Origin of the sequence: Actinomadura sp. WAC 06369 (genome assembly GCF_003947565.1) — a bacterium.
GTDB lineage: Bacteria > Actinomycetota > Actinomycetes > Streptosporangiales > Streptosporangiaceae > Spirillospora > Spirillospora rifamycini.
The window spans coordinates 1-41,295 of sequence record NZ_QHJN01000061.1 but is presented as its reverse complement, the minus strand read 5'-3'; the positions used below and the strand labels follow the sequence as shown (position 1 = coordinate 41,295).

The following is a 41,295-nucleotide window of genomic DNA, read 5'->3' as shown; positions in this document are numbered from 1 at the left end:
GGGTTCCTCGGCGGGGGCCATCGCGGTGGCGAAGCCGGGGGCGCCGGGTCGGGCGCCGCGCCCGGCGGCGCGACGAGCGGCGGCGGGTCCGACGCCGCGTCCGGTGGCGGCTCGGGTGCCGCACCCGGCGGCGCGCCCGGCGGCGCGCCCGGTGGCGAGCCCGGCGACAAGAAGGTCGCCGGCCCCGTCCCGACGCGCCCCGACATCCCGATGGTCCCGGGCGCGTTCGGAGCCCCCGAACCCCTCGTCAACGAGGCCCAGCCGCGCCACCCCGGCGCGCCAGTCCCGCGCCCGCCCGACCGCCGCGTCGCCCCGGGGCGCCCGCCCGCCGCCTCGCGCCCGGGACCGCCGCCGCAGGGCGAGCGTCCCGGCGCGGCCGAGTCCATGCCGGGACGCCCGCAGCAAGCCCGTCCGTCCGCGCCCGCCGCCTCGCAGGCCCAGCCGCCCGCGCCCGTCCGCCCGGCGGCCCCGCCGCAGAGCGAGCGCGCGGTCGCAGGGCAGCCCCCGGCGGCGCCGCAGGAGCAGCCCGCGGGCCCGTCGTGGTCGTCCCCAGCGGGTGAGCCGTCGCAGGGCCGTCCGTCCGAGCCCGTTCGCCCGGCCGCTGGGGAGGAGCGGGTGGCGCCGGGTGCCGAGGCGCCGGCGAGCGGACACGCCGCCCCGCAGGGTGCCGCGCCGGGACACGCAGCGCCCGAGCAGCCGTCCGCGCGCGCTCGCCCCGCAGAGGCCGCGCCGGGACACGCGGGGCCCGAGCAGCCGTCCGCGCCCGTCCGTCCGGCGGTCCCGCCGCAGGACGAGCGCAAGGCCACGGGGCAGGCCCCGGCGGCGCCGCACGAGCAGCCCGCGGGCCCGTCCTGGTCGTCCCCAGCGGGCGAGCCCACGGCCGCGCCATCAGTCGAGCCGTCGTCGCCGGGCCGTCCGTCCGAGCCCGTTCGCCCGGCCGCTGGGGAGGAGCGGGTGGCGCCGGATGCCGAGGCGCCGGAGAGCGAGCGGGTCGTCGGGCAGGCGGGTGCGCAGGCTGAGGCGCCCGACGCCGGGCGCGCTCGTCCCGCAGGGGCCGCGCCGGGACAGGCGGGGCCGGAGAGCGAGCGGGTCGCCGGGCAGGCGGGTGCGCAGGCTGAGGCGCCCGATGTCGGGCGTGCTCGTCCCGCAGGGGCCGCGCCGGGACAGGCGGGGCCGGAGCAGCCGTCCGCGCCCGTCCGCCCGGCGATTCCGCCGCAGGACGAGCGCGCGGTCACGGGGCAGCCTCCGGCGGTGCCGCAGGACCAGCCCACCGGCCCGGCCTGGTCGTCCGGTGCGCCGTCAGGCGAGCTGTCGTCGCAGGAGCGTCCGTCCGAGTCCGTGCCTGCGGCCGCGGCGGAAAGCGAGCGGGCCGTCGGGCAGGCCGCCGCGCAGGCTGACGTGGCCGATGTTGGACGTTCCCCCGCAGGGGCCGAGCAGCCCTCGGCGCCCGTCCGTCCGGAGGGTGCGCCGCGGGGCGAGCGCGTCGACCTGGGAAAGCAGTCTCCTGCGGCCTCGGAAGAGCAGGCGTCCGGGGTGGGCCGGTCGGCCGCCTCGGGTGAGCCGCATGCGGAGGGTGTGCCGTCGCAGGGGCGCCCGTCCGAGTCCGTGCCTGCGGCGGAGCAGCAGCGGGGTGAGCCGGGTGCCGAGGCGACGGAGAGCGAGCGGGCCGTCGGGCGGGCTGACGGGGCCGATGCTGGACGTTCCCCCGCCGGGGCCGTGCCCGGACACGCTGCGCCCGGGCCGGTCGTTCGGCCGGCGGCTCCGCCGCAGGGCGAGCGTGCGGCCACGGGGCCGCAGCCGGCCGTGCCGCAGGGGGCGGAACCGGCGGACGGCGACCGGCGGGTTCCGGCCGCTTCCGCGAGCGAGCCCGCGCCCGCGCGGCCCCCGGGATTCGGGGACCCGCCGCGGACGTTCGGGCAGGCCCCGGTACCCGGAGAAGCGCCGGACGGGGCCGGACGGGCGCCCGTGCCGGGGCACCAGGTCCCCGCGGCGTCCCAGCAGGGCCGGCCGCCCGCGCAGCAGGAAGAGCCGGAGGCACCGCGGCTCGAGGCGCCGCGGCCGTGGTCGAAGGGGCTGTCGAAGCCGGCGCGGCCGGCGGCGACGGACGCGCAGATGTGGCCGCCGGCGCCGGAGCCGGGGGTGCCGCAGGACGAGGAGCCGCCGCCGCGGGACGTCCGGTCCGGGCCGCAGTCGCCGGTGCGGCCGCGGCCGCTGCCGCCGCCCCCGCCGCCCCCGCCGTCGGGTCCGGCGATCACGCCGCCGGGGCCGGAGCACGAGGTGAGCGCCGGCGGGCTGCGGCGGCTGTTCCAGGCCGTCGGCGGCGGGCACGGCGACGTGGACGCCGAGTACCAGCTGCGGCTCCAGCAGCCGTTCCGCGGGACGCGGCACGTGGTGGTGCTCGGCTGCACCGGGGGCGCCGGGCAGACGGTCACGGCGCTGATGCTCGGGCACACGTTCGCGCAGTACAACGCCGAACCCGTCGTGGCGATCGACGTGAACCCGGGGCCGGGCGCGCTGGCGCGGCGGACCCGCAGCGAGACGAACGAGACGCTGACCGGGCTCATCACGCGCGCGGACCAGGTCGGCAGCCTGACGGCGATGCGGCGGTACACGTCGCAGGCCAAGTCGGGCCTCGACGTGATCGCGGCGGGCAAGAACCCGCTGCAGGCCCTCGACGACCGCGACTACGCGCTGGCGATCAAGACGATCGACCGGTTCTACTCCGTGACCCTGCTGGACGCGGCGGCGGCGGTGGTGGCGCGGGTGCTGCCGTACGCCGACCAGCTCGTGCTGGTGGCGCCGGCCAGCGCGGACGCGCCTCGGGCGGTGGCGATGACGTACGAGTGGCTGGACGGCCACGGGTACGAGGAGCTGCGGTCGCGGGCCGTCACGGTGATCAATGGGGTGAGTCGCCGCAGCATGGACGACGTCGAGCAGGCGGAGGCCATGGCGCGCGGCCGGTGCCGGGCCCTCGTGCGGATTCCGTGGGACGATCACCTCAGCATGGATCGCGCGCCGCGCAACGAGCTGAAGTCGTTGCGCGCCCCGACGCGGCGTGCCTATCTTGCCCTCGCCGGCGTGGTCGCCGGCGGGTTCGGCGTCGTGCCCGAGCGTTACCAGGAGCTTCACCAGGAGCAGGAGGCCACCCGATGAGCGCCCCGCGCGGGCACCGAGCGGAGACCGCCATGAGCCGGGCATCCCTGGCGGGGGCGACTGACGTTGCTGACCGCCCGGACCAAGAACACTCTCTCCGGCATCCCTTCGCGGAACGGCGCGGATCGGGAGAATCAGTCGGTGGGACCGAGGTCGGGAGGGCGGCATGAGCAAGTCCAGCCGGCTGGCCGTGCGCTACTTCGACGACCGGGTGCTGCTCACCGACAACGCGGCCTGGGCGTACTTCCGGTTGCCGACGGTGTCGTACGAGTTCACCACCGGGGAGGAGCGCGAGGCGCTCGCCACCAACGTCACGATCGCGCTCGCCGGCATCCGGATGCAGGACGCGGAAGTCCACCTGCGGATCGCGCACCGGACGTACCCGGCCGCGGAGTGGGCGCTCGCACTGGACCGGACGTCCGACGGCGGCCCCGGGTGGCGCGAGTACCTGGAGGAGACCTACGCCCACGTGTGGGCCAAGGACTTCTGGACCAAGGAGGTCTACCTCGGGGTGCGGCTGGGGCCGCGGGGGATGGGCGCGAACCTGTCCGGGGGAGTCCTGTCGCAGCTCCTCGGCTTCTACAAGCGCAGCGAGAACGCTCTTGGCGTGCACGATGACGCGGTCGACAAGAAGGAGATCGCGCGCTGGACGGAGCAGGCCGAGCGGATCGGACGGGCGCTGGGCGGTTCGGCCCTCTACGCCCGGCACGCCACCTCGACCGAGGTGGCGTGGCTGTTCCAGCACGCGGTGACGGGGTCGCTCGCCGACCCGCCGCCGTCGGCGGTGCCGCGGCGCACGTGGGGCAAGGGCGAGATCGAGTCGCTGGTGGAGGGCGCGATCCACAACGGCCGCTCCTACCTGCGGGTGGAGCAGCCGAACCACGGCGCGGGGCGCGGCGCGACGGCCGCGTCGTACGTCGCGTACCTGTCGTTCGCGCGGTTCCCCGACCTGATGCCGTTCCCGGACGGCGAGCCGTGGCTCCACTACGCGGACGCGCTGCCGTTCCCCGTCGAGATCAGCGCGCGGATGAAGCTGATCCCGCCGGCGAAGGCGTCCAAGGACGTCTCGCGGAAGCTCGCCCACGCCCGGGACATGGACCAGCACATCCGGGAGGCGGGCGCGGAGGCGCCGATCGCGCTCGCGGAGCAGATCGACGCGGCGCGGATGCTGGAGCACGGCATCACCAAGGAGCGGCTGCCGTTCGTGTACGGGTGGCACCGGCTGATCGTGTCGGCGCCCACCGAGGACCTGCTGGCGCAGCGGGTCGACGCGGTGGTGGAGCACTACCGCGACATCGGCATCGACGTCGTCAACTCGACCGGCGACCAGTTCTCCCTGTTCCTGGAGTCGCTGCCCGGCGACCGGATCCGGCTGAACGCGTACGCGCAGCGGCAGCCCCTGCGGACGATCGCGGGCGGCATGCCCGTCGCGACCGTCGACCTCGGCGACCGTCCGGACGACGCGCAGGAGGGCTGGATCGGCCCGTACGTCGGGGAGACGCTGGGACGGGCGCGGTCGATCGTCCACTTCGACCCGCTGGTCGCGGCGGCCCGGAACCGTCCGACCGCCGTCGCGATCACCGGCGAGCCCGGCGGCGGCAAGACGACGCTGGCGCTGCTGCTCATCTACCAGATGGCGCTGCGCGGGGTGACGGTCGCGGCGATCGACCCGAAGGGCGACGCGGAGACGCTCGTCGAGCTGCTGAAGGCGCGGGGCCGCCGGGCGCGGATCCTGCCGCTGGGGTCGGCGGCGCCCGGCCTGCTCGACCCGTTCTCGTTCGGCGACGACCTCGCGGCGAAGAAGACGATGGCGACCGAGACGCTCCGGCTGCTGCTGCCGCGCATGTCGGAGGAGCGCGAGTCCGCGATGATCCAGGCGGTCGGCGCGGTCGCGAACGGGGAGCGGCCGTCCCTCGGCCGGGTCGTGGACCACCTGGAGGCGTCGGACGACCCGGCGTCGAAGAACCTCGGGGCGGTGCTGCGGTCGATGTCGGAGATGCGGCTGGCGCGGCTGTGCTTCGACCCGTCCGGCGGCGAGCGCATCGACACCGAGGGCTGGACGACGGTGTTCACCCTCGGCGGCCTCACGCTGCCGGACGTCACGATCGCGCGGGAGGACTACTCCTACGAGCAACGGCTGTCGGTCGCGCTGATGTACCTGGTGTCGCAGTTCGCGCGGCGGCTCATGCACGGCCTGGACCGGCGGCTGCCGAAGGCGATCTTCCTGGACGAGGCGTGGGCCGTCACCGCGACGCCCGAGGGGGCCAAGCTGATCCCCGAGGTGTCGCGGATGGGCCGGTCCCGCAACACCGCCCTGATCCTGGTCTCCCAGAACGCGGGAGACCTGCTGAACGAGCAGGTGACGAACTGCCTGTCCTCGGTGTTCTCCTTCCGCTCCACCGAGCGGGTGGAGGTCGGCAACGTCATGGCGCTTCTCGGGGTGGAGGCGTCCGACGAGCACAAGGCCGTGCTCCGCAACCTCGGCAACGGCGAATGCATCTTCCGTGACCTCGACGGCCGTGCGGGACGCATCGGCGTCGACCTGATCTCCGAGGAACTGCAGCGTTGGCTGGACACCAACCCGACCCGGTCCAGACCGTGGTCGTCCGAACTCACCGTCGCGGGGGCCGAGACCGAGGAGGTCGGTCGATGAACCCGCCCCGCCACCGGACGTCCCGCCTGCAGCGTTCACCGGAGGCGGGGCTCGACCCGTCCGTCCCGGACGGCAGGCGGCGGCGTCGCACGCGCCGCCGTCCGCGCACCCGCCGCTCCGCGGTGCTGCTCACGATCATGGCGCTGCTGATGCTGAGCCCCATGACGCCGACCGCGTCGGCGATTCCCGCGCCGCCCTGGTCGAACCCGAACGATGCCTGTTCACCCGCCGACAACCCCGCGCCCGAGCAGTACGGGACGGGCGCGGACGGGCTCATCAAGCCGCCCGGCTACCCCAGCGAGCAGCTCCAGAAGACGTCCGCCGAGGACCTGACGTACTACGACCGGTACGGCACCGCGGGCCAGACCTGGTACGCGGTCGACATGGGCTGCTCGGACGCGATGGCGATGATGGGCAACGCCCTCGCCAACACCACGTTCACGCTGGTCCGGGCGATCGACCGGACGACGATCAGCGTGTACCAGTCGGCGGCGTCCGAGTCGCTGCTGAGCTGGCTGAAGGGCACGGTGGACGACGTCATCAGCGGCGTCGGCGAGACGTTCAACGCCCGGTACTGGTCGTGGGTGGTCATCCTCGGTGCGATGTGGCTCGCGTGGTGGGGCCTGGTCCGGCGGCGCGCCAGCAAGGTGACCGAGGGCGTCGTGTGGATGGTCGCCGCGATGGTGGCGCTGATCTGGCTGATCGCGCGGCCCGCGGACTTCACCACGCTCGGGACGAAGGTGTCGGAGGCGACGAGCGCGGCGTTCAACGCGGCGCTGCCGCAGAGCGACACGCGGGGCGGGGAGTGCATCCCGCGCCCGGAGGGGCAACCGGATCCGGCCGAGTCGGCCGACCTGGACGCGACGACGCGCAACGCGAACAAGCTGTGGGTGGCGCTCGTCTGCAAACCGTGGCTGCAGGGCGAGTTCGGCACGACGGACCCGGACGCGAAGATCGTCAAAGACAACGCCGACAGGCTGCTGTGGTCGCAGGCGGTGGGGCTGCCGGAGACGCACGGCTCCGAGGACGTCGACATGGAGGCGAAGGCCGACGCCTACAAGGACGTCGCCTCCAACATCAAGGAAGAGCATCCCGAGACCTATTCGCTGTTCCAGGGCAAGAACTGGCAGAACCGGCTGGCGGTGGCGTTCGGGGCGCTGTTCGCGGCGCTGGTCGCGGGGCTGCTGATCCTGGTCATCGCGATCGCGCTGATCGTGGTGAAGATCGCGTTCCTGCTGCTGCTGGTGGCGGGGCCGATCTTCCTCGGGATCGGGATCCATCCGGGCATCGGGCGGGTGATCGCGGTCCGCTGGCTCGAGTTGCTGCTGTCGATGCTGCTGAAGCAGGCGGCCCTCATCGGGGTGCTGTCGCTGCTGCTGTGGGCGTACGGGCTGATCCTCGGCGAGACGCTGCCGTGGGGCCTGCAGGTGCTGCTCATCGCGCTGGTGACGGGCGCCGCGTTCGTGTACCGCAAACCGTTCCAGCATCTGTTCTCGGCGGTCGGCTACTCGGCGGTGGGGTCGCGCGACAAGAGCGAGGCGCAGCTGGACAAGTCGGTCGCGGAGGCGCGCAAGAGCACGACGGCGGTCGCGGGAGCGGTGGTGCCGGGCGCCGCCGGGTACCGGCTGGGCGGCCGCCGCGGCAAGGACGCCGCCGCGGAGAACGGTGCGGCCGTGGCGCAGGGCGCCGACGGTCAGGCCGCCACCGGCACGCTGACCGATCGCCGCGCGGGCGGCACGGGCCCCGGCGCGGGCGAGGGCGCGTCGCCGGAGGAGGCGCCGGTGCTGGCGGCGAAGCCGCGCGGCGCCGGGACGGCGCAGGGACGGTCGCGGCGCGGCGCGCCCCCGCTGAACCTGCCGTCCCGCGCGGGACGCGACGCGCCCGCGGCGGGCGGGTCCGACGCGGGCGGCGGCTCGGGAGGCGGTGCGGGCGGCCTGATCGCGGCGCGCGGCGGCGGCGTGTCCGGGACGCGCGGACGCTCGGACGGCGGCGGTTCGGACGGCGGCGGCGCCGGGCGGGGCACTCCGCGCCCGACCTCGTGGACGGGCGGCGGCACCGGCTCCGGCAACGGCGGCGGCGGTGGCAACGGCGGCGGGTCCGGCGGTGGCGGCGGCTGGTTCGCCGGCGGCGGACGGTCGGGCGGCGCCCCGCAGCGCGGCGGCGGGGGCACAGGCGGCGGTTCCGCGCCCTCCCGCGCCTCCGGCGGGTCCGGCGGCGGTTCGGGACGCTCCGGGCCGGGGCGGTCCGGCGGCGACCCGGCGTCAAATGTGCCCAGGCCGCGCGCCGGCGCGGGCGGCGGTGGCGCCGCCCCGGCGCCCGGCGGGTCCGGTGGGTCCGGTGGCGGGGGCGGTCGGCAGGCGCCGCCGCCGCTCTGGGGCCGGCGCTCGCCCGGCGACGAGCCGCCGCTGCCGTTCTGGCTGCGTCCGGCCGGGGGCTCGTCCGGTGAGCCGGGCCGGGACGAGTGATGAACCTCGACGATCGGCAACGCAAGATCGTCTTCGCGGGGCTGGTGGCGGTGCTCGCCGCGGTCGGCGTGTACCTGACGGTCGCCGGGCCCGAGCGGGCGACCGGCGAGCCGGACGGCGCGCCGACGGCCGCGGCGCCCGCGCCGTCCGAGCCCGCGTCGCCGCCGCCGGGCATCCGGACGGCGGTGAACCCGGACGACTTCGACCTCTACCGGCTGCTGCCGTTCTCCCGGGCGGAGTTCGCGACGGCAGCCGAGGTGGCGCAGAAGTTCGTGGCCGCGTACGCGACGTACCGGTACGACGAGGAACCGCGGAAGTACGACGAGCGGCTGTCGCCGCTGGTCACCGAGCAGCTGCGCGGCGAGCTGGCGCGGGCGCACGCCTCGGCGGGGCTCGTCGCGCAGCGGCGGCAGGACCGGACGGTCGCGACCGGGACGGCGTCGCTCGACCGGGTCCGCGACATCGGCGACAACTCGATCATCTTTCTGGTGACCGGCACGCAGACGGTCACCGCGGGGGGCAAGGAGACCGGCGAGAACAAGCGGTGGGCGGTGACGGTGGTGCGGGACGGCGGATCGCTGCGGGTGTACGCGTTCGAACCGGCGGACGCCGGTCAGGAGGGTGACACGGGATGACGGCCCGGCGGCTGCTGTTCGCGGGCGCGCTCGGCACGGCGGGCCTGCTGTTCGTCGCGCTGATCTTCGTCCCGGTGCTGTTCGGGGCGAGCCAGTTCATGTTCGGCGGCGGGGCGGGGTCCCGGTGCACGGACACGTCGGGCGCGGGGGCGCAGCCCGCCGCCGCGCGCGACGCGGAGGCGATCCCCGGCGCGTTCCTCGAGCTGTACCGGCGGGCGGGCAAGGACTACGGGATCCCGTGGAACGTCCTGGCGGGCGTCGGGAAGGTCGAGACCGACCACGGGCGGTCGACGCTGCCGGGCGTCAGCAGCGGGGAGAACTACGCGGGCGCGGGCGGCCCGATGCAGTTCCTCGCCGCGACGTTCAAGTCGTACGGGGTCGACGGCAACGACGACGGGAAGAAGGACCGGTACGACCCGGTGGACGCGATCCCGTCGGCCGCCGCGTACCTGAAGGCCAGCGGCGCGCCGGACCGGATGCGGGACGCGATCTTCGCCTACAACCACTCGTGGGACTACGTGGACCTCGTCCTCGACTGGGCCGGGAAGTACGCCGGCGGGAACTTCGAGGTCGTGCAGAGCAACGGCGTGAACTGCGAGGACAACGAGCTGCCCGCCGGGCTCGACGGCGTCGTCAAGGAGATCATCGAGTTCGCGATGGCGCAGCGCGGCAAGCCGTACGTGTTCGGCGCGAACGGGCCGGACGCCTGGGACTGCTCCAGCCTGATCCAGGCGGCGTACCGGCAGGTGGGGCTGTCGATCCCGCGGACGACGTTCCAGCAGTGGCCGTTCGGCAAGAAGGTCGGGAAGGGCGACGAGCAGCCGGGCGACCTCGTGTTCTTCAACTCGGGGCCGGGGACGTCCGCGGACAATCCGGGGCACGTCGGGATGGTGATCTCGAAGGGCAAGATGATCGTCGCGCGGTGCTCGACGTGCGTGCCCGCGATCGCCGTCCAGTCGTACGAGCGGTCGGACTGGATCGGCTCGACGCGCCCGTTGGCGAAGCCGGAACTGCAGCGGCAGCTCCAGGCGGCCGCGCAGGAGTAGGACGCGGCGCCGGATATTCCGGAAGGAAACGGGGGTGCCGCGTGGCATGCTGACCGCGTGGACGCCGAGATAACGATCCGAGTCGCCGACGAACTGCTGATGTTCCTGCCCGCCGCCCGGCGCGAGCCGGTCCGGCGCGTCCCGTACGACGGGACGTCGACGCTGGGGCACCTGGTGGAGTCGCTCGGCGTGCCGCTGCCCGAGGTCGGGCCCATGACCGTCGGCGGCGAGCCGGTCGACGCCGCGTTCCGCCCGCGGGACGGCGACGAGGTGCTGGTCGGCGCCGTGCCGCGCCCGCAGCCGGTGCCGCTGGAGCCCGCCCAAGTCGCGCCGCGGTTCCTGCTGGACGTGCACCTCGGCACGCTGGCGCGCCGGATGCGGCTGCTCGGCCTCGACACCGCCTACCACAACGACATGGACGACCCCGCCCTCGTCGTGCAGGCCAACGAGGAGGGGCGCGTCCTGCTGACCCAGGACCGGGGGCTGCTGCGCCGCCGCGCGCTGTGGTTCGGCGCGTACGTCCGCGGTTCCCGGCCGGACGACCAGCTCCGCGACATGCTCGAGCGGTTCGCGCCCGCGCTGCGGCCGTGGACGCGCTGCACCGCCTGCAACGGCGGGCTCGTCGCGGTCGACAAGACCGAGATCGAGCGGGAGCTGGAGGCGGGCACGCGCCGCAGCTACGACGTCTACGGACGGTGCGAGCGGTGCGGGCAGGTGTACTGGCGCGGCGCCCACGGCGACCACCTGGAGGAGATCGTCCGGGACGCGGTGCGGCTCGTCGCGGACGTCCGCGGGCACGCGGGCGCGCCCGACGGGACGGCGGGCGCGGCGGACGGTGCGGCGGGCGGAACCGGCCGGGCCGAGGCGGCCGTCTCAGAGTGAGACGAGGAAGGGGCTGGTTCCCATCGACCTGATCGTGGTGGGTGCGGCGATCATCGCGGACGGGCGGCTGCTGGCCGCCCAGCGGGCCGAGCCGGCCCACATGGCGGGTGGCTGGGAGCTGCCCGGCGGCAAGGTCGACCCCGGCGAGTCCGACACCGACGCGCTCGTCCGGGAGTGCCGCGAGGAGCTGGCGGTCGGGATCCGGCCGGACCGGCGGATCGGCGGCGACTGGCGGCTGAGCGACCGCGCCGTGCTGCGGGTGTGGACGGCGCGGATCACCGAGGGGGAGCCGCGGGCGCTGGAGCACCTCGCGCTGCGCTGGCTCGCGCCGGGCGAGCTGTACGACGTGGAGTGGCTCCCGGGCGACCGGCCGGTCATCGACGTGTTCGCCCGGGAGGGCCTCGGCTGACGGGCGGCGTCAGCCGATCCGGTTGGCGCCCGCGTAGTCGGAGCGCTCCGACAGGCGGGAGATCTTCACCACATCTCCGGTCTGCGGCGCGTGCAGGTACTTGCCGTCGCTGAGGTAGATCCCCATGTGGTGCAGGTTGCCGCCGAAGTACACGAGGTCGCCGGAGCGCAGCTCGTTCCGCGACACCTTGGTGCCGAGCCCGTACAGCGCCCCGGTGTAGTGCGGCAGGCCGGACTTGCCGACCTGCGCGTACGCCCAGACGACCAGCCCGGAGCAGTCGAAGCTGCTCGGCCCGGCGGCGGCCCACACGTACGGGGCGCCGAGCTTGCCGACGGCCTTGCGGGCCATCTCGGCGGGCAGGCCGGTGCCCTTCACGGCGGCCTTGAGGCCGGTGCGGGGGCTGTAGGCGTTGGTGGTGGTGAGCTTCTCGAGCCGCTTGAGGACCTCGTCGACCTTGGCCTTGGCGCGTCCGCGGGCCTCCTCGGACGCCTTGGCGGCCTTCTCGACCTCGGCGGTCTTGGCGTGCGCGGCCTTCTCGGCCGCCTCGGCCTGCGCGACCTGCTTCTCCAGGGCCGCGACGGTGTCCACCTGGCGCTGCGCCAGGTAGGCGGACGCAGCGAGCCCCTCCGCCGTCCCGTCGATCATGAACAGGACGTCCGGGCGGCCGCCCTTGTAGTTCGCGGCGGCGATCTCGCCGAGCCGCTGCCGGGCCGGTTCGGCCCGCGCCCGCAGCGCCGCGGCCTTCCGCGCGGCGTCCTGCTCGGCCTTCTTCGCCGCTTTCAGCTCGACGCGGGTCTTGTTGTACTGCTCGGTGAGGATCTCCGCCTCTTCCTGCAGCTTGTCGAGCTCCTTCTTCAGCCCGTCCACCGTCGTCGGGAGGGGGCTCGGGGAGCCGGACGGCGGCGGGGACGGGTCCGCGTGCGCCGCGGGCGCGGTCGAACCGAGGGTGATCAGCAACATCGTCGCCGCGGCGGCGGACGCCGCCCCGGTACGGGGGGCGCGCCTGCGCCGGAGATGGTCCGGTGTCAAGGCCGGGGTCTCCTCTCGTCGACGGCCGGTTCTCGACGGCCGGATCATCGGGAGATTACAAACATCAGGCAAAGATGGCCAATCGAGGTTTAAGTCGAGCGTGGTGCGGATCACGCGGCCGGGGGCGGTGCGCGGGGCGCGGAGACCGCGGCGAGGACGGCAGGAAGCGGACAGCGGCAAGTAGAATGGAACGGCCGCGCGTCTGCGGCGACTCCCGAACTCTCACGCAAGGCGAGACCGCATGCCCATCTCCACGCGCGACGACCTCCGGAACGTCGCGATCGTCGCCCACGTCGACCACGGCAAGACGACGCTGGTCGACGCCATGCTCTGGCAGTCCGGTGCCTTCCGCGAGAACCAGGACGTCGACGACCGCGTCATGGACTCCAACGACCTCGAACGCGAGAAGGGCATCACCATTCTCGCGAAGAACACCGCCGTCCGGCACGGCGGGATGACCATCAACATCATCGACACCCCCGGCCACGCCGACTTCGGCGGCGAGGTCGAGCGCGGCCTGTCCATGGTGGACGGCGTCGTCCTGCTGGTGGACGCCAGCGAGGGCCCGCTCCCGCAGACCCGGTTCGTGCTCCGCAAAGCGCTGGCGGCCCGGCTCCCGGTGATCCTGGTCGTCAACAAGACCGACCGGCCGGACGCGCGCATCGACGAGGTCGTCGACGAGACGTACGAGCTGTTCATGGACCTCGACGCCGACGAGGAGCAGATCGACTTCCCGATCGTCTACGCGTCGGGGCGGGCCGGCCGCGCCTCGCTGACCAAGCCCGGCGACGGCGAGCTGCCCGACAGCGAGGACCTGGAGCCGCTGTTCTCGGTCATCACCGAGACGATCCCGGCGCCGTCCTACGACCCGGACGCGCCGCTGCAGGCGCACGTGACGAACCTGGACGCGTCCAGCTACCTCGGCCGCATCGCGCTGTGCCGGGTCCACGCCGGGACGATCAAGAAGGGCCAGCAGGTCGCGTGGTGCCGCCGCGACGGCAGCGTCGAGCGCGTCAAGATCACCGAGCTGCTGATGACCGAGGCGCTGACCCGCAAGCCCGCCGACGAGGCCGGGCCGGGCGACATCATCGCGCTCGCCGGCATCCCGGAGATCATGATCGGCGACACCATCGCCGACCCCGACGACCCGCGCCCGCTGCCGCTCATCACGGTGGACGAGCCGGCGATCTCGATGACGATCGGCACCAACACCGGCCCGATGGCGGGCCGCGAGAAGGGCACGAAGGTCACCGCCCGCCTCGTGAAGGACCGGCTGGAGCGCGAGCTGGTCGGCAACGTGTCGATCAGGGTGGTGCCGACCGACCGCCCGGACGCCTGGGAGGTGCAGGGCCGCGGCGAGCTGGCCCTCGCCATCCTCGTGGAGAACATGCGCCGCGAGGGCTACGAGCTGACCGTCGGCAAGCCGCAGGTCGTCGCCAAGCAGATCGACGGGAAGAAGCACGAGCCGGTCGAGCGGCTCACCGTCGACATCCCCGAGGAGCACCTCGGCGCCGTCACGCAGCTCCTCGCCGTCCGCAAGGGTCGCATGGAGCACATGACCAACCACGGCACCGGCTGGGTGCGGATGGAGTTCCTGGTCCCCGCGCGCGGCCTGATCGGGTTCCGCACCGAGTTCATGACCGAGACGCGCGGCACCGGCATGGCGCACCACGTCTTCGAGGGCTACGAGCCGTGGTTCGGGGAGCTGCGGACGCGCCCGTCCGGCTCGCTGGTCGCCGACCGCGCGGGCGCCGCGACCGCGTTCGCGATCACGAACCTGCAGGAGCGCGGCACGTTCTTCGTCGGGCCGACCACCGAGGTGTACGAGGGCATGATCGTCGGGGAGAACTCCCGCGCCGACGACATGGACGTGAACATCACCAAAGAGAAGAAGCTCACGAACATGCGCTCCTCGACGGGCGACGAGCTCGAGCGGCTCACGCCGCCGCGCGTCCTGTCCCTGGAGGAGGCGCTGGAGTTCTGCCGCGAGGACGAGTGCGTCGAGGTCACGCCGACCGCCGTCCGCATCCGCAAAGTCGTCCTGGACGCCAAGGAGCGCGAGCGCGCCCGCGCCCGCAGCAAGCGCTCCGGCTGACCCGAGCAGGGAAAGGGAACGGCCCCCGGTTCGCGGAACCGGGGGCCGTTTCCGTCGTCCGTGCGGACGCCGGCGGTCGTCGGCGTCAGTTGAGCTGGACGTTGCCCGTCACGTCGGCGGCCAGGCGGAGCTGGTCGCCGTTCTTCAGCGGCGCCTCGACCCCGCGCGGGAGCCGCTCGCCGTTGACGAACGTCCCGTTCGTGGAGCCCTCGTCGCGCACCCACGCCGTCCCGGACGGGTCGAGCCACACGGTCGAGTGCCGCCGCGACACGTTGTCGTACTGCGTGAACGTCGACGCGACCGGCGACTGCCCGGCGTCCCGGCCCAGCACCAGGTGCTGGCCCACCGACACCTTCAGCTCGCCCGTCGGGAACTGCACCCGCAGGACGGGCGTGCCCTGCTGCCCGCCGCCGGGCAGCGGACGGAGGCACTGGTCGCACTGCGCGGCGCCCGGGCTGGACAGGACCGCCTCGCAGTACGGGCACATCATCGCCGTGCTGTCGCTGCGCGGCGGACCCCCGTGCGGGCCGCCGTGCTGCTGCTCCGGCGGCAGGAGCGTCTGCTCCCGGCCGTGCGGCGGCGGCATCGGCGGCCGGTGGTCCGGCTGCGGCGGCGGACCGAACTGGTCCTGCTGCGGCGCCTGCGGCTGCGGCGCGCCCCACTGGTCCTGCGGCGGGCCGAACTGGTCCTGGGGCGGCCCGTACTGGTCCTGCGGGGGACCGAACTGGTCCTGGCCGGGCGGGCCCGGCTGCTGCGGCTGCGGTGCGCCCCACTGGTCCTGCTGCGGGGCCTGCGGCTGGGGCGCCCCCCACTGGTCGTTCGGCGGCGCCTGGTGCTGCGGCGGCGCCTGCATCCCGCCGGGACCGCCGCCCTGCGGGCCGGGCGGACCGAACTGGTCGTTCTGCGGCGCCTGCGGCTGGGGCGCCCCCCACTGGTCCTGCTGCGGGGCCTGCTGCTGCGGCGGGCCCCACTGGTCGTTCTGGGGGGCTTGCTGCTGCGGTGCGCCCCACTGGTCGTTCTGCGGCGCCTGCTGCTGCGGCGGCCCCCACTGGTCCTGCTGCGGGGCCTGCTGCTGCGGTGCGCCCCACTGGTCCTGGGGGGCCTGGTGCTGCGGCGGCGCCTGCTGCTGGGGCGCCTGCTGGTACTGGTCCGGGTACTGCGGGGCGCCGTGCGGCGGCCCGCCGTGCTGAGGGGCGCCCTGCGGGGGCGCGCCGTGCGGCGGAGCGCCGTGCTGGGGCGCGCCGTACTGCGACCCGCCCCCGGCTCGCGCCAGATTCGCGCCGCAGCTCATGCAGACCAGATCCCCGGGCTGGGACTGCTCACCGCAGACTGGACAGTTCAAGCTCGCCATGACACTTCCCCCGAGCGTACTCCGGCGCGTTCGAGCCTCGACGTGAGGTGCTCCATGTCGCCCCTTCGCGGGATCCCGATGTAGTACACCCGCCTTCCCTCCGGCCCTTCGTCCACGGACACCTGCACTCTGGGCCCAGCGCCTTCCTCGATCTTCCCGTCGTCGGCCAGTGCCCCGTACCGTTCCCGCCCGAGCGGCGACAGCGGCACGACGCGCTGGTTGGCCGACCCCCTCCAGAGTAGGGAGCCGCCCTCGGGGTTTCGCCCCCTCGGGTTGAGCCGGTCGACATATGGGCCCGTGATCACGGCGTCGCACATGTCCAGGATCTCCCGAAACTCGCGGGACCTCGCGAGCCGAGAGTAGACATATCCGCTGTAGACCAATATGTCGAACCTAATCGTCTCACGCGTGGGGGCGTCCCGCCATGCGCGGACCCCGCGCAGCAGTGCGGCCAGCGCGGCCGGCTGCTGGAACGGTTCACCGCCGGAGACCGTCAGCCCGTCCACCGGCCCGGGCAGCGAGGCCAGCCAGCCGAGGACCGACTCGACCGGCACCGCCTTGCCCGGATCGGCGTCCCAGGTGTCCCGGGACAGGCATCCGGGGCAGTGCAGCGTGCAGCCCTGCGTCCAGATGCCGGCGCGGGTCCCGGGGCCGAGCGCGGTCACCGGATGGTGCGCCTTGGCGAGCAGCAGCGAAGGTGAGGCGCCGCCGCCCGTCACAGGAGGTCCAGATGCACGATACTGCCCTCCCGGCGTATCCCGGACACGGTGACGGGCTCGTCGGGGACGAGCTCGCGGTCGAACAGCGCGCGCGCCAGCGGGTTGACGAAGTAGGACTCCAGCGCCATCCCGATGCCGCGCCCGCCGCTGTCGAGCTCGGCCGTGCACCAGCCCCGCAGCGTCTCCAGCGCGTCGTCCTCCATCGTCAGGTCGAGCCGGTGCTCCTCCGACACGCGCTTGCAGATGTTCGCGAACTGCAGGTCGAAGATCTGGTGCGCGGCGTCGGCGGAGATGAAGTCGAACACGACGATGTTGTCGCCGAACCGGTTCAGCAGCTCCGGCCGGTTCAGCACCTCGGTGAAGTGCTCGGCGACCGCCGCCTTGATGCGCTGCGCGACCTCGTCGTACGACATCCCCGGAGTGATGTTCTGCACACGGTTGGCCGTCGCGTACGCCGCGCCGCCGGGCGTCGTCAGGTCGCGGCCCGGCACGTACATCCCGAGGTTCGAGGTGAAGATCAGGATCGACTCGGAGAAGTGGACGGTGTTGCCGCGGCCGTCGGTGAGCCGCCCGTCCTCGAGGATCTGCAGGAACTTGTCGAGGATCCGCGGGTGCGCCTTCTCGATCTCGTCGAACAGCATCACCCGGAACGGGTCCTCGCGGACCGCGTTCGTCAGCTCGCCGCCCGCCTCGTGCCCCACGTAGCCCGGCGGCGCCCCGATCAGCCGGTCGCCCGACCCCTCGCCGGAGAACTCGCTCATGTCGAACCGCAGGTAGGCCGACTCGTCCCCGAAGATCAGCTCGGTGACCGCCTTCGCCAGCTCCGTCTTGCCGGTGCCGGTCGGGCCCGCGAAGAACAGCACGCCCCGCGGACGGCTCCCCGAGCGGGTCGCCTGCGCCCCCGACAGCCCCAGCACCGCCCGCTTGAGGATGTCGAGCGTCTTCGTCACCGCCTGCGGCTGCCCGATCACCCGCTCGGGGACCCGCTTCTCGCCCTCCAGCACCCGGCGCCGCAGGTGCCCGCGGCTCCACGGGTTGTCGAGCACCCCGAGCTTGTAGGTGCGGACGGCGTCCGGCAGGTCCGCCAGGTCGACGTTGCGCTCCTTCGCCAGCCGCGTCACCTCGATCATCGACTGGAGGGTGAGCCCGTCGGCCTGCTCGGCGAACGCGTCGCACGCGTCCGCGGCGGCCTGGTCCGCGCCGACGTCGCTCACCCCGAACGCGCGCGCCAGCAGCCGCGCCGTCTCCTGCCGGTCGCCCAGGTGCGGGCGCGGGATCGTGATCTCCCGGATCGTCTCGTTGTCGGTGGTCATCCACGGCGGCAGGTCGCCCGGCCGCTCCACCAGCCACACCACCGGGTTGTACAGCGGCTTCGGCCGCGCCCCGACCACCCGCACCGGACGGGCCGTCCGCGACAGCTTCGCGCTGAACCGGAAGAAGTCGCGCTCGGCGGGCTCCAGGTCGGTCGGCGTCCGCGCGATCCGCGACGCCGAGTCGATCACGAACGCGGCGCGGACGTTCTCCTGCGGCCGCACGACCGCCGCCATGTGCCGGGTCAGCGCCTCCAGGGAGGGCTTGTCGTCGGCCTTCAGCCGCCCCATCAGCCGCTCGGCGGCCCGCTTCGCCTCGTCCGACAGCTCGTCGCCGTCGTCCGGGCAGACCTGCAGCCCGTCCACCGGGTCGTACACGACCATGAACGACGCGCCGCTCGCCCGCAGCGTCTCCCACAGCAGGTCGCGCAGCGGCAGCAGCCGCGCCGGGCCGCCCGCCTGCACGGGCGGCGCGAGGAAGCTGTCGTAGAGGTTGCCCGACAGGACGTACTGCGAATGCACCGACAGCGTCGCGTCCAGCTCGCGGATGAACGGCGGCCAGCCCTGCAACCGTCCGCCCAGCGTCGGCGAATCAATGCTCATCAGGCCCGCTCCACTCCGCTTCCGTACCGGTCACTCGGCGCCGCGCGCCGTCACTGGCCGTGCGAGCGGCGGCGTTCCCGCCGCTCGGCACGCCCCCTAGTGTGCCGTGACTCGGCCGTCACCGGCAGTTCGCGGACCCCCGGGTCGAGCCGCCAACCCACGTCGGACCGGATCCCGGCCTCCGCCAGCCGGGCCCGCGCCGCCTCGAACGCCGCGCACCACTCGGCCTCCCGCTCCGCGTCGACCCGCCGGTCGTCCTCGCTCTCCGCGGGCCGCTCCCGCATCATCGACGCCCGCACCTGCGCGTCGTCCACCCGCATCCGGACGCTGTGGTCCGGCCAGGCGCCCTTGGTCAGGACCATCGTGCCGTCGGACGCCGTGAGCGTCTCGAACCCGCCCTCCACCTCGTACCCGAGGTCCTCGAACGCCGCGGTGATCGAGTCGAGCACGTACCGGCGCTCGGCCTCCGCCTGCGCGGCGGCGTCCGCCTCCGCCGCCCGCCGCCGCGCCGCCTCCCGCAGCTCCCGCGTGCGGCGGTTGGCGTCCTGGATCCGCAGCCGCACCTCCTGCAGGACGGCCTCGGCCTCCGCGGCGGTCGCGGTGTCCGCCAGCAGCCGCGCCGCGTCCGCGACCGCGTCCCGCTCGGCCGGCCCGGCATCGGGCAGCAGCCGCGCCATCACCCGGGCGAGCGTGCGCCGCACGTCCGCGGCGCCGTCCTCCGGGACGGACTCCCGCGGCTCGGCGTCCCCGGCGGGGGTCTCGGGCGGCGCGGCGAAGATCTGCGCGGTAACTTCGGCGGCCAGCCGGTCCGACAGCGCCCGCTCGGCGTCGTCCAGGGCCCGGTCGGCCGCCGCGCACCACGCCGTCAGCTCCGCCGCGGGACGCTCGTCCGGCGCCAGGGGCGCCGGCAGGTCGAGCGCCGCGCCGAGCCGGTCGCGGGTCTCCGCGAGCGCGGCGATGCGCGCGTTGCGCTCGACCACCTCGCGCAGCGCCCGCTCCTGCGTCTCCACCTCGGCGAGCGCCGCCGCCCGCGCCTCCGCGCGTCCCTCCGCCAGCGCGGCCAGCGCCTCCGCGCCGCGCCCGGCCAGGCCCGCGCCGCGGCCCAGCACCCGGTTCAGCCCCAGGCTCAGCACGACCGCCGCGTCCAGCGCGATGTCGGCCTCGACTCCGCTGCTCATGCCCCTCCCGTCACCGTGCCCCGCGCCTGCCGCCAGCGGTGCAGCCGGACGCCCGCCGCGACGCCGTGCGCGACCGGCGCGGCGATCAGCACGAGCGTCCACAGCAGCCCCGCGACCGGCGTCACGGCCGCCAGCAGCAGGAAGACCAGCAGCAGCGGGACGGTCCCGGCCAGCAGCACGAGCCCGCAGCCCCGCCGCCCCGTCCGCCGCGCCGCACCCGACACCGTCTGCGACGCCTTCGACAGCCCGCGCCCGCCCGCGCCCAGCGCCTTGGAGAACATCGCCCACGGCCCGTGCGGGAGGTAGTCCGCGCCCTGCGCGCGCGCGAGCGCGACCTCGGCGCCGCACTGCACGCCCCACACCACGACCGACAGCACCGCCAGGAAACCGAACGGGACACCCGACGAACGCTGGAACCCGCCCACCGAACTCGTACCGTCGTCCGAGCCACCGCCGAACAGCGCGCCCACGACCCACGAGCCGAACAGCCAGACGGCCAGCAGCGGCAGCGTCCAGAGGACCGCCCGCCGGACGGCGGAGCCGCGCCCCGCGAGCCGCATCCGCTCCCGCTCGTCCCGCTGCGTCCGCAGCGCCTCCGACCGCTCCGCCTCCGCGCGCCGCGCCCGCTTCGCCGCCTCGATCTCGACGACCGCCTCCGGCGCCGCCAGCAGCACCGCCAGCGTCCGCAGCGGGTCGTCGCCCGCCCCGTCGGCCAGCCACGCGAACCACGGCACCGGCTCGGCCGCCGTCCGGGCGCGGGCCCGCTCCAGGCTCTCCGCGAGGTTCCGGCGGACGTCCGCCGGATGCGCCGCCAGGGCCAGCAGCGTCGCGAGCACGAGCGGCGGGTCGTCCGCCCCCGCGTCGGGCAGGCGCGCCGCCAGCGTCGGGGGCGGCGCGTCCTGCGCCCGGATCCACCGCGCCAGCTCGTTCCACGCCGCCGCGTGCGCCCGCCACTGCTCGTCCACCGCGGCCAGATCGGCCCCGCCCGCGAACCCCGCCAGCTCCCGCAGCAGGCCGTGCCGCCACAGCTCCCGCACGAGCCGGCACGCCACCCGGTGCTCGGGCCCCGCGTTCTCGACGTACGCGGGCAGCATCCGCAGGTCGTCGGCCGTCACCCGGCGGCCGAGGTAGTGCGGCGGAAGGCCCGGGTCGAGCCACCGCACCAGGTGCAGCAGCTTCACGTCCGGGCCGGTGTCCGCCGTCAGCGGGCCGTCGACCAGCTCGATGGTGCCGTCGTCGGGAAGGCCGGCGAGCCAGGCGCGCAGGCTCCGCCACGCCTCGCCGTTCTCACCGCGCCCGAAGAAGTACTGCGCGGCGTCCGCCCACTCCGCGACCAGCGCCCGCGCCAGCTCGTCCCGCCGCGCGTACCGGCGTCCCTTGAACGGCAGCCCGGTGCCCGCTTCCGGCCCCGCCGCCTCCTCGGCGACCGGGGGAGACCCGCCCTCCAGCCACGCCGCGACCTGCTCGCCCGTCCAGCGCCGGCGCGGATCGCGGGCCAGCAGCCCCCGGCACAGCAGCCGCAGCCGCGGGTCCGCGACGTCGTCCGCGCCGACCGGCCGCGTCGCGAGATGGTCGACGACCACCGTCTCGCTCAGCCCGCGGAACGGCGCCCGCCCCGTCGCCAGCTCCCGCACGATCATGCCGAGCGACCACCAGTCGCGCGCGGGCGACACCTGCCCCGACAGCGACTCCGGCGCCGCGTACGCCAGCGTCCGCGACGACGAGGCGAACACCACGCTCTGCTCCAGCACCTTGCTCAGGCCGAAGTCGGCGATCGCCAGCCGCAGCGGACCCGTGCCCAGGACGAGCACGTTCTCGGGCTTGAGGTCGCGGTGCACGATCCCCGCCCGGTGCAGCGCCGTGAGACCGTCCGCGAGCTGCGCGACGACGTCCGCGACCGCGTCCGGCGGCAGCGGGCCGTCCATCAGGGCCCGCAGGTTGCCGCCCGGCGCGTACGCGGTCACCTCGAAGTCGCGCCCGTCCGCGTGCCCCGTCTCGAGGATCCGCAGCACGTGCGGCGACCCCAGCTCCGGGAGCTTCGCCCACACGTCGCGGTCCGCCCGGTAGCCCCGCCGGAAGATCTTCACGACGTGCTCGGCGCCCCGCGCGTCCCGCACCAGCAGCAGGTCCGACTCCGCGCCCTGCACCGGCAGCTCCGCGACGGCCTCGTACCGCGCGGCGAGCTCCGCCGGGAGCCGCATCAGCGACCCGCCCGCCGATCCCGGCGGTCCCGCGGGCCCGGCGGGCCCCGCGGGCCCGTCCCGGCGCGTCTCCGCCGCACCCCGCGGCCCCGGCACCCGGGCCTCGTCGCGCCGCGTCGCCCCCGCGTCCCGCCGCGTCCCGGCCGCCTCGTCCGTCCCGTCGCCCTCGCCCACTGACAGCCCCGGCTAGCTCTTGTCCTTGATGACCCGCAGGTATTCGCTGATCTTGAACTGGTTGATGAGGAACTCGAGAGCCATGCGGGTCGTCACCAGCTGGAACAACCAGATGATCGGGGTCGCGAGCAGCGTGAGGACGCCGAGCATCTGGTTCCACTCGAGGAAACCGACGCCTGTCCAGGCGATGATCAGAGCGAAAAGCGTGATCAGCACGACCGCGAGCCGGTAGATGATTTTGATCATCTCGGCGGTGACCATGTGGTCGAAGTTGGTGTCGAACAGCGCGCCCATCAGCCCCTTGCGCCGCTGTGGCGGTGTCCAGCCCGGTGGCGGCACCTGCGGGTGCGGGCCGGTCGTGTACGGGCCCGGGCCCGTCTGGTTCGGGTTGGGCTGGCCCTGGCCGGGCGGCGGAGCGGCCGGAGGGCGCGGGTTGGGGACCGGGATCGGGCCGGTGCCGCGATGCGGTGGCTGCTGCTGGGGCGGCTGCTGCTGGGGATGCGGCGGGGGCGGCGGACCGTACGGGCCGCCCGGGGGCTGCCCGCCCGCGGGCGGGCGCGCTGGCTGGCCGGGGTCCGAGGGGTGCGTCATCGCCGTCGTCTCCAGTGTTGAGCCGCCTACAGGGGAGACTCTAAAGCCTGCACGCCTCCCAGCGCCGTGACCGACCCGCACCGTTCGATGAAGCCGCGGGCCGTCCGCGCCCGGTCAGTGCGGGGGCCACGCGGACTGGGTGCCCGCCGAGACGACACGTTCGTGCGTCAACGGGTCAGTACTGTCACCGAGTGGTGAGGCCGGTGCCGTTCGGCCGTCGTTTCGGAACGTCGGACGGCGCCCGCGCCGACGGCGCCGTGCGCGAACTCGGCTCGCCCGTCCGACCCGGTTGGCTATCGTTCCGGAAGGCTTCACTCGGCGGATCGGGGCGAGGGTCGATGATCGCGTTGGCGTTGGTGCCGCTGGGGTTCGTCGCCGGCCGGCTCCTCGCGCCGCTGGCGGAACCGTACGTCGGCGACGTCCCCGACGGGGACCGGACGGCCGTCGGCGCGGTCACGGCCCTCGTGTTCGGCGTGCTGGGGTTCGCCGTCGGGTTCGAACCCGTCCTGCCCGCACTCCTCTACGTCGCGCTGGTCGGGACGCTGCTGGCGTTCGTCGACGTGCACGTCAAGCGGCTGCCGGACGGCTTCACGCTCCCGTCGTACGCGATCGTGCCGACGCTCCTCGCCGCCGCGGCGCCGTTCACCGCGGACGGGACGCGCCACTTCGCGCAGGCGCTCGCGGGGATGGCGGGTCTGTTCCTGCTGTACGCGGTGCCGGCGTTCGTGAAGCCGTCCTGGCTGGGCCTCGGCGACGTCAAGCTCGCGGGCGTCCTCGGCCTGTGCCTCGGCTGGTTCGGGCTGGAGACCTGGCTCGCGGCGGTCCTGCTGACGTACCTGCTCAGCGGCGTGCTGAACGTCGCCGTCATGGTCATCCGCCGCAGCCTGCGGCGCGAGTTCGCCTACGGCCCGTACATGCTGGCCGGCGCGCTCGGCGCCGCGGTCCTCGCTTAGCGCCTACTCGCAGAGCTTCTTCCCGGACTCCGCCTTCTCCCCGATGTTCTGGATGGGGGGCGGCGCCAGCTTCAGCCCCTTCTTCCCGATCACGAGCCGCACGCCGTCCTTCGGCGCGCCGCCGTCCGGGGTGAGCAGCGCGTCGGGGGCGTCCCGCGCGAGGACGGACGCCTGCGCCTCGGCCGTCGGCGCGAACACGATGCGGCTGTCCGGCGCGTCCGGCGCGTCCTGGATGTCGTCGGCCACCTTGAACCCGCGCCGCTCCAGTTGCTTCACGATGTTGTCGACGGCCTTGTCCCTCGCGCCCGCGGACACGACGGTGACCTCGACGTCCTTGGGCTTCGGCGCGGGCTTCGCGTCCGCCGGCGCGGCGGGCGCTGCGGGGAGCTTGTCGTCGTGCCGGATCGCCTCGAACATCGGGTCGGCCAGTTCGTCGTTCCACTGCACCCGGTTCGGGTCGGGCTTGTAGCCCTTGACCGGGACCGTGACGAACCGGACCTGCCCGGCGCTCATGCCGCGCAGGCCCTCCGCGAGCTTGCGCATGTCCGACAGGCCGAACTCGTCGTCGGTGGTGATGGAGTCGGTGGCCGCCTTGAGGAAGTCGTAGGTCTTGGCCGGGTCCGTCAAGACGTCGGAGCTGAGCGCCTTGTCCACGACGGCCGCCATGAACTTCTGCTGGCGCTCGATCCGCCCGAGGTCCGAGCCGTTGCCCAGCGAGTACCGGGCGCGGACGTACCCGAGCGCCTTATCGCCCTTGACGGTCTGCTTCCCCGCGTCCAGGTACAGCTCCGCGCGCGGATCGTTGACGGGCTTCTCGACGCAGATCTCCACGCCGCCCAGCGCGTCCACCATCCGCTTGAACCCGGAGAAGTCGATCTGGACGAAGTGGTCGATGTGGACGCCCGTGAGCGACTCGAGCGTCTTCCACGTGCACGTCGGTCCCGCGTAGGCGAACGCGCTGTTCAGCATCCCGAACCGCGCGGACACCTCGCCGCCGTCCTCCTTCTCGCACTCGGGGATCTTCACCATCGAGTCGCGCGGGAAGCTCACCGCGACGGCCTGGTCCCGGTTCGGCGACAGGTGCAGCAGGATCGTCGTGTCCGAGCGCGCGCCCGCCATCCCCGGCACCGCGTACTCGGCGTTGTCGCCCTCGCGGGTGTCCGAGCCGAGCAGCAGGATGTTGAGCGATTCGTTGAGCTTCTGCGGCCGGTCCGTCCCCAGCTGCGACCCGACGTTCTTCTGCTCGATGCCGCCCATCAGGTCGCGGTACAGCCAGTACGCGCCCCCGGTCCCGGCCACGAGCACGGCCACGAGGCCGATGGCGGTCCGGCGCAGGATCTTGCGCCGCCGGGCCCGCCGCGTGTCGTGCCGGTCCGGGAACGACACCACGTGCCGAGCGCCGTCGTCGTCCGGACCGTCCCCGGAGTCCGAGCGGCTCTCGGCGTCCTTCTCGCCGCCCTCGTTGGCACGGTCCTGCGCCTCGTCGCCGTCCGTACCGTCGCCGCCCGTGACCGCGCCCTCGCGCGCCTCCATCTCGCCGCGCTCGTCGGCGTCGTCTTCGCGCTCGTCCGCGTCGCGCCCTGACTCGGACTCGTCCGTCTCGCCGCGTTCGTCCGAGTCGGCCCCGCGCGCGTCCGTGCCCTCACGTTCGACCGTGCTCTCGCGCTCATCGGCGTCGCGCTCACGCTCGTCCGAGGTGTCGGCGGGCCCGTCCGCGCCATCCGCCCCGCCCTCGCCCGCACCCGCGTCCTTGCGCGCGTCCGCGCCTTCACCCGCGTCCGTGTCGCCTTCGCGCGCGTCCGTGTCGCCCTGGGAGTCGTCCGTGTCGGCCTTGGGGGTGTCCGTGGTGTCCTGGCCGGTGCCGGGGGTCTCGTCGTCCGCAGCGGGGGTGTCGGGACGATCGTGGACGGCGGGGGCTTCGTCTTCGGGGACCTCCGCGGAGTCCTCGCGGCGCGGTTCGGGGCCCCTCGGGGGTTCGGTGCTCATCGGTCCCGTCTCGGCAAGCCCTGTCGGGGCGTGGTCGGTGCGGCTCGTCAGTCTACGAACTGGGTGGGATCGCGGCTGATCGCCCGACTCCCTTTATTAGATGCGCAGAAGTCGTGATCTGTTGACACGTTCGTCCGAATCGAGGCCCGTGGTGGGGAACCGTACGATCGCTGCGTGAGCACGGGGTGGGTGATCGGCGGCCGGTTCACGATGCTGGACCGGATCGGGACGGGCGGGACGAGCCGCGTGTGGCGGGCGTTCGACCACGCCGAGGGACGGTACTGCGCGGCGAAGCTCGTCCGGCGGCGCGGACCGACGACGGTGCTGCGGGCCGTCCGGGAGCAGGCGCTGCGGCTCGCGCACCCGCACGTGGTGACGCCGTACGCGTCCTGCGCGGCCGACGACGACGTGCTGCTCGCGATGGAGCTGGTGCGCGGCGGTTCGCTGCAGACGCTCCTCGGCGACTACGGGCGGCTGCCGCCGGAGTACGCCGCCGAGGTGCTGGACCAGCTGCTGGCCGCGCTGAGCCACATCCACGCGGCCGGGGTCGTGCACCGCGACGTGAAACCGGCGAACCTGCTGCTGGAGCCGAGCGCGGTGGGCGCGCCGCTCGTCCGGCTCGCCGACTTCGGGATCGCGCTCGAGGACGACGGGCCGCGGGTCACCACGACCGGGTTCACCGTCGGCACCCCGGGCTACCTGGCGCCCGAGGTGCTGGACTGGAACCGGCCGGGGCCGCGCCAGGACCTCTACGCGGCCGGGATGGTCGGGTGGCGGATGCTGACGGGTGCGGGCGACCCGGAGCCGCGGCAGCGGGTGGGCGCGCCGCCCGCCGGGACGCCGCCGGGGCTGTGGTCGGTGGTCGCGTGCCTGTGCGACCCCGACCCGGAGCGGCGCCCGCCGGACGCGGCCGCGGCGCGCCGCGCCCTCGGCATGTGCGGGCTGGTGCTGCGGCTGCCGGCGTGCACGCTGGACGGCGAGCCGCTGCAGATCTTCGACCACCTCGGCCCGCCCCCGGGACCGCGCGGCGCCTGAGTCACCGGATCGGGATGTTCGGGATCCGGCCGAACGGGCCCGCGTCGAACGTGACGGACCGGACGTCCGGCGGCGGCGCGGGCACGTAGACGAACCCGCGGTTGCTCGTGCCCGGTTCCGTGCGGAAGACGGCCCAGCCGGGGTCGACGAACGCGAGGTTGACCCGCACCGGGTCCTGCGGGCCCATCCGGACGCCGCGGTAGGCGGTCCCGGACGCGGGGTCGAGGACGGAGAACGCGCCGAACCTGCCGTAGGAGCCGTGGTCGCCCTGGTAGTCGGACGTGGAGGCGGGCCCGGTGTCGGGGCCGAGGTTGGCGATGTCGAACACGGCGACGAGGTAGGCGCCGTCCCGGTAGAAGGGCTTCACGTCGATCCGCCGCCGGTCGCCGGCGCCGAACGACGCGGTGCGGCTCGCGACCGTCCGGCCGTCGTCGGGACGGAACGGCGCGGGCGCTCCGGCGCCCGTCGCGCGCTCGTCCCGGGGCGCGCGGGACGTCGCGGCGGCGGTCGCGGCCGTCTGCTGCTTGATCTTGTAGGAGACCTCGACGCGGCGGTTCCGGGCGCGCGCCTCGGCGTCGTCCGCGCCGCCCTCCTGCGCGATCGGCTCGGCCTCGCCCTTCCCGGCCGCCTCGTACCGGTAGCCGGGGCCGAGCCGGGCCCGCAGCGCCTCCAGGACGGCGTCCGCGCGGCGCCGCGACAGGTCGAGGTTGTAGTCGTCCGCGCCCTTGCTGTCGGTATGCCCGGTGATGCGGATCGGTGGTTTCGCCGGGTCGGCCTTGGCCCGGGTCTCGCGCGCCACCTCGTCCAGGACGGCCTTCGCCCGTGCGGACAGCGCGGCCTTGTCGAACGCGAACACCACGTCGGTGCGCAGCCCGATCGTCTCCTCCGTCGAGCTGCTGGTCGTCGACTTCGCTTCGCCCTCGGTGAGGGAGTACAGGTCGTGGGTCCCGCCGGAGGTCTCCCCGGTGGGGTTCCGCATCGGGAACGACACGGTGGACCCTGGCCGAGGGGTTTCGAGCCCGCCGGGGACGCCGGGGGCGGCGGGGCCGTCCGGTCCGCCCGCCACGACCGGCACGCCGGTGAACTCCCCGGCCGTCGTCGGGCTGATCACCGTGATCCGGCGGACCGATTCGGGCAGCGGCGGGAACGCCAGCACCGCCTCGTAGCGCACGCCCGGGTGGACGGACGTCCAGCGCGTCTCGCTGCCGACCGTCAGGTCGCCGCCGTCGTAGAGCGGGGTGTACGCCTTGTGCCCGACGGGGTCGACCAGGGTGAAGTGCAGGTTGCCGAACGCCGAGCCCGCCACCGACGTCCCGAAGGAGTAGAAGGTCGCCTCCTTGCCGGGGTTGGTCAGGTAGAACCGCAGCAGGGAGCGGTCCGGCAGGCGGCCGACCTCCTTGACCTCGATGCGCGACCGGCCGCCGCCGAGCGCCGACCACGCCTCCTTCACCAGCGGCCCGGTGTACGCCGGCGTCCGCCCGGTGCCCGCCGTCGCGGCGGGATCGCCGCCGTCCCCGCCGTCGCACGCGGCGAGCAGGGCCAGGGGCAGGACGAGGACGGCGGCGAGGGCTCCGTGCACGCGCATGGCTCCTCCGGGGGTTCAGGGGCGGGACGTCACCGGTCGATCGGCACGCCGCGGAACGCGGGCCACGAGCCGACCTGGACGTCGATCTTCCGCACGTTCTCCGGCGGCGCGGCGAACGTGAACTGGAGTGCGGCGGGCTGCCCGTTCTCGCTGCTGGTGTAGTTGAGGTCGCTCTGCAGCGCCGAGTCGGACGAGTCCCGGACGACCACGTACCGCTTGAGGTTCGTCCCGTCGAGCAGCGTGACGGGCGGTTCGACCCCGTGGAGCTGCGACAGGGACGCCGAGGTCGAGTCCGCCCCGGCCGGGAGCTTGGGGGTGAACCGGACGTCGAGGACGGCCAGCTTCCCGGCCGTCGACAGGCCCATGATCTCGACGTCGACGGCGGCGCCCTTGGCGAGCGGGCTGGTGAAGGTCTGCTTCGCGACGGGCTCGCCGCGCCCGGCGGACGGGGCCCGGCCGCCGACGGCGCCGCGGGACGTCCCGCGCTCGGACGCGCCGGACGCGCCGGGGCCGTCCAGCACCGAGCACGCCGGGGCCGCGCAGGCGGCGAGCAGCGCGGCGGCGAGCACGGCCGCCGGCCGCGCGGTTCTCGTTCGGGTCGGGCGGCGCATCGGGTTCCTCCTTGCCGATCCGGGCGGACGGGTGTTCTCTGCCGCGTTCGCCGTCATCGGGGTCACGACTCGCTGAAAGTGATCTCGACGCGGCGGTTCAACGCGCGGCCCTCCGGGTCGTCCTCGCCGTTCTTCTCGTTGGGCGCCACGGGGTCGGTCTCGCCGCGGCCCTCGGCGGTGATCTCGACGCCGGCGCCGGACAGGTGGCGGGCGAGTTCGGCCTTGACGGCGTCGGCGCGCTGCCGGGACAGCTCGCGGTTGTAGCCGGGCTCGCCGTGCGAGTCGGTGTGCCCGGACACCTCGACGGTGTCGGCGGTGCCGCGGACGCGGGCGGCGATATCGGCGATGTGGCCGCGTGCCTCGGCGGTGAGCGCCGCCTTGTCGAACTCGAACAGGACGTCGGACGAGATCTGCACGGTGACGCGTCCGTCGGCGCTCTCCTCGCGCTCCAGGTCGACGACGGCGCGCGACAGGTCGATGTCGAGGACGGCGGAGGCCGCGTCGATGCCCCGGACGGACGCGTTGACCGCGGAGTCCGGCACGTCCGGTTCGGCCGCGGCGACCGACGGGACGGCGAGGGCGGCGACGAGCACCCCCGCGATCACTGTTCTCCGGCGCATGCGGATCCTCCGTTCGTCGCCGCGGGTGAAAGGGGCGTCCATGATCTGAGTGGTTCGTTGCCGACGATGATGTGCCGGACGGGCGCATTGTTCGCGGCCGTTTCCGGCCGCGGCGCTCTCGCGGTGCGGGCGCGGCCCGGGCGGCCGCGGTCGGCGGGCGCGCGGGTCATCGCTGCACGGGGATGTCGCGGAACGTCGGCCAGCCGCCGAACTGCAGGTCGAGGGCCTTCACGTTCTCCGGCGGCGCCGCGAACGTGTACCGGAGCGCGCCCGCCTTGCCGTTGACGAGGTCGGTGGTGATGTCGTCGGTCTCCATTTCCCGACCGCGCGAATCCTTGACGACGACGTAGCGTTTCAGGTTGACCGGGTCGATCAGCGAGGGATCGATGCCCTCGTTGCCGTTCAGGTCGTAGGGGCTGGCCTTGTCCGGCCCGCCGGGAGGGATGCGCGGGGTCATCCGGACGGTCAGGGTCGCCAGCTTCCCCCGCACCCGCAGGCCCAGGACGGCGATCTCGACCTCGGCCGACGGCGCCTGCGGCGGCGCGCCGAGCGTGGCGGCGACGATCGCGTCGCCGGTGGCGTCGACGGACGGGTCGCCGCCCTCGACCGCGACCCCGGACGCTCCCGAGGCCGAGTCCCCGGACGAGCCCGCGTCGTCGAGCATCGTGCAGCCGGCCGGGCCGCCGGCCGGCAGCAGGACCGCGGCCGCGGCGGCCGCGGCACGGTGGAACGGACGCATGGAACGAGCCGCCTTTCCTGGTCGTCGCATGTGCAAACGGAGGTTTACGTGGAACCATGGCGTCGGCACAGACGTTGGATGTGCGTACGAGAATCTAGTGTTTGCACTTGCGAACGGTCAAGGGAGTTTTCGCGTTGAGCGCCGCCGAGGACACCGTCGTCCGGAACCGGGCCCTGCAGGTCGAGTGGTACGGGGAGCCGCTGGGGGAGCGGGTGCGCCGGCTCCTCGACCGGCTCGGGCTGTCGCAGTCGGGGCTGGCGGGGGTGCTCGGCCTGTCCGCGCCGATGCTGTCGCAGCTCATGTCCGGGCAGCGCGCGAAGATCAGCAACCCGGCCGTGCTGCACCGGCTCCTGGCGGTCGAGGAGCTGGCCGCCGACCCCGGCTTCGCCGACCTCCCGGCCGCCCGGGTCAAGGACCGGCTGGCGGAGATCCGCGCCGAGTCCGCGCCGACGACCTCCGGCCTCCGCGTGCCGGCCGGCGCCCGCGCGTCCGGGGGCGCGTCCGCCTCCGCGTCGCCCGCCCAGGCCGAACCCGCCCAGGCCGAACCCGCGCCGGACGGACGCGCGTCCGGCGGGCGCACGCGGGCGGAGGCCGGCGCGCGGGACGTCCAGGCCCTGCTGCGCGAGGTCGCGTCGGCGGGCGAGATCGAGGCGGCCGCCGCGCTGCTCGCCGACCGCTATCCCGACCTCGCCGAGGCGCTCCGGGTGTACGGGACGGGCCGGACGAGCGAAGCCGAGGCGCACTTCGCCCGGACGGTGCTGCGGGCGGGGCTCCTCTAGCACGAAATCGGAACGTTCCGGCCACCCGCGGATGGGCGGGCGGTCATGCTTTCTTGTGCTCGTCTCGATTCCCCTTGGCCATAACGACTGCTTATAGATCTTCAGGACGTCCGGAAGTCGTTCGGACGGCTAAAGTCTGTGGTCAGGGTCACATGCGGGTCCGCCTGTTATGTATGTCACAGGTCCGCGCCGGTGGCGTAGGGTCGCTTCGCTGGAAGCGCGCACGGGGCGTCACCGCCCGCATGCGGGCGGGGCCGCGGCCGAGGCGCGACGGCCGCATGGCGCGCGCAGACCGTGGTACGGGGATCACACGACCCGAGGCTCAGGAGAGCGATCGATGAGCACACTGGAGGCGCCGGCCAAATCCCGCGCCCAGATCAAGGAACGCACGCTTCGCAAGGACAACTGGCGGCTCTACCCGATCACCACCTTCGTGATCTTCACGGCGTGGGTGGTGTACGCGACGATCCGGGCCTTCTGGGGCGCGGCCTTCTTCGTCCCGGAATTCCATTACCTGTCGCCGTTCTTCTCGCCGTGCTTCAACGAGATCTGCAACAACGTGACGGTGGACGGGCACACCGGCGACGCGGCGGAGTTCGGGACGTTCCTCCCGGCCGGCACCCGCGGCTGGATCCCGTTCGCGGTGATCTCCCTGCCGTTCCTGCTGCTGTTCCGGCTGACCTGCTACTACTACCGCAAGGCGTACTACCGGTCGTTCTGGGCGGCCCCGCAGGCGTGCGCCGTCCGCGAGCCGCACGGCAAGTACACCGGTGAGCGGCGCTTCCCGCTGATCGGGCAGAACCTGCACCGCTACTTCTGGATGGCCGCGGTGCTCATCTCGCTCATCAACACCTGGGACGCGGTCCGCGCCTTCCACGGCGAGGGCGGCGGGTTCGGCATCGGCCTCGGCACGGTCATCCTCTGGGCGAACGTGATCCTGCTCTGGCTGTACACGCTGTCGTGCCACTCGTGCCGGCACATCGTCGGCGGGCGGCTGAAGAACTTCTCGAAGCACCCGGTGCGCTACCGGATGTGGGGCTGGATCTCCAAGATCAACGAGCGCCACGGGATGTACGCGCTGATCACGCTCGGCTCCCTGGTCGTCGCCGACGTCTACGTGATGCTCGTGGCCAGCGAGACCATCTCCGACCTGCGCATCATCAACTGAAGGCCAAGGAATCATGACTGAGATCGAGAGGCACTCGTACGACGTCGTGGTGATCGGTGCCGGCGGCGCCGGGCTGCGCGCGGCGATCGAGGCTCGCCTCCAGGGCAAGAAGACGGCGATCATCTCCAAGTCGCTGTTCGGCAAGGCGCACACCGTCATGGCGGAGGGCGGCGCCGCCGCCGCGATGGGCAACGTCAACGCCAACGACAACTGGCAGGTGCACTTCCGCGACACGATGCGCGGCGGGAAGTTCCTGAACAGCTGGCGGATGGCGGAACTGCACGCCAAGGAGGCCCCGGACCGCATCTGGGAGCTCGAACTGTGGGGCGCGCTGTTCGACCGCACCAAGGACGGCAAGATCAGCCAGCGGAACTTCGGCGGGCACGAGTACCCGCGGCTGGCGCACGTCGGCGACCGGACGGGCCTGGAGCTGATCCGCACGGCCCAGCAGAAGATCGTCGCGCTCCAGCAGGAGGACCGCGCCGAGCACGGCGACTACGAGGCCCGCCTCAAGGTGTGGGCCGAGACGACCGTCACGCGGCTGCTCAAGGACGGCGACCGGATCTGCGGCGCGTTCGGGTACGTGCGCGAGACGGGCAAGTTCGTCGTGTTCGAGGCGCCGGCCGTCGTCCTCGCCACCGGCGGGATCGGCAAGGCGTTCAAGGTCACGTCGAACTCGTGGGAGTACACCGGGGACGGCCACGCGCTCGCCCTGCAGGCCGGCGCGACGCTGCTGAACATGGAGTTCGTCCAGTTCCACCCCACCGGGATGGTCTGGCCCCCGTCCGTCAAGGGGATCCTCGTCACCGAGTCGGTGCGCGGCGACCGCGGCGTCCTGAAGAACTCCGAGGGCGAGCGGTTCATGTTCAACTACATCCCCGAGGTCTTCAAGGACAAGTACGCCACCTCCCCCGAGGAGGGCGACCGCTGGTACGACGACCCCGACAACAACCGGCGGCCCCCCGAGCTGCTGCCCCGCGACGAGGTCGCCCGCGCGATCAACTCCGAGGTGAAGGCCGGCCGGGGCTCCCCGCACGGCGGCGTGTACCTCACGGTCGTCGACCGGATGCCGGGCGGCGCCGCGGAGATCGTCCGGCGGCTCCCGTCGATGCACCACCAGTTCAAGGAGCTGGCGGACGTCGACATCACCAAGGAGCCGATGGAGGTCGGGCCGACCTGCCACTACGTGATGGGCGGCGTCGAGGTCGACCCCGACACCGCGGCCGCGAAGGTCCCCGGGCTGTTCGCCGCCGGCGAGGTCGCGGGCGGCATGCACGGCTCGAACCGGCTCGGCGGCAACTCGCTGTCCGACCTGCTGGTGTTCGGGCGCCGCGCCGGGCTCGGCGCGTCCGAGTACGTCGACGCGCTCGACGCCCGTCCGGCCGTGCCCGACGAGATCGTGGACGACGCCACGGCGGAGGCGCTCGCACCGTTCGAGCGCGAGGGCGGCGAGAACCCGTACGCGGTCCACGCCGAACTGCAGACCACGATGAACGAGCTGGTCGGCATCATCCGCAAGGAGGAGGAGCTGCGGCAGGCCATCGAGGCCCTGCAGAAGCTCCGCGAGCGGGTCGCCCGCGTGTCCGTGGAGCCGGTCGCCGTGCACGACGGCCGCGGCTACCACCCCGGCTGGCACCTCGCGCTCGACCTGCGCAACATGCTGCTGGTGTCCGAGGCCGTCGCGAAGGCGGCCCTCGAACGCCAGGAGAGCCGCGGCGGCCACACCCGCGACGACTACCCGCAGATGTCGGCGGAATGGCGGAAGGTCAACCTCGTCTGCCGCCTGGCGGGCGACCCGGCTGACCCGCACGTCGAGCTGACGCGGCAGCCGATGCCGGCGATGCGCGCCGACTTGCTCGGCCTGTTCGAGACCGACGAGCTGAAGAAGTACCTGACCGGCGAGGAACTGCCCGCCGACGCCGCCGCGGCGGACGCGGACGGGAAGGCCGAGGGCGAGGAGGGCGACGGATGAGCTACGAGGCGAAGTTCCGCGTCTGGCGCGGCGACGAGGGCGACGGCGAGCTCACCGACTACACGGTGGAGGTGAACGAGGGCGAGGTCGTCCTCGACATCATCCACCGCCTGCAGGCCACGCAGGCCCCGGACCTGGCCGTCCGGTGGAACTGCAAGGCCGGCAAGTGCGGCTCGTGCTCCGCCGAGATCAACGGCATGCCCCGGCTGCTGTGCATGACCCGCATGTCGACCTTCGAACCGGACGAGACGATCACGGTCACGCCCGTCCGCACGTTCCCGGTCATCCGCGACCTGGTCACCGACGTGTCGTTCAACTACGAGAAGGCCCGCGAGATCCCGTCGTTCGACCCGGGCGACGCGAAGCCGGGCGAGCTGCGCATGCAGCAGGTGGACGTCGAGCGCTCGCAGGAGTTCCGCAAGTGCATCGAGTGCTTCCTGTGCCAGAACGTCTGCCACGTCATCCGCGACCACGAGGAGAACAAGCCCGACTTCGCCGGGCCGCGCTACCTCATGCGGATCGGTGAGCTCGAGATGCACCCGGCCGACCAGGCCGACCGCCGCGAGATCGCCCAGCAGGACCACGGCCTCGGCTTCTGCAACATCACCAAGTGCTGCACCGAGGTCTGCCCCGAGCACATCAAGATCACCGACAACGCGCTCATCCCGATGAAGGAGCGGGTCGTCGGGCGCAAGTACGACCCGGTGGTCTGGCTCGGCACCAAGCTCGGGATCGTCAAGAAGGGGCAGGACACCCCCTCCGCCTGACCCGGCGAGCGGCCGGCGCCCGCACCCCCTCCGGGGCGCCGGCCGTCCCCGAGCCGCGTCCCGGCGGTGCGCCGGCGGCCGCGGGGCGGGCGGCGTGCCCCCGCACCGCCGCCCGCCGTTCCCCGCGACACACCGCGCACCACCCTGGCGCACCCGCGAGGGGGACGAATAGGGAGAAGTGCACACAACGTGTGATGGATTCGTGATTCTTTCCCCGGGACCGGTCCCGGGGGGTTCGCTTTAGCGTGGTGGCATGACCGCCCTCGAACCGGGTTCGTTCCTGGCCGAACTCACCCCGGCCGAACGCGCCGAGCTGGAAGACCACGGGCACGTCCGGGACTTCGAGCGCGGCGAGGCGCTGTTCGTCGAAGGCGACCGGTCGGCGTGGGTGGCGGTCCTGCTGAAGGGACGGGTGAAGGCGTTCACCTACCGCGAGCACGGCGGGGAGGCGCTGCTGGCGGTGCGGGAGCCGGGCGCGCTGCTCGGCGAGGTCGCGGCGATCGACGGGCTGCCGCGGTCGGCGACCGTCGAGGCCCTCGAACCGGTCCGGGCGCTCGCCGTCCCGTCGGCGGCGTTCATGCGCTTCCTCGAAGCCAACGGACGCGTGTCGATCATCATCATGCGGATGCTGTGCCAGCGGTGGCGGGACGCCGACCGCAAGCGCGCGGAGTTCGGCATGTTCGACGCCACCGGCCGGGTCGCGCAGCGCCTCGTGGAGCTCGCCGAGCGGTTCGGCGTGCCGTACGGGTCCGGGCAGCCGGGCGGCGAGAGCGTCCGGATCACCCTGAACCTGTCGCAGGAGGAGCTGGCCGGCTGGGTCGGCGCGTCCCGCGAGGCGGTGAGCAAGGCGCTGCGCCACCTGCGCGGGCACGGCCTCATCGAGACGGGACGGCGCCGCCTGATCGTCCACGACCTCCAGGCGCTGCGCGAGCACATCCGCTAACCGCCTGCGGGCGCGCGGGCGGCGGCCCCGTACCCTGTGCAGGATGCAGTTGCAGCAGCTCGCCTATTTCGTCGCGGTCGCGGAGGTCCGGCACTTCACGCAGGCCGCGGAGCTCCTGCGCGTGGCGCAGCCGTCGCTGAGCAAGCAGATCCGCGCGCTGGAGAGCGAGCTGAACGTGTCGCTGTTCAGCCGCGCCCGCGGCAACATCGCGCTGACGCCCGCGGGGGAGGCGCTGCTGCCGCTGGCCAAGCGCATCCTCGCCGACGTCGAGACCGCACGGGTCGAGGTGCAGGAGCTCGCCGGGCTGCGGCGGGGGCGGGTGCGGCTGGGCGCGACGCCGTCGCTGTGCGCGGGGCTGCTCGCCGACGTGCTGCGCCGCTTCCACGACGCCTACCCGGGCATCCAGCTGATCGTCGAGGAGGGCGGCTCCCGCGACCTGGTGCGGCAGCTCACGCGGGGCGAGCTGGACATGGCCCTGGTCATCCTCCCCCTGCACGGCGACCCGCCGCTGGACACCACCCCGATACTGCGCGAGTACCTCGTCGTGGCGTCCCCGGCGGAACCGGCGGGACGGACGCCGCTGCCGCGCCGCTCGTTCCTGCGGATCGACGACCTGCGGAACCGTCCGCTCGTGATGTTCCGCCCCGGCTACGACCTGCGGGAGGCGACGATCGGCGCGTGCCGCGCGGCCGGGTTCGAGCCGCGGTTCGCGGTCGAGGGCGGGGAGATGGACGCGGTGCTGCGGTTCGTCGAGGTGGGGCTGGGCATCGCGGTGGTGCCGAGCATGGTGCTGGCCGGACGGCCGGGCCTGCGGGGCACCCCGCTGGTGCTGGACGAGGCGGCGCGGCGCGGCCACCACGGCGAGGGCCTGCTGCGGACGATCGCGCTCGCGCACCGCAAGGACGTCGAGCTGACCCACGCCGCGCGGGCGTTCCAGGACACCCTCGAGACGTTCCTCGTCGAGGCGCGCCTCGCCGGCAGCCTCCCCGAAGGCGTCGAAACCCTCGTCCACGACTGACCCGGCCCCCGCCCGGGTCAGCGGCCGAATCCCGGCCAGGCCCGTTCGATGAGCTGCCGGACGGGACGGTGCGTCGGCCGTTCGGCGTCCGCGCCGGCGAGGCGCAGCCAGCCGCGAGTCCGCGTCTCCTTCACCGCGACGAGGACGGCCCGGTACGCGGCGGGCGCGCACACGGGGGTCTGCCGGATCACCTCGTCGTAGAACCAGTCGGACGCGATCAGTGCGAGGACTCCGGGGGACGAGCGCAGGGCGGACTTGACCGGGTCGGCCTCCAGCAGCCGGAACGCCAGGTTGAGGGAGGAGCCGACCACGCCGTGCGGGTCGTAGCGGATCTCCCCGGCGTGGAGCGCGACCCGAAGCCTGATGCGCGCTCCGGCGACGGCCGTGCAGTTGTGCCGGACGAGCGGCGTGGCGAGCGCGTCCGGGAGGCGCGCGGCGAGCCGCTCCTTCGGTACGCCGGGCGGGACGAGGATCATCGCGCCGTCTCCGCGGTCCTCGTAGTAGCAGGAGTTCCAGGGGACGCCGGATTCGGTGAAGGCGCGCTGGAGCGCGGCGTACATGCCGCGTCGGACGGCGAGCCGGTCCCAGTCCGTCCGGCTGCGGTGCCCGTAGCCCTCGACGTCGACGCACACGATCGATCGGTGAACGGCGGTCATCGGTGTCCGCCCCCTTCCGGCGGTGATGCATCTGCATATGCACGTGACGATGCACGTGCACGGGCCCGTCATGCTAGTGCATGAGGTCCGGCGGGGGCGGAGAAAAGCCAAGGCCCCGCCCGGTTGCCGCGGCCGGGCGAGGCCTTGGGGGGCGGGGCGGCTACTTCTTCTTGCCGCCCGCGGACGCCTTCAGGTAGTCGCCGTTGAGGCGCCCGATGACGTCCAGGCCGATGCCCTTCGGGCAGGCGACGGTGCACTCGCCGGTGTTGGTGCAGCCGCCGAAGCCCTCGGAGTCGTGGGTGTCGAGCATGGAGACGGCCCGGTCCCAGCGCTCCGGCTGGCCCTGCGGCATGAGGCCCAGGTGGGTGATCTTCGCGCCGAGGAACAGCGCGGCCGAGCCGTTCGGGCAGGCCGCGACGCACGCGCCGCAGCCGATGCACTCGGCGGCCTCGAACGCGGCGTCGGCGTCCGGCTTCGGGACGGGCGTCGAGTGGGCCTCGGGCGCGGTCCCGGTCGGCGCGGTGATGTACCCGCCGGACTGGATGATCCGGTCGAACGCGGAGCGGTCGACGACCAGGTCCTTGACGACCGGGAACGCCGAGGCGCGCCACGGCTCGACGTCGATGACCTCGCCGTCCTTGAACTTGCGCATGTGCAGCTGGCACGTCGTGGTGTTCCGCTCGGGACCGTGCGGCGTGCCGTTGATGACCAGCGAGCACATGCCGCAGATGCCCTCGCGGCAGTCGTGGTCGAACGCGACGGGCTCGGCGCCGTCGGCGATGAGCTTCTCGTTGAGGACGTCGAGCATCTCCAGGAACGAGGCGTCGGGGGAGATGTCGTCGAGCTTGTACTCGACCATCTTGCCCTTGTCCTGGGGGCCGCTCTGGCGCCAGACGCGCAGTGTGAGCTTCATGGTTACTTGTACGACCTCTGCGTCGGCTTGACGTATTCGAAGTTGAGGGTCTCCTTGCGCAGGACGGGCTTGGCGCCCTCGCCCTGCCAGCCCCAGGCGGCGACGTAGCCGAAGTTGTCGTCGTCGCGCTTGGCCTCGCCCTCCTCGTCCTGGCTCTCGGCGCGGAAGTGGCCGCCGCAGGACTCGGTGCGGTGCAGTGCGTCGATCACCATCAGCTCGCCCAGTTCGAGGAAGTCGGCGACGCGGCCGGCCTTCTCGAGCTGCTGGTTGAGCTCCTCGCCCTTGCCGGTGACCTTGACGCGCTTCCAGAACTCCTCGCGCAGCGCCGGGATGAGCTCGAGCGCCTTGCGCAGGCCCTCCTCGGTGCGCTCCATGCCGCAGTACTCCCACATGATGTGGCCGAGCTCGCGGTGGAAGGAGTCGACGGAGCGGTCGCCGTCGATCGACAGCAGCCGGTCGATGCGGCTCTTGACGCGCTCCTCCGCCTCGGCGATCGCGGCGTCCGACGCCGGAGGCAGGGCGTTCTTGGCGATGTAGTCGTTGATCGTGGCCGGCAGCACGAAGTAGCCGTCGGCGAGGCCCTGCATGAGGGCGGACGCGCCGAGGCGGTTCGCGCCGTGGTCGGAGAAGTTCGCCTCGCCGATCACGAACAGGCCGGGGATCGTCGACTCGAGGTCGTAGTCGACCCACAGGCCGCCCATGGTGTAGTGCACGGCGGGGTAGATGCGCATCGGCGTCTCGTACGGGTTCTCGCCCGTGATCCGCTCGTACATCTCGAACAGGTTCCCGTACTTCGCCTCGACCTTGTCGCGGCCGAGCCGCCCGATCGCGTCGGCGAAGTCGAGGTAGACGCCGAGCCCGCCGGGGCCGACGCCGCGGCCCTCGTCGCACACGTTCTTCGCGGCGCGGGACGCGATGTCGCGGGGGACCAGGTTGCCGAACGAGGGGTAGATGCGCTCCAGGTAGTAGTCGCGCTCGTCCTCGGGGATGTCGGCGGGGCGGCGCTCGTCCTTGGCCTTCTTCGGCACCCAGACGCGGCCGTCGTTGCGCAGCGACTCCGACATCAGGGTCAGCTTCGACTGGTGGTCGCCGCTGACCGGGATGCAGGTCGGGTGGATCTGCGTGTAGCACGGGTTGGCGAACAGGGCGCCGTGCCGGTGCGCCCGCCAGGACGCGGTGACGTTCGAGCCCATCGCGTTCGTGGACAGGAAGTACACGTTGCCGTAGCCGCCGGACGCCAGCACGACCGCGTCCGCGGTGTAGTGCTTGACCTCGCCGTCGATCAGGTTCCGGACGACGACGCCGCGGGCGCGCCCGTCCTCCATGATCAGGTCGAGCATCTCGTGGCGCGGGAACAGCTCGACGTTGCCGAGCTCGACCTGCCGCATCAGCGCCTGGTAGGCGCCGAGGAGGAGCTGCTGCCCCGTCTGGCCGCGGGCGTAGAACGTCCGGGACACCTGGGTGCCGCCGAACGAGCGGTTGTCGAGCAGGCCGCCGTACTCGCGGGCGAACGGGACGCCCTGCGCGACGCACTGGTCGATGATGTTCCGGGAGATGTCGGCGAGCCGGTACACGTTCGACTCGCGGGACCGGAAGTCGCCGCCCTTGACCGTCTCGTAGAAGAGCCGGTACACGCTGTCGCCGTCGTTGCGGTAGTTCTTGGCGGCGTTGATGCCGCCCTGCGCGGCGATCGAGTGGGCGCGGCGCGGGCTGTCCTGGAAGCAGAACTGCTGGACGTGGTAGCCGGCCTCGCCGAGCGTGGCGCCGGCGGACCCGCCGGCCAGCCCGGTGCCGATGATGATGATCTTCTTCTTGCGCTTGTTGGCCGGGTTGATCTGCTTGGCCTCGAACTTGCGCGTGGTCCAGCGGTCCTCGATCGGGCCGGCGGGCACCTTGCCGTCGACGATCGGGTCGCCGATGTCGTAGAGGTCGTCGCTCATGTTCAGCTCACCCATCCGAAGGTGATGGAGACGGGCACGGAGATGAAGCCGATCGTCACCACGGCGGAGACGGCGATGGCGAGGCCCCGCAGGAGGTTGTGGCTGCGCGGGGTGCGCAGGCCGAGGGTCTGGAACGCGCTCCAGATGCCGTGGTGCAGGTGCAGGCCGACCAGCAGCACCGCGACGACGTACCAGACGGTGATGTACCAGCGGGACGGGTCGAAGTCCGCGATCATCCGGTCGTAGGGGGTGTCGTCGGCGCCGAGCGGGTTCACCACGAAGAACGTCAGGTCCAGCAGGTGCCAGACGACGTAGAACGCGATGATGATCCCGCCGTAGCGCATCGTGTGGGTGGCGTAGCCCTGCGCGTGGCTCTTCTTCTTCGACTCGTACTTGACGGGACGCGCGGCGCGCGCGCGGCGGGCCAGCGACACCGCCGACCACATGTGCAGGACCACCGCGACCAGCAGGACGACCTCGAGGAGCGTCAGCACCGTCCGGCGGGGGACGGCGGGCTCACCGATCGTGCGCAGCCAGTGCGCGTAGTGGTTGAAGTCCTCCGCGCCGAAGAAGATCTTCAGGTTCCCGACCATGTGCGCGATCAGGAACAGCACGAGGATGCCGCCGGTCACGGCCATGACGGCCTTCTTGCCGACGGTCGACCGGTAGATCGCAGGTATCGCTATAGCCACGGGCGCACGTTATGTCCGACTCGGTGCAGAGCTCCAAGTCATGGGCGCACTCATTTCGATAGCCCAGGACTATCGTCCGAGGAGAACGGGGGTTTCCGCGTTCCACCGGGCGTCCGTAGGTGAGCGACTTCACAGACCGTTCGGGAACTCGGACTTAACGTGACCGAAATGACATTGACCCGCCTTCGAAAGGCCCAGGTCGGAACGGGTCGCGCCCTCAGCCCTCACTCAACCACGCAGTGCCGGCCCCACTGCGATTGCGAGCGAAGCCAGATTCGAGCGGAGCGATGCAGCAATCGCGGCAAGGCCCGTTGAAGGAAGGTCGTCTAGCGGCCTGACGCCGAGGGCCGCGCATGGGAGCACAGCAGGACGGCGAGGTCGTCGGTGAGCGCGTCCTCGTTGAGGTGCTCGACCTCGGCGACGA

At 73.4% G+C, this 41,295-nt stretch carries 34 protein-coding genes; 16 read left to right on the top strand and 18 right to left on the bottom strand.

Annotated features, from left to right (window positions below; all coding sequences use genetic code 11):
* Both DMH08_RS18335 and DMH08_RS18330 read right to left on the bottom strand, forming a co-directional pair.
* The coding region (locus DMH08_RS18335) for a hypothetical protein (RefSeq protein ID WP_233617666.1) at nt 1-651 on the bottom strand (651 nt) is incomplete at its 3' end.
* A gap of 648 nt (nt 652-1,299) precedes the next feature.
* Complete coding sequence (locus DMH08_RS18330) at nt 1,300-1,566, bottom strand: hypothetical protein (RefSeq protein ID WP_125616204.1); 267 nt, start codon at nt 1,564-1,566, stop codon at nt 1,300-1,302.
* Nucleotides 1,567-1,965: 399 nt separating this feature from the next.
* Here DMH08_RS18330 and DMH08_RS18325 point away from each other — a divergent pair, with 399 nt between their 5' ends.
* From DMH08_RS18325 to DMH08_RS18295, 7 genes are all read left to right on the top strand, one after another.
* Nucleotides 1,966-3,153 (top strand): MinD/ParA family ATP-binding protein, encoded by a 1,188-nt coding sequence (locus DMH08_RS18325; RefSeq protein ID WP_125616201.1) that lies wholly within the window; start codon nt 1,966-1,968, stop codon nt 3,151-3,153.
* Nucleotides 3,154-3,319: 166 nt separating this feature from the next.
* Complete coding sequence (locus DMH08_RS18320) at nt 3,320-5,806, top strand: ATP-binding protein (RefSeq protein WP_026402153.1); 2,487 nt, start codon at nt 3,320-3,322, stop codon at nt 5,804-5,806.
* Complete coding sequence (locus tag DMH08_RS18315) at nt 5,803-8,271, top strand: type IV secretion system protein (protein ID WP_125616198.1); 2,469 nt, start codon at nt 5,803-5,805, stop codon at nt 8,269-8,271. The genes DMH08_RS18320 and DMH08_RS18315 overlap by 4 nt, the downstream gene beginning before the upstream one ends.
* Entirely contained in the window at nt 8,271-8,906 is a 636-nt protein-coding gene (locus DMH08_RS18310; RefSeq protein WP_125616195.1) for a hypothetical protein, read from the top strand. The genes DMH08_RS18315 and DMH08_RS18310 overlap by 1 nt, the downstream gene beginning before the upstream one ends.
* On the top strand, nt 8,903-9,952 hold the full coding sequence (locus tag DMH08_RS18305; protein WP_125616194.1) for a C40 family peptidase: 1,050 nt from the start codon (nt 8,903-8,905) through the stop codon (nt 9,950-9,952). Before DMH08_RS18310 ends, DMH08_RS18305 begins: the two co-directional genes overlap by 4 nt.
* A 57-nt stretch (nt 9,953-10,009) precedes the next feature.
* The gene (locus tag DMH08_RS18300; RefSeq protein ID WP_267898558.1) at nt 10,010-10,834 is read left to right on the top strand and encodes a Mut7-C RNAse domain-containing protein; all 825 of its coding nucleotides are present in this window, start codon (nt 10,010-10,012) and stop codon (nt 10,832-10,834) included.
* Between the two features lie 37 nt (nt 10,835-10,871).
* Nucleotides 10,872-11,243: a (deoxy)nucleoside triphosphate pyrophosphohydrolase gene (locus tag DMH08_RS18295; RefSeq protein WP_233617667.1), complete on the top strand. Its 372-nt coding sequence runs from the start codon at nt 10,872-10,874 to the stop codon at nt 11,241-11,243.
* 9 nt (nt 11,244-11,252) lie between these two features.
* Here DMH08_RS18295 and DMH08_RS18290 read toward each other — a convergent pair whose 3' ends face one another.
* Nucleotides 11,253-12,272, bottom strand: a complete 1,020-nt coding sequence (locus DMH08_RS18290) for a C40 family peptidase (RefSeq protein ID WP_026402149.1) — start codon at nt 12,270-12,272, stop codon at nt 11,253-11,255.
* Between the two features lie 241 nt (nt 12,273-12,513).
* On the opposite strand from DMH08_RS18290, the gene typA reads away from it, so the two are divergent.
* The gene (gene typA, locus DMH08_RS18285; RefSeq protein ID WP_026402148.1) at nt 12,514-14,367 is read left to right on the top strand and encodes a translational GTPase TypA; all 1,854 of its coding nucleotides are present in this window, start codon (nt 12,514-12,516) and stop codon (nt 14,365-14,367) included.
* An 85-nt stretch (nt 14,368-14,452) separates the two neighbouring features.
* Here the strand turns inward: typA and DMH08_RS18280 are convergent, their stop codons facing one another.
* Genes DMH08_RS18280 through DMH08_RS41675 form a run of 6 tightly spaced genes read right to left on the bottom strand, consistent with a single transcriptional unit; the run spans nt 14,453 to nt 22,494 of the window.
* Nucleotides 14,453-15,658: an FHA domain-containing protein gene (locus DMH08_RS18280; RefSeq protein WP_125616193.1), complete on the bottom strand. Its 1,206-nt coding sequence runs from the start codon at nt 15,656-15,658 to the stop codon at nt 14,453-14,455.
* A 47-nt stretch (nt 15,659-15,705) separates the two neighbouring features.
* Nucleotides 15,706-16,383 (bottom strand): 4Fe-4S single cluster domain-containing protein, encoded by a 678-nt coding sequence (locus DMH08_RS18275; protein ID WP_233617665.1) that lies wholly within the window; start codon nt 16,381-16,383, stop codon nt 15,706-15,708.
* Nucleotides 16,384-16,433: 50 nt separating this feature from the next.
* The gene (locus DMH08_RS18270; RefSeq protein WP_034517659.1) at nt 16,434-18,350 is read right to left on the bottom strand and encodes an AAA family ATPase; all 1,917 of its coding nucleotides are present in this window, start codon (nt 18,348-18,350) and stop codon (nt 16,434-16,436) included.
* A 50-nt stretch (nt 18,351-18,400) separates the two neighbouring features.
* The gene (locus DMH08_RS18265) at nt 18,401-19,528 is read right to left on the bottom strand and encodes a hypothetical protein (RefSeq protein ID WP_026402144.1); all 1,128 of its coding nucleotides are present in this window, start codon (nt 19,526-19,528) and stop codon (nt 18,401-18,403) included.
* The gene (locus tag DMH08_RS42400) at nt 19,525-21,903 is read right to left on the bottom strand and encodes a protein kinase domain-containing protein (RefSeq protein ID WP_125616192.1); all 2,379 of its coding nucleotides are present in this window, start codon (nt 21,901-21,903) and stop codon (nt 19,525-19,527) included. The genes DMH08_RS18265 and DMH08_RS42400 overlap by 4 nt, the downstream gene beginning before the upstream one ends.
* A gap of 12 nt (nt 21,904-21,915) precedes the next feature.
* Nucleotides 21,916-22,494, bottom strand: coding sequence for a DUF4282 domain-containing protein (locus tag DMH08_RS41675; RefSeq protein WP_233617664.1), 579 nt, complete (start codon nt 22,492-22,494; stop codon nt 21,916-21,918).
* Between the two features lie 338 nt (nt 22,495-22,832).
* On the opposite strand from DMH08_RS41675, the gene DMH08_RS18250 reads away from it, so the two are divergent.
* Nucleotides 22,833-23,447, top strand: a complete 615-nt coding sequence (locus DMH08_RS18250; RefSeq protein ID WP_125616189.1) for a prepilin peptidase — start codon at nt 22,833-22,835, stop codon at nt 23,445-23,447.
* A 3-nt stretch (nt 23,448-23,450) separates the two neighbouring features.
* Here the strand turns inward: DMH08_RS18250 and DMH08_RS18245 are convergent, their stop codons facing one another.
* Entirely contained in the window at nt 23,451-25,433 is a 1,983-nt protein-coding gene (locus tag DMH08_RS18245) for an LCP family protein (protein ID WP_125616186.1), read from the bottom strand.
* Between the two features lie 174 nt (nt 25,434-25,607).
* Between DMH08_RS18245 and DMH08_RS18240 the strand changes: the two genes are divergently transcribed.
* On the top strand, nt 25,608-26,468 hold the full coding sequence (locus tag DMH08_RS18240; protein WP_051301443.1) for a serine/threonine-protein kinase: 861 nt from the start codon (nt 25,608-25,610) through the stop codon (nt 26,466-26,468).
* Nucleotide 26,469: 1 nt separating this feature from the next.
* On the opposite strand, the gene DMH08_RS18235 is transcribed toward DMH08_RS18240, so the two are convergent.
* The 4 genes from DMH08_RS18235 to DMH08_RS18220 all read right to left on the bottom strand — a co-directional run bounded on the left by DMH08_RS18235 (nt 26,470) and on the right by DMH08_RS18220 (nt 30,023).
* Nucleotides 26,470-28,053, bottom strand: a complete 1,584-nt coding sequence (locus DMH08_RS18235) for an OmpA family protein (RefSeq protein WP_051301444.1) — start codon at nt 28,051-28,053, stop codon at nt 26,470-26,472.
* 29 nt (nt 28,054-28,082) lie between these two features.
* On the bottom strand, nt 28,083-28,664 hold the full coding sequence (locus tag DMH08_RS18230; RefSeq protein ID WP_051301445.1) for a hypothetical protein: 582 nt from the start codon (nt 28,662-28,664) through the stop codon (nt 28,083-28,085).
* A gap of 62 nt (nt 28,665-28,726) precedes the next feature.
* Nucleotides 28,727-29,284 (bottom strand): OmpA family protein, encoded by a 558-nt coding sequence (locus DMH08_RS18225; RefSeq protein ID WP_125616183.1) that lies wholly within the window; start codon nt 29,282-29,284, stop codon nt 28,727-28,729.
* Between the two features lie 166 nt (nt 29,285-29,450).
* Entirely contained in the window at nt 29,451-30,023 is a 573-nt protein-coding gene (locus tag DMH08_RS18220) for a hypothetical protein (protein ID WP_125616180.1), read from the bottom strand.
* 134 nt (nt 30,024-30,157) lie between these two features.
* Here DMH08_RS18220 and DMH08_RS18215 point away from each other — a divergent pair, with 134 nt between their 5' ends.
* From DMH08_RS18215 to DMH08_RS18190, 6 genes are all read left to right on the top strand, one after another.
* A complete protein-coding gene (locus DMH08_RS18215; RefSeq protein WP_125616177.1) occupies nt 30,158-30,802 on the top strand; it encodes a helix-turn-helix domain-containing protein in 645 nt (214 codons plus the stop codon).
* A 337-nt stretch (nt 30,803-31,139) separates the two neighbouring features.
* Nucleotides 31,140-31,970 (top strand): hypothetical protein, encoded by an 831-nt coding sequence (locus DMH08_RS18210; RefSeq protein ID WP_026405322.1) that lies wholly within the window; start codon nt 31,140-31,142, stop codon nt 31,968-31,970.
* A gap of 13 nt (nt 31,971-31,983) precedes the next feature.
* The gene (locus DMH08_RS18205; RefSeq protein WP_026405323.1) at nt 31,984-33,942 is read left to right on the top strand and encodes a fumarate reductase/succinate dehydrogenase flavoprotein subunit; all 1,959 of its coding nucleotides are present in this window, start codon (nt 31,984-31,986) and stop codon (nt 33,940-33,942) included.
* Complete coding sequence (locus DMH08_RS18200) at nt 33,939-34,709, top strand: succinate dehydrogenase/fumarate reductase iron-sulfur subunit (protein WP_026405324.1); 771 nt, start codon at nt 33,939-33,941, stop codon at nt 34,707-34,709. Before DMH08_RS18205 ends, DMH08_RS18200 begins: the two co-directional genes overlap by 4 nt.
* A 253-nt stretch (nt 34,710-34,962) precedes the next feature.
* Nucleotides 34,963-35,652 (top strand): Crp/Fnr family transcriptional regulator, encoded by a 690-nt coding sequence (locus tag DMH08_RS18195; protein ID WP_026405325.1) that lies wholly within the window; start codon nt 34,963-34,965, stop codon nt 35,650-35,652.
* A gap of 43 nt (nt 35,653-35,695) precedes the next feature.
* Entirely contained in the window at nt 35,696-36,670 is a 975-nt protein-coding gene (locus tag DMH08_RS18190) for a LysR family transcriptional regulator (protein ID WP_026405326.1), read from the top strand.
* A gap of 17 nt (nt 36,671-36,687) precedes the next feature.
* Here the strand turns inward: DMH08_RS18190 and DMH08_RS18185 are convergent, their stop codons facing one another.
* From DMH08_RS18185 to DMH08_RS18170, 4 genes are all read right to left on the bottom strand, one after another.
* Nucleotides 36,688-37,326 carry a hypothetical protein gene (locus DMH08_RS18185; protein WP_125616174.1) on the bottom strand — a complete coding sequence of 213 codons (639 nt, stop codon included), beginning with the start codon at nt 37,324-37,326 and terminating at the stop codon, nt 36,688-36,690.
* Nucleotides 37,327-37,486: 160 nt separating this feature from the next.
* Nucleotides 37,487-38,239, bottom strand: a complete 753-nt coding sequence (locus DMH08_RS18180) for a succinate dehydrogenase/fumarate reductase iron-sulfur subunit (protein ID WP_026405327.1) — start codon at nt 38,237-38,239, stop codon at nt 37,487-37,489.
* Nucleotides 38,240-38,241: 2 nt separating this feature from the next.
* On the bottom strand, nt 38,242-40,179 hold the full coding sequence (locus DMH08_RS18175) for a fumarate reductase/succinate dehydrogenase flavoprotein subunit (RefSeq protein ID WP_026405328.1): 1,938 nt from the start codon (nt 40,177-40,179) through the stop codon (nt 38,242-38,244).
* A 2-nt stretch (nt 40,180-40,181) separates the two neighbouring features.
* On the bottom strand, nt 40,182-40,871 hold the full coding sequence (locus DMH08_RS18170) for a succinate dehydrogenase cytochrome b subunit (RefSeq protein ID WP_026405329.1): 690 nt from the start codon (nt 40,869-40,871) through the stop codon (nt 40,182-40,184).
* Nucleotides 40,872-41,295: the final 424 nt, after the last annotated feature.

What these genes read in the sequence shown, in the direction of transcription:
- DMH08_RS18250 (WP_125616189.1), top strand. Translation starts at nt 22,833, where the DNA reads ATGATCGCGTTGGCGTTGGTGCCGCTGGGGTTCGTCGCCGGCCGGCTC.
- DMH08_RS18190 (WP_026405326.1), top strand. Translation starts at nt 35,696, where the DNA reads ATGCAGTTGCAGCAGCTCGCCTATTTCGTCGCGGTCGCGGAGGTCCGG.
- DMH08_RS18280 (WP_125616193.1), bottom strand. Translation starts at nt 15,658, where the DNA reads ATGAGCTGCGGCGCGAATCTGGCGCGAGCCGGGGGCGGGTCGCAGTAC.
- DMH08_RS18205 (WP_026405323.1), top strand. Translation starts at nt 31,984, where the DNA reads ATGACTGAGATCGAGAGGCACTCGTACGACGTCGTGGTGATCGGTGCC.
- DMH08_RS18195 (WP_026405325.1), top strand. Translation starts at nt 34,963, where the DNA reads ATGACCGCCCTCGAACCGGGTTCGTTCCTGGCCGAACTCACCCCGGCC.
- DMH08_RS18320 (WP_026402153.1), top strand. Translation starts at nt 3,320, where the DNA reads ATGAGCAAGTCCAGCCGGCTGGCCGTGCGCTACTTCGACGACCGGGTG.
- DMH08_RS18270 (WP_034517659.1), bottom strand. Translation starts at nt 18,350, where the DNA reads ATGAGCATTGATTCGCCGACGCTGGGCGGACGGTTGCAGGGCTGGCCG.
- DMH08_RS18180 (WP_026405327.1), bottom strand. Translation starts at nt 38,239, where the DNA reads ATGAAGCTCACACTGCGCGTCTGGCGCCAGAGCGGCCCCCAGGACAAG.
- DMH08_RS18185 (WP_125616174.1), bottom strand. Translation starts at nt 37,326, where the DNA reads ATGACCGCCGTTCACCGATCGATCGTGTGCGTCGACGTCGAGGGCTAC.
- DMH08_RS18175 (WP_026405328.1), bottom strand. Translation starts at nt 40,179, where the DNA reads ATGAGCGACGACCTCTACGACATCGGCGACCCGATCGTCGACGGCAAG.
- DMH08_RS18245 (WP_125616186.1), bottom strand. Translation starts at nt 25,433, where the DNA reads ATGAGCACCGAACCCCCGAGGGGCCCCGAACCGCGCCGCGAGGACTCC.
- DMH08_RS18265 (WP_026402144.1), bottom strand. Translation starts at nt 19,528, where the DNA reads ATGAGCAGCGGAGTCGAGGCCGACATCGCGCTGGACGCGGCGGTCGTG.
- DMH08_RS18305 (WP_125616194.1), top strand. Translation starts at nt 8,903, where the DNA reads ATGACGGCCCGGCGGCTGCTGTTCGCGGGCGCGCTCGGCACGGCGGGC.
- DMH08_RS18330 (WP_125616204.1), bottom strand. Translation starts at nt 1,566, where the DNA reads ATGCGGCTCACCCGAGGCGGCCGACCGGCCCACCCCGGACGCCTGCTC.
- typA (WP_026402148.1), top strand. Translation starts at nt 12,514, where the DNA reads ATGCCCATCTCCACGCGCGACGACCTCCGGAACGTCGCGATCGTCGCC.
- DMH08_RS18310 (WP_125616195.1), top strand. Translation starts at nt 8,271, where the DNA reads ATGAACCTCGACGATCGGCAACGCAAGATCGTCTTCGCGGGGCTGGTG.
- DMH08_RS18220 (WP_125616180.1), bottom strand. Translation starts at nt 30,023, where the DNA reads ATGCGTCCGTTCCACCGTGCCGCGGCCGCCGCGGCCGCGGTCCTGCTG.
- DMH08_RS18210 (WP_026405322.1), top strand. Translation starts at nt 31,140, where the DNA reads ATGAGCACACTGGAGGCGCCGGCCAAATCCCGCGCCCAGATCAAGGAA.
- DMH08_RS18200 (WP_026405324.1), top strand. Translation starts at nt 33,939, where the DNA reads ATGAGCTACGAGGCGAAGTTCCGCGTCTGGCGCGGCGACGAGGGCGAC.
- DMH08_RS18315 (WP_125616198.1), top strand. Translation starts at nt 5,803, where the DNA reads ATGAACCCGCCCCGCCACCGGACGTCCCGCCTGCAGCGTTCACCGGAG.
- DMH08_RS18225 (WP_125616183.1), bottom strand. Translation starts at nt 29,284, where the DNA reads ATGCGCCGGAGAACAGTGATCGCGGGGGTGCTCGTCGCCGCCCTCGCC.
- DMH08_RS18230 (WP_051301445.1), bottom strand. Translation starts at nt 28,664, where the DNA reads ATGCGCCGCCCGACCCGAACGAGAACCGCGCGGCCGGCGGCCGTGCTC.
- DMH08_RS41675 (WP_233617664.1), bottom strand. Translation starts at nt 22,494, where the DNA reads ATGACGCACCCCTCGGACCCCGGCCAGCCAGCGCGCCCGCCCGCGGGC.
- DMH08_RS18235 (WP_051301444.1), bottom strand. Translation starts at nt 28,053, where the DNA reads ATGCGCGTGCACGGAGCCCTCGCCGCCGTCCTCGTCCTGCCCCTGGCC.